Annotated in this window: 42 protein-coding genes (2 of these 42 cut by a window edge); 24 read left to right on the plus strand and 18 right to left on the minus strand. The window is 68.7% G+C overall.

The features are described from left to right. Positions 1 to 751, plus strand: the 3' portion of a protein-coding gene (locus tag HXX10_RS05850) for a LysR family transcriptional regulator (RefSeq protein WP_296520631.1). 458 nt of this gene lie to the left of the window's left edge; 751 of the gene's 1,209 nt are visible here — the last part of the coding sequence; its start codon lies beyond the left edge, outside the window; the stop codon is at positions 749 to 751. 25 nt (positions 752 to 776) lie between these two features. Here the strand turns inward: HXX10_RS05850 and HXX10_RS05855 are convergent, their stop codons facing one another. Genes HXX10_RS05855 through HXX10_RS05870 form a run of 4 tightly spaced genes read right to left on the minus strand, consistent with a single transcriptional unit; the run spans position 777 to position 4,421 of the window. After that, on the minus strand, positions 777 to 1,559 hold the full coding sequence (locus tag HXX10_RS05855) for an ABC transporter ATP-binding protein (RefSeq protein WP_296520634.1): 783 nt from the start codon (positions 1,557 to 1,559) through the stop codon (positions 777 to 779). Beyond that, complete coding sequence (locus HXX10_RS05860; protein WP_296520636.1) at positions 1,556 to 2,404, minus strand: ABC transporter permease; 849 nt, start codon at positions 2,402 to 2,404, stop codon at positions 1,556 to 1,558. The genes HXX10_RS05855 and HXX10_RS05860 overlap by 4 nt, the downstream gene beginning before the upstream one ends. Beyond that, on the minus strand, positions 2,401 to 3,423 hold the full coding sequence (locus HXX10_RS05865) for an ABC transporter substrate-binding protein (RefSeq protein ID WP_296520638.1): 1,023 nt from the start codon (positions 3,421 to 3,423) through the stop codon (positions 2,401 to 2,403). The genes HXX10_RS05860 and HXX10_RS05865 overlap by 4 nt, the downstream gene beginning before the upstream one ends. Then, positions 3,420 to 4,421: an ABC transporter substrate-binding protein gene (locus tag HXX10_RS05870; protein ID WP_296520640.1), complete on the minus strand. Its 1,002-nt coding sequence runs from the start codon at positions 4,419 to 4,421 to the stop codon at positions 3,420 to 3,422. The genes HXX10_RS05865 and HXX10_RS05870 overlap by 4 nt, the downstream gene beginning before the upstream one ends. Positions 4,422 to 4,829: 408 nt before the next feature. On the opposite strand from HXX10_RS05870, the gene HXX10_RS05875 reads away from it, so the two are divergent. From HXX10_RS05875 to nusB, 4 genes are all read left to right on the plus strand, one after another. After that, positions 4,830 to 5,693: a DMT family transporter gene (locus HXX10_RS05875; RefSeq protein ID WP_296520642.1), complete on the plus strand. Its 864-nt coding sequence runs from the start codon at positions 4,830 to 4,832 to the stop codon at positions 5,691 to 5,693. A 47-nt stretch (positions 5,694 to 5,740) separates the two neighbouring features. Next, the gene (locus HXX10_RS05880) at positions 5,741 to 6,346 is read left to right on the plus strand and encodes a riboflavin synthase (protein WP_296520644.1); all 606 of its coding nucleotides are present in this window, start codon (positions 5,741 to 5,743) and stop codon (positions 6,344 to 6,346) included. 61 nt (positions 6,347 to 6,407) lie between these two features. Beyond that, positions 6,408 to 6,914, plus strand: coding sequence for a 6,7-dimethyl-8-ribityllumazine synthase (ribH, locus tag HXX10_RS05885; protein ID WP_296520645.1), 507 nt, complete (start codon positions 6,408 to 6,410; stop codon positions 6,912 to 6,914). Next, a complete protein-coding gene (nusB, locus tag HXX10_RS05890; RefSeq protein ID WP_296520646.1) occupies positions 6,911 to 7,402 on the plus strand; it encodes a transcription antitermination factor NusB in 492 nt (163 codons plus the stop codon). The genes ribH and nusB overlap by 4 nt, the downstream gene beginning before the upstream one ends. A gap of 30 nt (positions 7,403 to 7,432) precedes the next feature. On the opposite strand, the gene HXX10_RS05895 is transcribed toward nusB, so the two are convergent. Next, positions 7,433 to 7,864, minus strand: coding sequence for a hypothetical protein (locus HXX10_RS05895; RefSeq protein WP_296520648.1), 432 nt, complete (start codon positions 7,862 to 7,864; stop codon positions 7,433 to 7,435). A 336-nt stretch (positions 7,865 to 8,200) separates the two neighbouring features. On the opposite strand from HXX10_RS05895, the gene HXX10_RS05900 reads away from it, so the two are divergent. Then, positions 8,201 to 8,782: a TetR/AcrR family transcriptional regulator gene (locus tag HXX10_RS05900; protein ID WP_296520649.1), complete on the plus strand. Its 582-nt coding sequence runs from the start codon at positions 8,201 to 8,203 to the stop codon at positions 8,780 to 8,782. Positions 8,783 to 8,921: 139 nt separating this feature from the next. Here HXX10_RS05900 and phbB read toward each other — a convergent pair whose 3' ends face one another. After that, complete coding sequence (phbB, locus tag HXX10_RS05905) at positions 8,922 to 9,656, minus strand: acetoacetyl-CoA reductase (RefSeq protein ID WP_296520652.1); 735 nt, start codon at positions 9,654 to 9,656, stop codon at positions 8,922 to 8,924. Positions 9,657 to 10,286: 630 nt separating this feature from the next. Between phbB and HXX10_RS05910 the strand changes: the two genes are divergently transcribed. Further along, a complete protein-coding gene (locus HXX10_RS05910) occupies positions 10,287 to 12,317 on the plus strand; it encodes a methyl-accepting chemotaxis protein (protein ID WP_296520654.1) in 2,031 nt (676 codons plus the stop codon). 79 nt (positions 12,318 to 12,396) lie between these two features. On the opposite strand, the gene HXX10_RS05915 is transcribed toward HXX10_RS05910, so the two are convergent. The 3 genes from HXX10_RS05915 to HXX10_RS05925 form a co-directional block, all read right to left on the minus strand. Beyond that, positions 12,397 to 14,526 (minus strand): hypothetical protein, encoded by a 2,130-nt coding sequence (locus tag HXX10_RS05915; RefSeq protein WP_296520656.1) that lies wholly within the window; start codon positions 14,524 to 14,526, stop codon positions 12,397 to 12,399. After that, entirely contained in the window at positions 14,523 to 15,452 is a 930-nt protein-coding gene (locus HXX10_RS05920) for a hypothetical protein (protein WP_296520657.1), read from the minus strand. Before HXX10_RS05920 ends, HXX10_RS05915 begins: the two co-directional genes overlap by 4 nt. A 127-nt stretch (positions 15,453 to 15,579) precedes the next feature. Beyond that, a complete protein-coding gene (locus HXX10_RS05925) occupies positions 15,580 to 16,608 on the minus strand; it encodes a CBS domain-containing protein (RefSeq protein ID WP_296520659.1) in 1,029 nt (342 codons plus the stop codon). A 199-nt stretch (positions 16,609 to 16,807) separates the two neighbouring features. On the opposite strand from HXX10_RS05925, the gene HXX10_RS05930 reads away from it, so the two are divergent. Both HXX10_RS05930 and HXX10_RS05935 read left to right on the plus strand, forming a co-directional pair. Next, positions 16,808 to 18,235, plus strand: coding sequence for a bifunctional enoyl-CoA hydratase/phosphate acetyltransferase (locus tag HXX10_RS05930; protein WP_296520660.1), 1,428 nt, complete (start codon positions 16,808 to 16,810; stop codon positions 18,233 to 18,235). A gap of 276 nt (positions 18,236 to 18,511) precedes the next feature. Next, positions 18,512 to 20,101: a hypothetical protein gene (locus HXX10_RS05935; protein ID WP_296520662.1), complete on the plus strand. Its 1,590-nt coding sequence runs from the start codon at positions 18,512 to 18,514 to the stop codon at positions 20,099 to 20,101. A 24-nt stretch (positions 20,102 to 20,125) separates the two neighbouring features. Here HXX10_RS05935 and pyrC read toward each other — a convergent pair whose 3' ends face one another. Further along, complete coding sequence (gene pyrC / locus HXX10_RS05940; RefSeq protein WP_296520664.1) at positions 20,126 to 21,175, minus strand: dihydroorotase; 1,050 nt, start codon at positions 21,173 to 21,175, stop codon at positions 20,126 to 20,128. 502 nt (positions 21,176 to 21,677) lie between these two features. Between pyrC and HXX10_RS05945 the strand changes: the two genes are divergently transcribed. Continuing rightward, complete coding sequence (locus HXX10_RS05945; protein WP_296520665.1) at positions 21,678 to 24,248, plus strand: CHAT domain-containing tetratricopeptide repeat protein; 2,571 nt, start codon at positions 21,678 to 21,680, stop codon at positions 24,246 to 24,248. Between the two features lie 123 nt (positions 24,249 to 24,371). Here the strand turns inward: HXX10_RS05945 and HXX10_RS05950 are convergent, their stop codons facing one another. Then, entirely contained in the window at positions 24,372 to 24,674 is a 303-nt protein-coding gene (locus HXX10_RS05950) for a hypothetical protein (RefSeq protein WP_296520667.1), read from the minus strand. A gap of 57 nt (positions 24,675 to 24,731) precedes the next feature. Continuing rightward, positions 24,732 to 25,766: a LysR family transcriptional regulator gene (locus tag HXX10_RS05955; protein WP_296520669.1), complete on the minus strand. Its 1,035-nt coding sequence runs from the start codon at positions 25,764 to 25,766 to the stop codon at positions 24,732 to 24,734. 122 nt (positions 25,767 to 25,888) lie between these two features. On the opposite strand from HXX10_RS05955, the gene HXX10_RS05960 reads away from it, so the two are divergent. The 11 genes from HXX10_RS05960 (at position 25,889) to pflA (ending at position 38,717) form a co-directional block, all read left to right on the plus strand. Continuing rightward, complete coding sequence (locus tag HXX10_RS05960; RefSeq protein ID WP_296520671.1) at positions 25,889 to 26,791, plus strand: hypothetical protein; 903 nt, start codon at positions 25,889 to 25,891, stop codon at positions 26,789 to 26,791. After that, on the plus strand, positions 26,788 to 27,777 hold the full coding sequence (locus HXX10_RS05965; RefSeq protein ID WP_296520673.1) for a hydroxyacid dehydrogenase: 990 nt from the start codon (positions 26,788 to 26,790) through the stop codon (positions 27,775 to 27,777). The genes HXX10_RS05960 and HXX10_RS05965 overlap by 4 nt, the downstream gene beginning before the upstream one ends. A 39-nt stretch (positions 27,778 to 27,816) precedes the next feature. Next, positions 27,817 to 28,605, plus strand: a complete 789-nt coding sequence (locus HXX10_RS05970; RefSeq protein WP_296520674.1) for an aldolase/citrate lyase family protein — start codon at positions 27,817 to 27,819, stop codon at positions 28,603 to 28,605. A 179-nt stretch (positions 28,606 to 28,784) separates the two neighbouring features. Continuing rightward, positions 28,785 to 30,083 carry a hydantoinase/carbamoylase family amidase gene (locus tag HXX10_RS05975; protein WP_296520675.1) on the plus strand — a complete coding sequence of 433 codons (1,299 nt, stop codon included), beginning with the start codon at positions 28,785 to 28,787 and terminating at the stop codon, positions 30,081 to 30,083. 169 nt (positions 30,084 to 30,252) lie between these two features. Continuing rightward, positions 30,253 to 30,648: a phasin family protein gene (locus HXX10_RS05980; protein WP_296520677.1), complete on the plus strand. Its 396-nt coding sequence runs from the start codon at positions 30,253 to 30,255 to the stop codon at positions 30,646 to 30,648. Positions 30,649 to 30,867: 219 nt separating this feature from the next. Beyond that, positions 30,868 to 31,581 (plus strand): collagen-like protein, encoded by a 714-nt coding sequence (locus HXX10_RS05985; protein ID WP_296520679.1) that lies wholly within the window; start codon positions 30,868 to 30,870, stop codon positions 31,579 to 31,581. A 224-nt stretch (positions 31,582 to 31,805) separates the two neighbouring features. Beyond that, on the plus strand, positions 31,806 to 32,834 hold the full coding sequence (locus tag HXX10_RS05990; protein ID WP_296520680.1) for a tripartite tricarboxylate transporter substrate binding protein: 1,029 nt from the start codon (positions 31,806 to 31,808) through the stop codon (positions 32,832 to 32,834). 70 nt (positions 32,835 to 32,904) lie between these two features. After that, entirely contained in the window at positions 32,905 to 34,026 is a 1,122-nt protein-coding gene (locus tag HXX10_RS05995) for a mandelate racemase/muconate lactonizing enzyme family protein (protein WP_296520682.1), read from the plus strand. A 535-nt stretch (positions 34,027 to 34,561) separates the two neighbouring features. Then, positions 34,562 to 36,817 carry a formate C-acetyltransferase gene (gene pflB, locus HXX10_RS06000; RefSeq protein ID WP_296520684.1) on the plus strand — a complete coding sequence of 752 codons (2,256 nt, stop codon included), beginning with the start codon at positions 34,562 to 34,564 and terminating at the stop codon, positions 36,815 to 36,817. 32 nt (positions 36,818 to 36,849) lie between these two features. Further along, a complete protein-coding gene (locus HXX10_RS06005) occupies positions 36,850 to 37,857 on the plus strand; it encodes a formate/nitrite transporter family protein (protein WP_296520686.1) in 1,008 nt (335 codons plus the stop codon). After that, positions 37,854 to 38,717 (plus strand): pyruvate formate-lyase-activating protein, encoded by an 864-nt coding sequence (gene pflA, locus HXX10_RS06010; RefSeq protein WP_296520688.1) that lies wholly within the window; start codon positions 37,854 to 37,856, stop codon positions 38,715 to 38,717. The genes HXX10_RS06005 and pflA overlap by 4 nt, the downstream gene beginning before the upstream one ends. A gap of 22 nt (positions 38,718 to 38,739) precedes the next feature. On the opposite strand, the gene HXX10_RS06015 is transcribed toward pflA, so the two are convergent. From HXX10_RS06015 to HXX10_RS06030, 4 genes are all read right to left on the minus strand, one after another. After that, complete coding sequence (locus tag HXX10_RS06015; RefSeq protein WP_296520689.1) at positions 38,740 to 39,750, minus strand: amidohydrolase family protein; 1,011 nt, start codon at positions 39,748 to 39,750, stop codon at positions 38,740 to 38,742. A gap of 51 nt (positions 39,751 to 39,801) precedes the next feature. Then, positions 39,802 to 40,818: a tripartite tricarboxylate transporter substrate binding protein gene (locus HXX10_RS06020; protein ID WP_296520691.1), complete on the minus strand. Its 1,017-nt coding sequence runs from the start codon at positions 40,816 to 40,818 to the stop codon at positions 39,802 to 39,804. Positions 40,819 to 41,093: 275 nt separating this feature from the next. Further along, positions 41,094 to 42,272: an MFS transporter gene (locus HXX10_RS06025; RefSeq protein WP_296520692.1), complete on the minus strand. Its 1,179-nt coding sequence runs from the start codon at positions 42,270 to 42,272 to the stop codon at positions 41,094 to 41,096. After that, positions 42,269 to 42,838, minus strand: coding sequence for a GNAT family N-acetyltransferase (locus HXX10_RS06030; RefSeq protein ID WP_296520694.1), 570 nt, complete (start codon positions 42,836 to 42,838; stop codon positions 42,269 to 42,271). The genes HXX10_RS06025 and HXX10_RS06030 overlap by 4 nt, the downstream gene beginning before the upstream one ends. Before the next feature lie 107 nt (positions 42,839 to 42,945). Between HXX10_RS06030 and HXX10_RS06035 the strand changes: the two genes are divergently transcribed. The 3 genes from HXX10_RS06035 to HXX10_RS06045 all read left to right on the plus strand — a co-directional run bounded on the left by HXX10_RS06035 (position 42,946) and on the right by HXX10_RS06045 (position 45,064). Continuing rightward, a complete protein-coding gene (locus tag HXX10_RS06035) occupies positions 42,946 to 43,881 on the plus strand; it encodes a LysR family transcriptional regulator (RefSeq protein WP_296520696.1) in 936 nt (311 codons plus the stop codon). Positions 43,882 to 44,036: 155 nt separating this feature from the next. After that, positions 44,037 to 44,507 (plus strand): response regulator, encoded by a 471-nt coding sequence (locus HXX10_RS06040; RefSeq protein ID WP_296520699.1) that lies wholly within the window; start codon positions 44,037 to 44,039, stop codon positions 44,505 to 44,507. A gap of 356 nt (positions 44,508 to 44,863) precedes the next feature. Further along, positions 44,864 to 45,064, plus strand: a complete 201-nt coding sequence (locus tag HXX10_RS06045) for a hypothetical protein (protein ID WP_296520701.1) — start codon at positions 44,864 to 44,866, stop codon at positions 45,062 to 45,064. Between the two features lie 511 nt (positions 45,065 to 45,575). Here HXX10_RS06045 and HXX10_RS06050 read toward each other — a convergent pair. Together HXX10_RS06050 and HXX10_RS06055 are read right to left on the minus strand one after the other, a co-directional pair. Continuing rightward, positions 45,576 to 46,040 carry a transposase DNA-binding-containing protein gene (locus HXX10_RS06050; RefSeq protein WP_367141932.1) on the minus strand — a complete coding sequence of 155 codons (465 nt, stop codon included), beginning with the start codon at positions 46,038 to 46,040 and terminating at the stop codon, positions 45,576 to 45,578. A 175-nt stretch (positions 46,041 to 46,215) separates the two neighbouring features. After that, positions 46,216 to 57,671, minus strand: partial view of a filamentous haemagglutinin family protein gene (locus tag HXX10_RS06055; RefSeq protein ID WP_296520704.1) — the 3' portion only. It continues 2,011 nt past the right edge of the window; 11,456 of the gene's 13,467 nt are visible here — the last part of the coding sequence; the start codon falls outside the window, past its right edge; its stop codon occupies positions 46,216 to 46,218.

The raw sequence follows: 57,671 nt of genomic DNA on the forward strand, positions 1-57,671 counted from the left end.
CGGCGTCGGCCTGTCGCCGGCCGGCACCGAGCTCGCCCGCCGTTTCGCGCTGGCCGCGGCCGAGATCCGCGCCGGCCTGGAGGAGCTCAGCCTCCGGCGTGGCTCTGCTGCGGCGACCATCACGGTCGGCGTGCTGGCGCTGGCGCCGACCCGCATGGTCGCACTCGCGGCCGAGGCGATGCTGCGCCGGCATCCCGGCGCGAGGCTGACGATCCGCGAGGCCGCCTATGCGGCGCTCGCCGACGCGTTGCGCAGCGGCGGCCTCGACCTGATCTTCGGCGCGCTGCGGGCGCCGCCGCCCTTCGACGATCTGCGCGAGGAGGGGCTGTTTCCCGACCCCTACCGCATCGCCTGCCGGCGCGACCATCCACTGGCGGCGCGTCGACATCTAACGCCCGCCGATCTGCGCGGTGTCGACTGGGTGGTGCCGACCAGAAGCCTGCCGCGCCGGGCCGTCACGGATCGCATCATGGCCGACTGGGGTCTGACGCAGCGCGTCCAGATCGAGGCGGATTCGCTCGGCGCCACCGTGTCGGCGCTGGCGGCGAGCGACCGCATCAGCCTGCTGCCGCACGCCACCGTGGTGGCCGACGATCGTCCCGACCGCCTCGCCGTGCTCGACCTCGCCATCCCGCACCCGCCCCGTATCGTCGGCCTGACCACCCGGGCCGATTGGCTGCCGACCGCCGTGCAGGCGGATTTTGTGAACCGGCTGCGCGAGATCTGTGGGAGCGGCGTCGGGCAAGCGTAAAGCGAAACCGGATCGGCTCCTCGCGTCACCTCTCGCGCGGCATCGCGTCGTCGTAGGCGAGCGCGCGGGCGATCGCCGGATCGGCGAGCAGGCGCGCGACCTCGGCCTGGACGAAGCCGTCGTCACGCACGCTGAAGGGCAGGGCAATGTCGTGCCGGGCGGCGACGCGGGCCGGCCGTGGCGACAGCACGATGATGCGGTCGGCCATCCGCACCACTTCGGCGAGGTCGTGCGTCACCAGCACGGTGGTGAGGCGGCGCGCATCGATCAGCCGCCGGACCAGCGCCTGCAGGTGACGGCTCAGCCCGACATCGAGTGCGCCGAACGGCTCGTCGAGCAGCAGCAGGTCGGGCTCGACGGCGAGCGCACGGGCGAGCGCCACGCGCTGGCGCATGCCGCCGGACAGCGCGTGCGGGTATTTTTCGCCGTCCTCGGGCGAGAGACCGACGACGGCGAGCAGGCGCTCGGCCCGGGCGATGCGCTCGGCGCGGCTCAGCGGCAGCGCGGTCAGTCCGAAGGCGATGTTGTCGCGGGCCGTTCGCCAGGGCAGCAGGCAGGGATCCTGGAACGCATAGGCGGGTCGACGGAACGGATGCGCGATGCGGCCTCGCTCCGGCTGCACGAGCCCGCCCAGCAAGGCGAGCAGCGTGCTCTTGCCGCAGCCGGACGGCCCGATCAGGCCGCCGATCCGGCCGGCCGGCAACACGAAGGAGACGCCATCGAGCACGGGCTCGGCGCCGTAGGCATGGGAGACGGCCTCGACGACGAGCGCATCGTGCGATGTCGCGTCCATGGCGGCGGCCGTCATGCGTCGACGCCGCCGCCGCGCCGTGCCGTCGGCAGCGCGGCACCAGGAATCTCCCGCCGCCAGATCAGCATGCGTCGGCGCAACGGATCGAGCAGCAGGTGGTCGATCGCGAGCAGCAGGGCGACGACGAGGAGGATCCAGGCCATCGCCTTGGCGGTGTCGATCTGGGCCCGCGCCGTCGCCAGCCCGTCGCCGATGCCGCCGGCGCCGCTCAACAGCTCGGTCATCACGGCGACCTTCCAGGCGAGTGCCAGCGCGGTGGCGACAGCGGGGAACAGATAGGAGAGCATGTGGGGCAGATAGACGTCGAGAACCAGCACGCGGCGCGGCACCCGGAAGGCGCGCGCCATCCGGCGCAACGCGCCGTCGAGGCTCAGCACGCCCTCGGCGGCGCTCGCGAACACGATCGGGGCGCAGGTCACCAGTACCGTGAACACGACCGCGAGCCCGCTGTTGCCGAACCACAGCAGCGACAGCACCACCCAGGCGATCGCCGGAATGCCGAGCATCAGCGTGGCGATCGGCTGGAGCAGCCGACGCGCCACCTCGGAGAGACCGGCGAGGGCGCCGAGCAGCGCACCCAGCACGACGCCGGCCAAAAAGCCCGACAGCGCGTCGCGGCCGGTCTCGATCACGGCGGGCAGCACCTTGCCGTCGCGGGTCATCTGCCACAGCGCCGCGGCCGTTTCGCGCGGCGAGGGCAGCAGCAGCGAGCCATAGACGGCGTGGCCGATCTCCCACAGCACGATCAGCAGCAGCAAGCTCGCGGCCGTGCCCCAGCCGGCCCTCAGCCGGCCGAGTAGTCCGCCGAGCAGTCGGCCGATGGCGCCGCGCTGCGCCGTCATGCCGGATCTCCCCAGTAGAAGCGTGCCGGCGGCAGGCTGCCGCCGAGCACATCGGGGGCGACCGCGGCGAGCTCGCCGAAATACTGTTCGAGATTGGTGCGCACCGACGCGGCCGCGACCACGTCGAGCCGGAAGAATGGGAGCGAGCCTTCGATCACGGCGGCCGGCAGCGCCAGTGGCTCGCTGCCGAGCCGGGCCGCCGCGGCCGGCTCGGCTCGCACCCAGGAGGCTGCGGCCACGGAGGCGCGGTGCAGGGTGGTGACCAGCGCGGGATTCGTCTCGACCAAGGCCTCGCTCACGGCGAGCCCGGCCTTGGGAAGGCCGCGCGGCCGCCCGGTGAGGGCGCCGTACACGGCGGTGAGGTCGGCGATGCGCCGCACCGGTGCGGCGGAGGCGGCGCTGCGCAGCAGGATCGCGGTGGCGAGCGGCTCGGGCACCACGGCGAGATCGGTCTCGCCTTCGAGCAGGCGCCGCGCCGTCTCGGCCGGCGTCGCCACATAGTCGAGGCTGACGTCGCGGTCCGGGTCGAGGCCGAGCCGCCGCAGCACCAGGCGGACGATCAGGTCGGGCGCCTCGCCGCGGAACGCCACGGTGATGCGCCGGCCGGCCAGATCCTCGATGCGGGTAACCGACGCGTCGCGGCCGACCAGATAGAGGAGGCCCCAGGCGACCACGTCGAGCAGGCGGATCGCGGCGCCTCCGTTGAACAGCGCCGCGGCCGCGTCGGTCGGCAGGCCGACCACGTCATACGCACCCGAACGCACGCCGGCGCGCAGCTCGTCGAGGGTCCGCCACACCTGCAACTGGGGGGCTTCGACATAGGGAGCGAGCGCGCCGGTTTCGAGAACGCGGGCGAGCAGCACGGTCGGGGTCGCCGGCATGCCGGCGATGGTCAGCCGGTCGCGCCGCGGCGCGGCCCGGGTGCGGGCCGGCGCGAAGCCGGTCGCTGCGACGGCCGCAACTCCGCTCAGCGCCGCGCGGCGGGAGAGCGGGCGTCCCGGCCGGCCACGGCCGCTCATGTGTCCCGGCCCCAGTAGAAGGCGTCGTCCGGCAGCTTGCCGCCGAGGATGTCGGGCGACATCTCCATGAGGTCGCCGAAATAGCGCTCGAGATCGCCCCGCGCGTCGGCGGCCGAGACGACGTCGAGCCGAAAAAACGGGATCGACCGGGTAATGGTGGCGGCGCCGAGATCGAGCAGCGCGGCGCCGAGCCGGCCGGCATCGACGGGGTTGTCGAGTACCCAGTGGGCACTGGCGACGCAGCCGTCGTGAATCGCCTGGACGACCTCGGGATAGGCCTGCACGAAATCCTCATGCACGCCGAGGCCTGCCTGGGCGATGCGCGGCGGCTGCCCGGTCAGGCGGCCATGCACCTCGGTCAGGTCGACGGCGCGGTAGACCGTCACGCCGGTCTGGGCGGCGCGCATCTCGGCCGCCGACGCCGCCGGCTCGGCGAGCACGGCGATGTCGGCGCGGCCGGCGAGGAAGAGCTGCACGGCCTCGGTGGCGGAGCCGACGTAATAGAGCTTCACGTCCTTGTCGGGATCGAGGCCGAGCCGCCGCAGCACCAGGCGGAAGATCAGGTCGGGCGCGTCGTTGCGGAAGGCGAGCAGGACGGTGCGGCCGGCGATGTCCTCGATCCGCTGCACCATCGGGTCGCGGCTCATCAGGTAGAGGAGGCCCCAGGTGACGACGTTGATCTGGCGGATCGGGACGCCGCGGTTGCGCATGTTGGCGCACGAATAGGTCGGTGTGCCGAACACCTTCATGTCGCCCGAGATCACTCCGGTGCGCATCTGGTCGGGACTGCGCCAGACCGCGAGCCGCGCCGTCTCGGCGAATGGCGCGAGCGCGCCGGCGTCGATCAGCCGCGCCATCACGACCGAGGGCGTCGCCGGCATGCCGTGGATCACCAGGCTGGCGAGCCGCATCGCCGCGTTCGCGCTGCCACCGAGCACCGCGGCGGCGCCGAGCGCCGCGAGCCCCGCGACTGTGTCGCGCCGGTTCGGCCCGGTCATGCCGCGTCCTCCTGCTGGCGTGCCGATCCGGCGGCCCGCTTCGTCGCCGAGGTCCCGCATGACCCGGCCGGACGACCATACGCCCCGGGCGGCGTGGGGGCAGCCGAGGGGGGATGGGCTGGATAATCGCTCGACTGCGCCGACGATAGTCGAGAAAACACCGACACGGCTTGTAATTGGCCGAAGCTGGACATCGCAAGTCTTCTCCCGCGATGCACAGACGCGCCCGGCCGATCGACTTCGGCAATGACAGCATCTTTTTTCCGAGCTGGATCCCTTGTCGGCCCGTTACCGCTCGCCCGCTGGCCGGAGCCGCGAAGGCCCGCGGGGTTGACGTTGCGGTGCAGGCCGCGGAGTGCTGTATGTCGCCTCCCGTCGACGCCTCCCATGGCCCGCCCCCAGGAGCCTATGCCCAAGCGATCCGTCCTTTCCGGCATCCTGTTCATGGTGGGGGCCACCGTGATGTTCTCGGTCGGCGGCGCGGTGTCCAAGTGGCAGCTCGTCACCTATCCGATCGGCGAGATCCTGGCGGTGCGGGCCTTCGTGTCGCTGGTGACGGTCGCCATCATCATCCTGCCGCGCACCGGGCTCGCCGTGTTCCGCACCAATCGGCTGCGCGACCACGGCACCCGCTCGCTCACCCAGGCGGCGGCCCAGACCTGCATCATGGTGGCGCTGAGCCTGCTGCCGTTCGCCAGCGTCATCGCCGTGAACTTCTCGGCGCCGCTGTTCGCCACGCTGTTCTCGGCCTTGTTCTTCCACGAGGCGGCCGGCCGCGCCCGCTGGGCCGCCCTGGTGGCGGGCTTCGCCGGCGTGCTGATCGTCACCCATCCGGGCGCCGACACGTTCCAGATCGGCTTCCTGTTCGCGATCGGCAATGCGGTGCTCTACGGCGTCGTCACGGCCGGCGTGCGCAGCATGACCAAGACCGAGTCGGCCGGCACCCTGACCATGTGGCAGATGGTCATGCTGACCGGCATCTTCACGGCGGCGCTGCCGTTCGGCTTCGTCGTGCCGACCGTCTGGGACGGCGTCCTGATGCTGTTCAACGGTGTGTCGAACGCGGTGGGCCAGTATTGGTGGACCCGCTCGCTGCATCTCGCGCCGGCCGGTGCGGTCGGGCCGTTCTACTACCTGTCGCTGGTGTGGGCGATGGCGATCGGCTTTCTGGTGTGGGGCGACGTGCCGACCGTCCATCTGGTGGTCGGCTCGGTCGTGGTGGTCACCTCGGGGTTGGCGCTGCTGTGGCACGAGTCGAGCCGGCGGTCGTGACGGCTGTGTGCGTTGCAATCGCGGGCGTATCGGCCTAATCCAGGGCCATGTTCACGGGCATCGTCACGGATATCGGAACCGTCGTCGCGGTCGCGCCGCGCGCCGACGACCTGCGCCGCCTCACCATCGCCTGCGGCTACGACCGCACCGGTATCGTCGATGGCGCCTCGATCGCCTGCAGCGGCACCTGCCTGACGGTGGTGGCCGCAGGGGTCGACAATGGCCGCACCTGGTTTGCGGTCGACGCCGCGGCCGAGACGCTGCGGCTCACCACGGTCGGGCGCTGGACGGTCGGCTCGCGGGTCAATCTCGAGCGCGCCCTGAAGATCGGCGACGAGCTCGGCGGGCACCTGGTTACCGGCCATGTCGACGGCCTCGCCGACCTGGTGTCGCGCGAGGATCTGGGCGAGATGGCCAGGATGACGTTCCGGGTGCCGACGACGCTGGCACGCTTCGTCGCCACCAAGGGGTCGGTGACGCTCGCCGGCGTGTCGCTCACCGTCAACGAGGTCGCGGGCGACACCTTCTCGGTGCTGCTGATTCCGCACACCCTGGAGGTGACGACGCTCGGCGAGCTCGCGGCAGGCGATCAGGCCAACCTCGAGGTCGACTTGATGGCGCGATACGCCGCACGCCTCGCAGAGGCCGCTTGACGCCATTGGGGTTGCGACCGGTCCCGCCGGCTTGCTACTGACGGCGCGACCGAGGAACCCCATGGCCGGACCGAGCACTGCCCCCCGTATCGCCGAAGACCCCTTGCCGGGCGCGCGCATCCTCATCGTCGAGGCGCGCTATTACGGAACCATCGCGGACGCGCTCCTGGAGGGCGCCCGCCGTGTCCTCGACGCCGCCCAGGTCGAATGGGACATCGTCAGTGTGCCAGGCTCGCTGGAAGTACCCCAGGCGGTGGCGATCGCGCTCGAAGCGCCCGTGCATGCGCGGCGGCTGCCGTTCGACGGCATCGTCGCGCTCGGCTGCGTGATCCGCGGCGAGACCAGCCATTACGACATCGTCGCCGGCGAATCCGCCCGCGCCCTGATGGATCTCGCGATCCGCCACCGGGTGCCGATCGGCAACGGCATCGTGACGACCGACACCCATGCCCAGGCGCTGGCCCGCGCCAATCCCGAGGAGGGCGACAAGGGTGGGGTCGCGGCCGCCGCCGTGACGTCGCTGATCCGGGTGAAGCGCCATCTGCAGAGCCCGCGGGGCGACCGGTGACCCGCGACGAGAAACCGCCCCGCAAGGCGAACCGGCGGGGTGCCGCGCGGCTCGCCGCCGTCCAGGCCCTCTACCAGATGGATATCGCGGCCACGCCGCTGCACGAGATCCTGGCCGAGTTCGAGGGCCACTGGATCGGCCGCGAGGTCGAGGGCGAGCAGTATCTGCCGGCCGAGGCGGGCTTCTTCCGCGACATCGTCAACGGCGTGGTGGCGGAGCAGCGCAAGCTCGATCCGCTGGTCGACCAGGCGCTGGCGCAGAGCTGGCCGCTCAAGCGGGTCGAGGCGATCCTGCGCTCGGTGCTGCGCGCCGGGGCCTGGGAGCTCGACAAGCGGCGCGACATCCCGGCCCGGGTGGTCGTGTCGGAATATGTCGACGTGGCCAATGCCTTCGTCGACCGTGACGAGACCGGCATGGTCAATGCCGTGCTGGACGAGATCGCCCGCCGGCTGCGCGCCGCCGAGTTCGACCCCGCCCCGCAGGGCTGAGCGCCTGCGAGGCCGGGCGCCGGGGCGTCCTCAGCGCCAGGCCGGCACGGTCCAGGCGCAACCCGAGAGACCGAGGCAGCCGGTCCCATAGTAGGCTGCCGTCGCCGCCGGATAGACATAGGTCGGATAGGCATACACGCGCCGCGCGTCGTCGGCGTAGATGGTGCCGTCCTGATAGGGCGTGACCCAGCCGACCGGCCCATAGGCACCGGGCGGAACCAAGCCGCCCACCGGAACGAAGCCGGACCGGGCCGACGGCAGCCGCGGCCGCACCGCGACATACCAGCCGTAGCCGGGACGCCACGCATAGCCGTAAGGCACTCGGGCCGGCGTATAGGCGCGGCCATGGTGGGCGCCATGGTAGGCGCCCGGGGCGTGCGGCGCTTGCGCGGACGCAGCCGGCGCAAAGGCGAACGCCGCCGCTGCGGCAGTCCCCGCCAAGATCAGCGCGCTCCTCGTCATGTCTTGGTCCTTTCGCTCGGATCGGAGATGTTCCGCCCGTTGCGCTGGCACTCTGGGTCGATTGGCGGAACGGTCGGACTTCGGTTGTCGCATGGAAGCCTGAAGGACCGGATAACGCCGGACGGCACCGTCATTCCGCGCGCCGGGAAGCAGCCCTCTCCCGTCCGCCGGACCGCCGGCCGACCGGGCCGGGATACCGCGGCATCGTGCCTCGGGCTGAAAAACCGCAAATCGTTAAAGAGGGTTTCTTCTCCAGCAAAAGACATTAATGTGATGGCACCATTCTAAAGCCGAGCACAACGGCAACCTTTCCACAGTACTTTTCGGAATACAGCAATGGCTCGCAAGTACGAGCTCAAACGGCGCGCGGTCCGCCAGGACGCGACCCGCCAAAAGATCGTGTCCGCCGCCGTAGAACTGCACTGCACGGTGGGCCCGATGAGAACCAGCATCCTGGCGATTGCCGAGCGGGCGGGGGTCGAGCGCCCGACCGTCTATCGGCATTTTCCGACGCTGGAATCGCTTTACGAAGCCTGCGCGCACCGGTTCTGGACCGAGAATCCGCTGCCCGATCCGACGCGGTGGTGCGAGATCGCCGATCCGGAGGCGCGGCTACGGCGCGGGCTCTCCGAGCTGTATGCCTTCTTCGAGAAGCAGTCCCCGGCGCTGTGGAACATCATGCGCGACATCGAGGACGAGCCGGATCTGCGGACGTTCTGCGGCAGCCATGCCGACGAATGGACGCGGATGCGCAGTGTCCTGGCGGAGGCGTTCGAAGCCGATGCGGCGCGACGCCAGCGGCTCGACGCGGCGCTCCTGCACGCGCTCGACTTCTTTTCGTGGCGCGCCTCGCGCGGGCACGGCATCCCCAACGACGTCATCATCGACCTGATGATCGGGATGATCCGCGCACTGTGACGGCACACCGTGGCGGCGCGCGGCGCGGTTGCGGTCTCGCCGACCCGGCCGCGATCTCGTCGTATCGACACCGAACACAAAAAAGCCCTGGCGCCGCAAGGCGCCAGGGCTGGTGGTCGGAGCAGGGCGCGCAGGCGCCCTACATGTACTGGCCGCCGTTGGCGGCAATGTCGGCGCCGGTGATGTAGCCGGCGCTGTCGGACGACAGGAACACGATGATGTCGGCGATCTCGTCGGGCGAGCCGAGGCGTCCGACCGGGATCAGCGGCAGGATCTTGGTGTCCATCACTTCCTTCGGCACCGACAGCACCATCTTGGTGCCGAGATAGCCCGGCGAGACAGTGTTGACGGTGACGCCCTTGCGGCCGACCTCGAGGGCCAGCGACTTGGTGAAGCCGTACATGCCGGCCTTGGCGGCCGAGTAGTTCGACTGGCCGAACTGGCCCTTGGCACCATTCATCGAGGAGACGTTGATGATCCGGCCCCAGCCGCGCTCCAGCATGCCGTCGATCACGTGCTTCGACATGTTGAAGACCGAGTAGAGGTTGGTCCGCAGGACGGCGTCCCAGCTCTCCTTCGTCATCTTGCGGAACATACTGTCGCGCGTGATGCCGGCATTGTTGACCAGCACGTCGACAGGGCCGATCTCGCTGGTGATCCGACCGATGCACTCCTGGCAGGAGTCGTAGTCGGCGACGTCGACATGATAGGCCTTGAACTCGCGACCTTCCTTCTTCTGGTTTTCCAACCACTCGTCGACGTGCTTGTTTCCGGGCGAACAGGTGACGGCGACCTTGTATCCGGCAGCGTGCATCTTGACGCTGATCGACTCGCCCAAGCCCCCCATCCCACCGGTAATGACTGCAACGCGCATGGCCCGAATTCCTCCTCGTTGAAGCGGCGTAGCCCTCGGTTCCCCGATCGGCGACCGGGATGTCTCTGCCTCGGTTCGTCCGGCCCGACCCGCATGCGGGTCGCCGGCTTTTCTTCGGCGTTACTCGTCCTTGCGTCGGCGCCGATGCTCGGTGTCGACGGTCCGGACATTTGGGCAGCACGTCGCCGGGGGTGGCTGCGGCGTGTGCCGGAAATAGTTCGATTATGACGGACGCCGGCAATCTTGGGCGATTGCCGCGGCCACCGCAAGGTGTTGGGCGAGGTGCGGGCGGAGTTTGTTGGCCCCCGCCGCTGCGACCGATGCGCCGGGCCTTTCGCGCAGTGACGCAGGTACATGACATCCGTCGACAGTTCCTTGGGCGCCTCCGACGCCCGGCTCTCGAAACCCTGATTCCGTGGTGCAGAAGACGAGCGCCGGGGATGGGATCCCACCGGCGCCGGCAGCCCGGGAAAACCGACCATGGATGTCGCCATTTCCCGCCGGCGCGCTCATGGGCGCAATCGGAAAGGCTTCGTTAACTCGGCTTTCAAGCTCTACGCCGTACTAATCCTCACAGGCATGCGTGGCTGCTGCAAGGTCAGGCCGCGGCTGTGCGTCTCGGAGGGGTTCATGCGGGGGCTTCGTTTGCGGGTCGGCGCCAAGCTGACGCTCTCGGCCGCGGTCGGCATCGCGCTGGTGTCCGTGCTGGTCGGCAACGTCTTCTTCAGCGGGCGCGACACGATCGGCGCCACCGAGACGGCGCTCACCCGCCAGAAGCTCATCCAGGATGCCGGCCGTGCCCAGGTCGAGTTCGAGCGCATGCGGGTCTCGTTCCGCGAGATCAAGATGGCGCGCGCCAAGGATGAGGTCGACAAGGCGCTGGCGGGCTTCCGGACCACGGCGGCGGCGGCGGCCGGCTATCTCGGCGATATGCGGAGCGGCGTGCGGCTCGCGGCCAACCAGGATCGGCTCGACAAGGCGACCGCGCTGCTCAAGAGCTACGACGCGGCCGTGGAGGAGATCGGCGTTCTGCAGAAGCAGATCTTCGACCTGTGGGTCGCCCGCGACCAGGTTCTCGACGTGTGGAACAAGGCGTTCGACGGGTTCGTCGGCGCCGCGGCCCTCAAGGCGCTGCCGAACGGCGCCGACGTCGAGGCGCTGGTGCGCGAGGCCGATTCGATCTCCAAGACGGCCCGCATCGTCTCCTGGCGCTACGATGCCACCGAGGCGGCCGCCCAGGCGGCCCGGATCCCGCCGTTGCAGAAGAAGGCGCAGGACATGCTGCGGCAAGGCCGCGGCAAGCTGAGCGATGCCACCCTGATCGCGGCGCTCGACGGGCTCGACAAGAACCTCGCCCGCTTCTCCGAGGTGATCGACCAGACCGTGAAGGCGCGCGCCCAGCAGAACCAGGTGCTCGACACCAAGCTGCGCCCGCTGGTGAGCGAGATCGACGCGCTGATCGGCGCGACCGTCGCCTCCGCGACCCAGTTGGTCCGCGCCGAGGCGGGCGAGCTGATCGGCGGCGTCAGCCGGGCGACGCAGGTGTCCGTGATCCTCGGCCTGCTGGTGGTCGTCGTGCTGATCGGTTCCGCCGTGTTCGGCGGCCTGATGGTCGGCAAGCCGGTACGCCGGATCGGCGAGGTGCTGCGCGGCCTCGCCGACGGCAACCGCGGCGTCGAGATCCCCTACACGACCCGCTACGACGAGGTCGGCGAGGCGGCGCGCGCCGCGCTCGCCTTCCGCGACAACCTGGCCCGGGTCGAGCAGCTCGAGGCCGACCGCAAGGCGACCGAGGCGCAAACCGCCGAGGAGCGCCGCGCCGCCATGGCCCGGCTCGCCGGCGAGTTCGAGGCCGCTGTCGGGCAGATCGTCGAGCGGGTGTCGCAGGCCTCGGGCGCCCTCGAGGCGGCGGCCGGCGCGATGGCGACCACGGCCGAGACCACCCAGACGCTCGCCGGCAGTGTCGCGGCCGCGTCCGAGCAGGCCTCGGCCAATGTCGCCTCGGTCGCCTCGGCCACCAACGAGATGGCCTCCTCGGTCGGCGAGATCGGCCGTCAGGTGCAGGAGTCGAGCCGCATCGCCGCCCAGGCGGTCGCCGAGGCCCGCACCACCGACGAGCGCATCACGGCACTGTCGCAGTCGGCCGGCCGGATCGGTGACGTGGTCAAGCTGATCACGGCCATCGCCGAGCAGACCAACCTCTTGGCGCTCAACGCCACCATCGAGGCGGCGCGCGCCGGCGACGCCGGCAAGGGCTTCGCCGTCGTGGCGCAGGAGGTGAAGGCGCTGGCCGCCCAGACCGGCAAGGCGACCGGCGACATCTCGGCCCAGATTTCCGAGATGCAGGGCGCCACCCACGACTCGGTGATCGCCATCAAGGCGATCGGCGGCACCATCGGCAAGATCGCCGAGATCGCCGCGGCGATCGCGGCGGCCGTCGAGGAGCAGGGGGCGGCGACCGGCGAGATCGCCCGCAACGTCCAGGAGGCCGCCAAGGGCACCGACCAGGTCGCGCGCCACATCACCGACGTCAACCGCGGCGCCAGCGAGACCGGCACGGCCTCGGGCCAGGTGCTCGCCTCCGCCCAGGAGCTGTCCAAGGACGGCGGCCGCCTGCGCCAGGAGGTGGGCAAGTTCCTGAGTGCGGTGCGGGCCGCGTAGCGCGCTTTTGCAAGACCGACGAGACGACAACGGGCGCCCTTCGCGGCGCCCGTTTTCGATGTCGGGAGCGCTTCTGGCCTCAGGCGGCGAGGCGCAGCACGTCGGTCGAGAGGAACGATCCCGCGGTGTCGCGCAGCAGCAGCAGGCGCTGGTCCGGTGTCGGGGCGTTGGCGGCGGCGAAGCGATCGACCAGGGTTCTGACCCGCGCGGCGCCGCCGGCGTCGGCTTCGTCCAACTGAAAACCTTCGATGCGCGACTCGAGAGCCCCAATCGCCTGGCTGATCAGGATGCGGTCGAGCGATCGCGCGCGGCCGATCAGGATGCGCAGCGCCTCGGCCGAGCCCTTTCGGGCGGCGCCGTCGAAGGCCAGCGCGAAGGTCGTCGTCGCCGGGGCCGGCCGGGCGCCGGTGCGGTCGCCCACATAGGCGAGATAGGCATCGGGGCTGTGGCGGTCGAGAAAGCCGCGGACGTCGGCGAGGTCGGCGAGCCCATGCTCGAAGCGGAACAGCGCGCGGCGCGCCGCGGCGGTCGGCAGGTCGAGGGTGGCGGAGGCGGGCTCGGATCGCTTGCGGGATTGCCGGTGGCCGCGCAGCTTCAGCCCGCGCTGCAGCTTGCCGAGCAGCAGCGCCGTGACGTCGTTGGCGGCGCCGTCGCGCTGGGCGGCCTGAAGCACCGCCAGCGCCTCGTCCGTCAGGCCGAGGTCGTCGGCCAGCACGGTGGCGAGCTGGGTGCGAGGCGTGGGCTTGCTGGGCAGGATCATCATCGCGCCGCGCAGAATCTCGGCCGCGTCCTCAGGTCGACGGAGGTGCTCGGCCAGCACGGTGGCGAGCTGGGTCCGAGAATGCTCATCGTCCGGGAACTGCGCCGTCGACTCGCGCAGCAGCGCCGCAGCCTCTTCGGCGCGGCCGAAATCGTCGACCAGCACGGTGGCGAGTTGGTTTCGCCATTGCGGGTTTTCCGGAAAGCGCCGCATCGCCTCCCAGCCGACCTGCTCGGCATCGGCGGGACGTCCGGCGGCCGTGAGGGCGCGCAGCAGCAGCGACCAGGCGAAAGCATCGGTCGGGCTGTACGCGAACGCCAGGGCGGCGAGCCGGACGGCGGCCTCGCCCCGGACCTCGCGCTCGCCGGCGGGCGCCTTCTCGATCAGCCGCATCCCGACATTGCAGGCGGTACGGACCAGATAGAACACGTCGCCGGTCGCGTCGGCGTAGCGGCGGTGGCCGCCGATCAGCACATCGAGGGCCGGCTTGGCCTTGGCGAACGGCTCGCCGATCCGCCGAAGCAGCTCTTCGAGGCGCTCGCGCGGGGGCGGCTGCACGGACCGCGACAACTCGTGCGGCGAGCGTGAACGCGTGACGATCTCGACATCCTCCCGCCACCACGCGGCAGCCGGAAACGTCTTTCGCGGCGCGCCCGTTTTCTGGGTACGCTCGAACAATTCCTGCTCCATCGCCGCGACGGTCGCCTCCACCCGCGGCGGCCAAAAGCCGGGACCGTGCGGATAGTCGCCCTCCAGCACATGCCACTCGCGCAAAAAATCCTTCTTCAGCGGATTGCGCGACGCGGCCCAGCGGGCGAGGCCGTGCAGCGCGAAGTCCTCGTTGGAGGAGAACGCCTCGCCGAGCGGCAGCCGGCGCAGGCCGAGCAGGGCGACGCGCAGGCAGCTCGCATCGTACTGGCCGGATCCGCCGCTCTCGCCGCAGATCGCCAGCCACAGCGGCATCAGCCGGCGCGGTTCGAGGCCGGCCGTGGCGGCTTCGTCCTGAGTGAGCGCCAAAATGCGCCAGAACTCGCGCCGCAGGTCTAGCCCGCGGTCGATCACAAAATTCTCGAAGAAGCCGTTCCAGGCGATGTAGTGCCGGTGCAGGTCGACGACCGTTCCATGCGGCGCCAGCCGCCGCACGATCGAGACGAGCGCCACCAGCCGGCCGAGCGCCGCCTGGAAGGCCGTGCCCGTCAGCGACAGGATCGTGGCCCGGAAGGCCAGCAGCGCGTCGAGGCATCCGCAGTCGAAGGCGGCGAGCGTCGTGTCGTCGGCGCCGAGCAGCAACGTGGCGGCAGCGTCCTCGGGCTCGGCCGCGGCGAGGCGCCCAAGCCGGGCCGTGCTGTCGAGCAGGCTTACGACCGCGGCGCGCCCGTCCTTGCGGACAGCGTCGCGCCACCGATCCTGGACCGGGTCCACCTGCGCCGGGTTCACTGCCACGGTCATCCGTCTACATCCGCCGTCCGGCGCTCTCCGAAATTGGTCCGGCCGGTGGTTGAACGAAGGGCGGCGAGATGCTGTTCCCGCACGTCCAAGATGTCGGGAACCGGGATCGGTCCCGACAGCGCCCCAAACCTTAGCACATGGCGGTTGCTGTAATCCAAACGCGTGTGCAGGACCTCTCGCACGGCGACCGCATAGGGATCAGGAGCCGCCAGGTCGAGCGTGAAGCCGTTCGAAGACCCGCGCGGAACCGGCACGAAGGCCGGATTGTCCCGCGATTCCAGGACGGTGGCGAGAGCGAAGGGCCGCTCGATGCGTTTCGGCTTCGCCTGCTCGAAGACGTCCTTGGCCGTATATTCCATCAGGGCGAAACGAAACGTCTCGCCGTCGGCCGGGACGTGATGGACGAGCCCGAGGCGAAGGACCAGCCGGCGCAGCCAGTCGGGCTCTTTGAGGTCGTTCTCGACCTCGATCTTGAAGGCCGCGAATGCCGGCCGCTCGCCGTCGAAAGTCGCGAACAGGTTGGTGAACTCCGTCAGCGTCTCGGTGTCCCCGTCGCGCTTTGCGTCCGCGAGGCGGTCGTAGCCGAGCGCCGGATCACGGCGGAGGAGCTGGTCGATACGCTCCAGCCGGACGATCTTCTGGTTGGGCTCCAGGGTGGCGGGCAGCAGGGCCGGCGCGTTGAGGTCTGGCTCGAACGTCGAAGGCCGGTGCCCCCGCGTATTGCCCTGGATCGAAGCGAAAAAGTAGGTATTTGCGGCTTCGGTCACTCCGGCCGTGCCATCCCAAAGACCCTCGAAATGATCACGGCGGGCGTCGCCGACATTCTCTTCGAAGGCGTAGTTCTCGCCGACCGCCTGCTCGTATGGATCCGCGGATGCGCTCAGCGCCTCCGCAGACGCCTGCAATACCGCCTTGGTGAACTCCACCGACGACCCCACGCCTGCCCCGAAAAGACCTCGAGCAATTCGCGCAAAGGTAGAAATATCGATTGTGTGGCGCAACCTCTTTCGACGGTCGTCCAAGCATTGGACCGGGGGGATGTCGTGCCGGCTCTCACTTCCCCCAGGACAGGAACAGGCCGACGTCGCCGGGCACGCCGTCCGGGAAGTCGACGATGCGGGCCGTGAGGCCGAAGCCCTTGGACCGCAGCTCCTCCTGCCAGCGCAGGAACACCCGGGCCGCCAGGCCGCGCAGCGTCGCCGGCCATTCCGGATCGGGGACGTTGATGGCGCGGCCGTGATCGGTGCACAGCTCGCACGGGAAGCGCAGCAGCATGTGCTCGGTCTCGCCCTTCTCGGCGGCGACCTGCGCCTCGTGAATCATCCGGCTCCAGGCGGCGTCGGTCAGCTCGGCGGCCAGCATCTCGCTCGCCTCGTGTTGCCGCTTCTCCTGCGCCTGCCGGTGCGTGTCCGAACGCAGCGTCGACTCGTCCTTCTCGTGCCGCTCGACAAGGCCGCGGAAGCTGGAGGCCGACAGGCCGGGGCCGGTCGCTGGAGGCGGCGCGGCCTTGGCGGCCGACGCGGCGTCTCCGGCGATCTTCTGCTTCATGCGGGCCTGCAGGGCCGTCAGGTGCTCCTCTGCCGCCTGCAGGCTGTCGGGCGTGCGCTCGCTCGGCGGCGGCGCGGCGGTCGAACCGTTGCCGGCGATGGCCCTGACGAGGTCGGCACGGCTGACGATGCCCAGCATCCTGCCGTTGCTCAGCACCGGGGCGCGCTTGATTCGCTTGCCGGCGAGCACGCCGGCGACCTCGATGATGTCGGCGTCCTCCGGGACGGTGATCACCGGCGACGTCATGATGTCGCGGGCGACGCGCTTGTCCTTCTCCAGATGGGCGACGAACTCGGCATTGAGCTCCTCGCCCTCGGAGAGCATCCGCAGCCACCAGTCGCGGCGGGCGTCGCGGTCGTGCTCGTCGCGCGGAATCAGGTCGCCCTCGCTCACCATGCCGAGCAGCAAGCCGGCCTCGTCGACCACCGGCACGGCGCTGATTCCGTTCTGGTGCAACAGTTTGGCGATCACGCGTGCGGGCGCATCGGGCTCCACCGTGATCACGGTGCGGGTCATGATGTCGGCGGCTTTCACGGGTCCAGTCCTGTCTGTTTTCCGGTGCCGGGGAGGCGGGTGGTCGAGGGTATGCCGTGGTCCATCAATGGCTATCCGAGCCGGATCGGATCACTTTGACGTAGAGCAAGATTTCCGTCTTCGATAGAGCTACGATGCTCGCAGGCGGCGCGCGTCCGCGCCAAGACCGCCGCATATCCACATTCTAGGGAGACGGGTCATGAAAGGAACGAGCGTGCGCAATACGACCTGGGACGAACTGGAGGTGGGCGCAACGGCCGCCCTCGACAGGACGTGCACGGCCCAAGACATGTTTCTGTTTGCGCACGTTTCCGGGAATCTCAATCCCGTCACGCTTCCGAGCAGTCCCGACCAGGCCAACCAGGGCGAGCCGGTGGCGCCCTCCCTGTGGGTGGGCTCGCTGGTGTCGGCCGTGCTCGGCAACCTGCTGCCCGGGCCCGGCACCGTCTATCGGGCGCAGAGCTTCAATTTCGTCGAGCGGGTCCGCATCGGCTCGCGCCTGCGCATCGAGGTCAAGTGCATCGAGAAGCGGGAGAAGCCGCTCGCCTTGTTCGAGACCACGGTGCGCGAGGAAGACGGGCGGGTGGTCGTCCAAGGCATTGCCGAGGTCGACGCGCCGCTGACCACCATCGTCACCGAGGCGCAGGATCTGCCGCACATCATCCTCGACGAGCACGATCATTTCGCCCCGCTGATCGCCGTGGCGAAGCGCCTGCCGCCGTTACCGACCGCGGTGCTCGGTCCCGACGACCGGCATGCGCTGGGCGGTGCCGTGCTGTCGGCCGAGGAGGGGCTGATCGTGCCGATCCTGGTCGGCGACGGCGGCCGCATCCGCGCCGCCGCCAAGGATCTCGGGGTCGATATCGGCCGCTTCGAGCTGATCGACGTGTCCGACGATCGCGAGGCCTCCAAGCGGGCCGTCGCCCTGGTCAACACCGGCAAGGCCGCGGCCCTGATGAAGGGCAATGTCAGTGCCGAGGCGCTGCTCGGCGCCGTCATGAAGCGCGACGGCGGACTGCGCGGCGTGCGCCGGCTCAGCCACGCCTTCGTGCTCGACGTGCCGACGCTCGACCATCTCCTGTTCATCACCGACTGCGCCATCAACATCGCGCCGGACCTCACCACCAAGGTCGACATCGTCCAGAACGGCATCGACCTCGCACGCGCCTGCGGCATCGAGACGCCGCGTGTCGGCGTGCTGTCGGCGGTCGAGACCGTGAATCCCAACATCCCCTCGACGCTCGACGCCGCGGCCCTGTCCAAGATGGCCGAGCGCGGCCAGATCAAGGGCGGCATCGTCGACGGCCCGCTCGCCATGGACAACGCCATGGACGTCACGGCCGCGCGCACCAAGGGCATCACCTCGCTGGTCGCCGGCCGGGCCGAGGTGCTGATCGTCCCCAACCTCGAATCCGGCAACATGCTGGCCAAGGAGCTGACCTTCGTGGCCCGCGCCGAGTCGGCCGGCCTCGTGGTCGGCGCCCGGGTCCCGATCATCCTCACCAGCCGGGCCGACAACGACCGCGCCCGCCTCGCCTCCTGCGCGCTGGCGCAGCTCTACATCTATTGGTGCCGGACGGGGCGCTCGGCCTGCACGATCCCGGTATTGCCCAAAGCGGCCGAGTGAGACGGCTGGACGGCCGCACTGACGGACGGCACATGGCGGGTGGCCTGATGGCCGCCCGGCTGGCCTGCGCCGATACCTTGCAGGCCCGGTGAGCCATCGCTAGCCTCGGTGGTGGGACGCGTTCGACGAAAGCGGATGCCGGTTTTGCGTCCGAACGCGCTCCGAGAGTTGATGGATAGAGCGTTTTCTTCACGCGAGCCGCCGTCCATGTCGCCTGGAAACGCTCTGGACGTGGCACCCGCGCCGCCCGCCGGCCGGGAGTCCCGGAGGAGATCGATGCCGATCACCCCCGCCGACTGGCGATCCGGGCCGCTCCGGCGGGCCGTTTCGATCGCGGTCGTGGCCGGCTCGCTGGTCGCCTCGCTGGTCGCCTCGCTGGTGCCGGCCGGCACGGCCGCGCAGCCCGCCGCGATCCCTCCGAACCAGACGGCCCCGGCGGTCGCGACGCCCGACGCGACGATCGCGGCCGACTTCGCCGCCGTCTCGGCCGCCGCGGCCGCCAGTCACCGCGCCCTGGCACCGCTCGACCGGGCGCTCGCGGCGTTGGCGGCGCGGCGCGGGGCGGTCGCCGCCGACCTCGGCTTCGATCGCGCCCGGGCCGCTCTGCGGCGCCACGACGAAGCGCTGGCGCGGTTCGCAGGCTTCGTCGCGCTGACGCCGTCCTGGCGCGACGCCGGACACGAGGTCGCAGCCGTGCTCGCGGCCGTGCGGCCGGAGGATGTCGACGCGCTCGCCGCCGCCACCGGCGGTGCCTCGGGCGAGGACGCGGCCACGCCGCTCGCCGCCTATCGGCAGGCCGTCGGGGCGCTCGGCGCGGCCGGCGGGTCGCTCATCGAGCACCTGCGGGCGCGCCGCGAGCAGGACCGCCTCGGCGGCGACGCGCGTGGCGGCAAGGACGATCCGCGCTATCGCCAGCTCGTCGCCCAGTACGGCGAGACCTTGGCCGACGCGTCGGTCTACGTGCCGTCGTCGCCGCCGGAGCTGTTTCGTCCGCGCGTCGCGCCGCCCGAAAGGGTGTTCGACGTGGCGCTGCTCTGGGACGAGCAGGATGCCGAGTGGTACCGGCTGCCCGCCGACGTTCCGGTCGAGGAGATGTTCCGCGACGTCTTCATCGCCTCCGGCAAGCGGCCGACGCCGGGCCAGCTCAAATACCTCGCCGGCATCTCGGCCCAGGTGACATTGCGGGCTGCCACGCTCGATGCGCTGGCGGAGTATCTTCAGGCGGCCGCCGGCGGCGACGGGCCGGCCGCGCAGGCCTTCGCCCGCGCGGCCGACAGTGCCGCCATCCGGGCGGCCCTGGCAGAGCCGTGGCGGCTGCGGGCCCGCTACGTCTACGACGCCGCCCACCGGGCCTGGATGCTCGGCGCGGTCGACCAGGTCCGGCGCGATCTGGTCGCGCAGGGGGCGCCGGCCGCGGCTGCGCTGAAGACCCTCGACGACACGCTGGAGCGCTACGGCCTGACGCTCGACTCGCAATGGGCCGCGGCGGTGCCGCCCGCGGTCGCCGACGTGCGGGTGACGGCATGGTTCGCCGACGATCCGGGGACCCGCTTCGTCAGCACCTGGCGGTTCGACAAGGACGCCGTGCGGATCGAGATCGACCAGGGCCGGGCCACCGGGGTGCGGCGTGGCAACACGGTGCAGACCGAGGGGTCGATCCCGGGCCGCAACTGCACGGCGACCGACACCCGCACGTTCGCGCCGAACGGCACGCTGACGTTCTCGGCGAGCTATTCCTGCGTGCGCGACGACGGGATCGTCGACGTCAACAACCGCGTCGGCGCCGGCACCTGGGAGCTGGTCGGCGCCGCCAAGCCCTCCGCCGGGCCGCGGCCGGCGCCGGCGCCGCGCCAGCGGTCGCGCTGAGACGCGCGCCCGACCGGGCGAAACTCACGCCGCGGCGGCTTCGGCCACGCTCCAGCCCAGCGCCTCGTCGGACCCGAATGCCCGCAGGCTGCCTTCGCCCGGCACCGCGACCTCGACGGGCGCGGCCGGCGGCGTATCGACCAGCGTCACGCGCTCCTCGTTCGGCGGCAGGCCATAGAAGGCCGGCCCGTTGAGCGACGCGAAGGCCTCGAGCTTGTCCAGCGCGTTCTCCTGCGCGAACACGGTGGCGTAGCATTCGAGCGCGGCGGGTGCGTTGAACAGGCCGGCGCAGCCGCACTCGGCCTCTTTCAGGTGGCGCAGATGCGGCGCCGTGTCGGTGCCGAGGAAGAACGATCGCTCGCCGCTCGTCGCCGCCGCCCGCACGGCGAGCCGGTGCTGTTCGCGCTTGGCGATCGGCAGGCAGTAATAGTGCGGCCTTATGCCGCCGCGAAAAATGGCGTTGCGGTTGATCATCAGGTGCTGCGGCGTGATGGTGGCGCCGATCAGCGGACCGCCGGCGCGGACATAGTCGACCGCCTCCTTGGTGGTCACGTGCTCCATCACGACCTTGAGGCCGGGGAACCGCTTTCGCGTCGGGTCGAGCACCCGCTCGATGAACACCGCCTCGCGATCGAAGATGTCGACCGTCTGGTCGTTGACCTCGCCGTGCACCAGGAGCGGCATGCCGGCCTTCTCCATCGCCGCGAGCACCGAAAAAATGCGGGCGACGTCGGTGACGCCGTGGCTCGAATTGGTGGTGGCGTTCGCCGGATAGAGCTTTGCCGCCGTGAAGACGCCGTCGCGATGGCCGGCGATCAGGTCGGCCGGGTCGGTCGCGTCGGTGAGATAGCAGGTCATCAGCGGCGTGAAGTTCACGCCCGCCGGGATCGCAGCACGGACGCGCTCGCGATAGGCCGCGGCCATTGCGGCCGTGGTCACGGGCGGCGTGAGGTTCGGCATCACGATGGCGCGGCCGAAGCGGCGCGCCGTGATCGGGACGACGGTGCGCAACACCGCGCCGTCACGGAAATGAACGTGCCAGTCGTCCGGACGCCGGAGCGTGATCGACGCCATGAGATCTCTCGTGGTCGTTGCAGGGCGCGCCCGGCACGATGTGCGGGGCGCAATCGGTCGCCGTCGGGCGACGGCCCCCGGACCCTACGACCGCGGCGGGCGGGGATCAACGTCTTGTCGGGGCGAGCGGGTTGCCTGCCATCGCCCGGGGTGGCGCCGCACAGTGGCGGCTTGGTCCGGGGGCGTTCCAGAACGGCCGTCTGGCGGGCTCGCCTGAAGCTCGCCCCGGTCTTGAAGGCGACACGGCCACGACCGCTCACAAGACCGCTCATAGGCCCCGCCCGTCGTGCCCGAAGGGGACCGATCGCAACGCCGTTGGGCGACGTCCGCGATTGCTCAGGCTGCTTTTGTCGGGCGTCGGCGGTCCTTTGAACCGGCTGCGCTTGGGAAGCGTCCAAGGCAGCGAGGCTCGGCGGCAACAACGCCGGGATCGAGCGTGTGGCCCTGACTGCACACGCTCGAAAACCTCGACGCATCGGATTCCTTTGGCGCGCGAGCCATCATGACCCACCGCAATCGACTGGCGCTGATGATATGTGTGGCCCTGGCTGCGGGCACCGGCTCGGCCGATCGGGTGTCGGCGGAAGGCCTCGGGGCGCAGAGCGCGCGAATCAACGCGCTCGGCGGCGCCGGAAAATATGCCGAAGCGATTCCGCTTGCGGAAGCCATGCTGGCGAGCCTCGAGAAGGGGCCGCCGACAAAGGATCTCGCCGGCGCGACGAACAACCTCGCGCAGCTCTACGGCGCCGTCGGCCGCGACGCAGAGGCCGAGCCGCTGTTCAAGCGCGCGATCGCGATCATGGAAAAGGCGGTCGGACTGGACTCGGTCGAAATCGCACCCGAGCTCAACAATCTCGCCGCGCTTTATCAGCGCCAGCAGCGCTATGCCGACGCCGAGCCGCTGTTCCGGCGGGTGCTCGCCCTGTCGGAGAAACAGCTTCCGTCGACACATCCAGATCGGGGCCGCGCCCTCAACAATCTCGCCACCAACTTCGAGCGGCAGGATCGCCATTCCGAGTCCGAGCCGCTATTCAGGCGGGCGCTCGCGCTCTACGAGAAGGTGGCGGGTCCGGAAAACCCGGCCGTGGCGACCGTGCTCAACAATCTCGGCCAGGTCGTCAAGGCCGAAGGGCGATACGACGAGGCCGCGCCTCTGATCAGGCGCTCGCTCGCCATCCGTGAGAAGGTGCTCGGCAAGACCCATCCGGATGTCGCGCGTTCGCTGAACAACCTCGCCGACCTGTTTCAACGCAAGGGCCGTTTCGCCGATGCCGAGCCGCTGTTCAAGCGGTCGCTCGCGATCCGCGACGCCACCGTCGGCCCCGATCATCCGGACACCGCGGCCGCCGTCGACAATCTGGCGTCGCTCTATCTGGCCGAAGGCCGCATCGCCGACGCTTTGCCGCTCGAGGAACGCCTGATCGCCGTCGGCCGCGCGCAGACGCGGATCGCGTTGCCGGTGCTGTTCGGCGCGCAACAGCTCGGGATGATGCCGCGCGAGACGGCCCTCGACGCGGCCCTCGACGTGATCCAGCGCAGCACGCGGTCCTCGGCCGCGTCGGCGGTCGACAAGCTCGCGGTGAGGCTCGCCGCCGGAACCGACCGTCTCGCCGAACTGGTTCGGAAGGACCAGGATCTCGCGAGCGAGGCGGAGCAACTCGACAAGGCGATCATCGCGGGGCTTTCGAGGCAGGCGGGACGCGATCCGGCCGTGGCCCAGCGCGGGCGGGAACGGCTCGCCGTCGTCGCACGAGAGCGTGCGGCCCTACAGAAAACCTTGGCCGTCGAGTTTCCCGACTATGCCGCCCTGTCGAATCCCTTGTCGCTCAAACAGCGGGAGGTCCAGACGCTTTTGTCCGGCGACGAGGCGATGGTGCTGTTCGCGCTCGGCGACAAGGAGAGCTTCGTCATCGCCCTGACGCGTGACAATGTCGACTGGCAGACGGTTCCGCTCGGGGCGGGCGCTGTGACCGAGAAGGTCGTGGCGTTCCGTAGAGGTCTCGATCTCGGTCGGACGAGCGATGCATCGGGAAACTCGCAGCCGTTCGACCTGGCGCTCGCCAACGAGCTCTACGCGGCCCTGATCGGCCCGGTCGAGACGCTGGTCGCGGGCAAACGCAGCCTGTTGATTGCGCCGGCCGGCGTCCTGACGGCTTTGCCGTTCCATCTGCTCGTGACGTCGATGTCGCCGGCTGCCGTGCCCGAAGCGATCGAAGGCTATCGCGCGGCGGACTGGCTCCTGAAGCGTCATGCGGTGTCGGTGCTGCCGTCGGTCGGAAGCCTGAAGGCGCTCCGCGGCTATGCCCAGCGCGATCGAGCCCCGAAACCGATGACCGGCTTCGGCGACCCGCTGTTCGACCCCTCGGACCTCGGCAGGGAAAACCGCTTTGCCACGCGTAGCGTGCCCGTCATCGCCTACACGGACTTCTGGAAGGGAGCGGGTGTCGATCGTGCGAGGCTCGCCGAAGCATTGCCGCAGCTTCCGGAAACGGCCGACGAGTTGACCGCGGTCGCCCGGGACCTCGCGGCCTCGGTGTCCGACATCCATCTCGGCGTCGACGCGAGCGAGACCACGGTGAAGCGGCTGGCCCTGACCGACTACCGCGTCGTCTACTTCGCCACCCATGGCCTGGTGGCAGGCGACGTCAAGGGCGTTGCCGAGCCGTCGCTCGCGCTTTCGATCCCGCCGCAGCCGTCCGCGTTCGATGATGGCCTGCTGACGGCAAGCGAGGTCGCCCAACTGAAGCTCAATGCCGACTGGGTCGTGCTGTCCGCCTGCAACACGATTGCCGGCGACAAGCCGGGTGCCGAGGCGCTGTCGGGGCTGGCGCGGACCTTTTTCTACGCCGGTGCGCGGGCCCTGCTGGTCACGCATTGGGCGGTCGATTCGGAGGCGGCGGCCCGTCTCACGACGTCGACGTTCGACCTGCTCAAGGCCGAGCCCGCGATCGGGCGTGCGGAGGCGCTGCGGCGCGCGATGCTCGGCCTTCTGAACGACAGCTCGTCGTCGAAATACGCTTATCCTGCCTTTTGGGGATCGTTCGCCCTCATTGGCGAAGGGGCTGTCCGCTGAAGTCCAGACGACGCATGGGGGCTGTTTCGGTCGCTGACTGCGCCCCTCCGGCGACAGTGGCAGGGGGATTCCACGGCGGTCGCCCACACGATCGAAGATCGCCTTTGCCGGCGCCGCGTGTGGTCAGGCGCGCGGATGCACCAGGGGAGGGTGCTGCGGATCGGCGGCGACGCCGCGCCGGACCCACGCGCTGAACGCCGCCTCGCAGGCCCGGCGCATCGACGGGGTGGCGGCGCAGGTGGCGGCCTTGTCGCAGTCCGGCACGGCCGTGCAGCGCCCGGGCAGTGTCGTGGGCAGTGTCGGGCGGGCCACCGAAGCGAGGCTGAACGGCCGCTCGCGAGCGCCGGGATCGAGCCGACCGCTGTCGACGGATGTGGCCGCGGGGGCGGACCGGAGGGGCAGGGATCGAAAGAACGGCGTCGTCATGCGCGGGGGCGCTCCAGTGTCGGTAATTCGCATTATATGGTTTGGATTATGCGAATTTCATGCCTCGGCGTTCTGCGACGCGCGAGTCCCGGGCGGCCGCCCGGTGCCGGACCGGGCTTTCGGTGCCGCCGGTTCGCCGGCGGCCGGCGAGGAGGCCGCACTCAGCGCCGTCGCCTCGTCCTGGGTCAACACCTTTCCGTCCGAGATCACCCCGGAGATCGCCTTCACGATGGTGCGCGCCGCCGGCGACAGGCCGATTCCGTGGCGCCACACCACCCGGATGGTCCGTTCGAGGATGGGGTCCTTGAGGGGCCGGTAGACCAGCAGCGGGTGCTCGCCCGGCGGCAGCGCCAGCCCCGGCAGCGCCGTGATGCCGACGCCCTGCTCGAGCAGGCCGTAGATGGTGACGAGGTTGGACACCTCGGAGGCGATCGACAGCCGCACATTGTGGGGCGCGATCGCATTGTCGATGAGGTTGCGGATGCCGTGCTCGAGCGTCATCGCGATGAACGGATGGCCCTGCAGGTCGGCCCAGCTCACCTCCGGCAGTTGGGCGAGCGGATGCGACTTGGGGAAGGCGCCGTAAAACCGATCGCGGCCGATCACCACGCCGTCGAGCGAGGGCGCCGCCGTCTCGAAGCTGCCGATGCCGAGATCCGCCTGGCCGTCCAGCACGGCCGTCGTGATGGCCGTGAGGTTCACGTCTCGCACAACGACACGCAGCCCGAGCCGCGAGGCCTCTCCGGCGATCACGGCCGGCATCAGCCGGAAGGCGATCGAGGGCAGGCAGGCCACCACGACCCGGCCGCGCTTGCGGGCGGCGGCCTCCTGGATGTCGGCGATCGAGGTGTCGACCTGGCGCAGAAGATGGCGCGCGGTGGGCAGAAACCCCATCCCCAGGCCGGTGAGCTTGACGCTGCGGGTGGTGCGGTGGAAAAGCGAGCTGCCGATCTGTTCCTCGAGCTGCTGGATCGAGTGGCTCAAGGCGGGCTGCGACAGGGCCAGTGTTTCGGCGGCCGCAACGAAGCTGCCCTTGTCGGCGACGAGGACGAAGGCGCGCAGTTGCCGGAGGGTCACATTATTCCGGTTCATCGAATAATCGTTTAGATCATTCGATTGGAAGACGCAATCAGAACCGTCGCATATATTTTGGGCGAGAGGCAGTGGATCGCTTTTCGGCAGCCCTCGCGGACATCGATCTTGGAAGGCTCATCATGGCGATTTCGAGCGCGCGCCCCGACGTTCTTCTGGTTCCGCTGATCGACGTGAACTGGCTGGTCTACGCGCCGTTCGATCCCGGCCGCGATTTTCGCGTCGACCCGCCGAAGGTCGAGCAGAGCGTCGGCGAGACGCGCGGCCTGTGCCGCCTGCTGAAGGACATGACGGGTGGCAAGTACATCCTGTCGCCGCACTCGGGCACCTATTGCCGCACCGGCTATTACGACGGCGAGATGCTGGACGTGTACCGCGAGGCGGTCGCCGACGGGGCCGAGCTGTCGGTCCATCTGCACGAGGAGATCAAGGGAGCCGGCACGCGCTACATGGAGCGCGACCACGTCACTGCCGTGTATCTCGACTGCAAGCGCCGGCTGGAGAACGCCGGCATCAGGCCGGTCGCCTATCGGGGCGGCCACTACGCCTACACGCCGTTCATGAACGAGCTCTTGCCGCAGACCGGCATCGTCATCGACTGCTCGTGCTCGCCCGGCGGCAACCATCCGGACCGCGAGGCGATCTGGGTCCATGCCGAGACGACCGGGTATTATCTGCCGATGAACCCGCGCCTGCCGGCGGCCGGCCAAGTGCGCTCGAAGGTGTTCGAGATCCCGATCGGTTGCGACGGGGAGGGGGCCGCCTACAAGAACCTCCTGCATGTCGAGCAGTCCGAGCTCTACAATCTGCAGCGGGTGTGGGGCGTGATCCGCGAGCGTGCGCGCCGCAGCGGCCAGCCGCAGATCGTGCATTCGCTGTTCCACACCGGCTCGGTCGGCAAGCCGGAATGGATCGAGCGATTCAAGCGCTTCCTCGCCTTCGTGCCGGACAACGGCGGCGAGTTCGTCACGACCGTGGAGGCGAAGGCCGCCTTCGACGCGAACCTGAAGGAGAACGCGGCGTGAGCGGCCTCTGCCTGCTGGTCCAGCCGATTCATCCGCGTGGCGTTCGTGTCCTCGAAGCGGCCGGTCTCGTGGTGCGTCAGGCGAGCGCGTCGACCATGGACGCGGTGGCGCGCGAGGTGAAGGACGCCGTCGCGGCGATCACCCGCAATGCCGGGTTCGATCGCGACGCCATGGCGGCTGCGCCTCGTCTGCGCGTGCTCGGCAATCACGGCACCGGCTACGATCCGGTCGACGTCGCCTATGCCCGCGAGATCGGCCTGCCGATCGTCTACACGCCCTTCGCCAACGTGCAGTCGGTCGCCGAGCACGCGATCTCCCAGATGATGGCGATCGCCAAGCGCGTGCGCGAATGCGACCGCGCGGTGCGCCAAGACAATTTCGATTACCGCTATGCCCGCGACTTCCACGAGCTGTCGGGCAAGACGCTGCTGATCTTCGGCTTCGGCAAGATCGGCCGGCGCACCGCCGAGATCGCCCGGCTCGCCTTCGCCATGCGCGTGCTGGTCTACAGCCCGAGCGCCGAGGATGCCGCCATCGTCTCGGCCGGCTGCGTGCCGGTCGGCGATCTCGGCCGCGCGCTCGCCGAGGCCGACATCGTCTCGTTGCATCAGCGCCTCACCCCGCAGACCCGCGGGATGTTCGACCGCGAGCGCATCGCCGGCATGAAGGCGGGGGCCGTGCTGGTCAACACCGCCCGCGGCGCCCTGGTCGAGGTCGACGCGCTCGTCGCTGCGGTGGAAAACGGGCATCTGCGCGGCGCCGCCATGGACGTGTTCGAGACCGAGCCGCTGCCGGCGGGTCATCCCTACGCGCGCTGCGACGGCATCCTGCTGTCGCCTCACACGGGCGGCGCGACCGAGGAGGCGCTGGAACGGACCGCCGTCGAGACCGCCCGCCAGGTCGTCGACGTGCTGGCCGGCCGACGCCCCGAATTCCTGGTCGATCCGGACGTGTGGGCCCGCCGCCGCGCCCCCGCGCACGCCTGATCCGAATCCCCGCGAACCGCCTCCCTCGAGAGTTAATCCATGATCAAGAGCAACAAGGTCAAAGCCCTGCAGAAGGAGGGCAAGCCCGCCTTCGGCACCTGGATCACGCTGTGCCCGCATCCGCGGGTGGTGAAAATCCTGGCGACGTCGGGCTTCGACTTCGTCATCATCGAGATGGAGCACACCGACTTCACCATGGAGACGGTCGGCCTGCTCGCCATGTATGCGCGCGAATGCGGCCTCACGCCGATCGTGCGGCCGCCCGGCACCCTGAAGCCGCACGACCTGACGCGGCCGCTCGACGCCGGCGCCCAGGGCCTGCTGCTGCCGTCGATCGACACGGCCGAGCAGTTCATGGAGATCGTCAAGGGTACGCGCTACCATCCCGTCGGCAACCGGCCGATGAACCTGCGCGGGCCGCACACCGATTACTTCGCCGGCGACCCCAAGCAGATGCTGGCGCATCTCAACAGCGAGACCATGCTGATCATCATGGTCGAGTCGCAGAAGGCGATCGCCAATCTCGACGCCATCCTGAAGACCGGCGCGGTCGACTGCGTGATGATCGGCCCCGATGATCTGTCGCAGGATCTCGGCATTCCGGCCGAGATGCAGAACCCGGTTCTTCACGCGGCGTACGAGCAGATCTTTTCCATTTGCCGGGCCAACGGCGTGCCCTACGGGCTGTCGGCGCAAAGCCCCGAGATGGCCGAGGACTGGGTCGGCAAGGGCTGCACCTGGATTCCCTACCAGAACGACGCCGCCATGGTGCTCAACGCGGCGCGCGCCGTCGTCCCCAAGCTGATGAAGGCCGGCGGCCGGGCCTGAACACGGAGCCGGTTGATCGAAATTCCGGTCATTCCGGGGCGCACCAAAGGTGCGAACCCGGAATCCTGCGGCAAGCTCCGCGTGTTCGGCTGGATTCCGGGTCCGGCGCTCTGCGCCGTCCCGGAATGACACCGAGGGGATCTTTGGAACCCGACATAACCCGCCAGACGGCTACGACGATGAACCAGAGCGCCGAGGATCGCCGCAACGAGGCGCTGGCCGAAGGATCGCGCCTCGCCGCCTCGCTGTTCGGGACTCTGGCGGCCCGTACGGCCGATCCGCCCGGCGTCACCCGCGTTGCCTATGGCGAGGGCGAGTGCGCCGCCTACGCCCTGATGGCGGACGCGGCGCATGCGCACGGTGCCGAGGTCGCCTTCGACGCCGGCGGCAACCAGTTCATCACATTTGCGGGACAGGACCGCTCGCGCACCCTCTACGTCGGCTCGCACCTCGACTCGGTGCCACATGGTGGCAATTTCGACGGCGCCGCCGGCGTAATCCTCGGCCTCGCCGCCGCCGCCGTTCTGGCGCGGCTTGGGCAGACAGCGCCCTTCGATCTCTGCGTGCTCTGCCTGCGCGCCGAGGAGAGCTGCTGGTTCCCGCACAGCTACATCGGCAGCAAGACGGCGCTCGGCCGGCTCGATCCTGCCGTGCTCGACACGGTGGTGCGCAGCGACACCGGCGAGACGCTTGCCTGGCACATGCGTGCGCTCGGCTTCGACCCGGAGGCGGTGCGCCGGGGCGCGCGCCGCATCGATCCGGCCCGGGCCGTCGCCTATCTGGAGCCGCATATCGAGCAGGGGCCCGTGCTGGTCGCCGAGGGACGGGCGCTCGGTCTGGTCACCGGCATCCGCGGCAGCTTCCGGTATCGCGACGCGGCGTTTCATGGGGCCTATGCCCACTCGGGCGCGACCCCACGGCGGCTGCGGCGCGATGCCGTGGTGGCGGCCTCCGAGCTGGTCGTCGCCATGCAGGCGCTGTGGGAGCGGATGGAGGCCGACGGGCATGATCTCGCCGTCACGTTCGGGATCGTCGGCACCGATCCGGCCCAGCACTCCTTCTCCAAGGTGCCGGGCGAGGCGCGCCTGTGCATCGACGTGCGCAGCCGGAGCGAAACGACCCTGGAGGAGGTGCGGCAGCGCCTTGTCGAGTTCGGCCGTGGCATCGCCGATCGGCGTGGTGTGCGGCTCGATCTCGGGCCGCTCGGCGGCAGCACCCCGGCCGTGATGGCGCCGCGGCTCCTGGACCAGCTCCGGGGCGCCGCCGTGGCGGCCGGCGTCGCGCCGATCGAGCTGGCGAGCGGGGCCGGGCACGACGCCGCGACCTTCGCCAATGCCGGCATCCCGACCGGCATGGTGTTCGTTCGCAACGAGAACGGCAGTCACAATCCGGACGAGCGGATGGACATGGCCGATTTCGACCAGGCGCTGGCCCTCGTCGTCGCGTTGTTGGAGCAGCCGCCGGCGCGTTGGGCGTGAGCCCCGCCCCCTTGCCCACTGCCCGGCCGTCCGGCAGCGGGATTTTGACGCACTGCAATAGTTTTTGACCAGCGAACGCCGGCGTGCCTATCATGCCTTCGTTCGCTCACATTGGTTCATCGGCTTCACGCCTGCCGCCATGCGGTCCGCGTGTTCCCAGGAGATCGCCATGAAGACCGGGACGCCCTTCGAAATGCCAGGTGACATCCGTAAGATGACCGAGCAGAGCATGGAGCAGGTGCGCTCTGCCATTAACAGCTATCTCCAGTTCTTCCAGCGTGGCGTGCCGGGCATGCCGGCGCTCGGCGGGAACGAGCTGAGCAACAAGGTCCTGAGCTATGCCGAGCGCAACGTCGCGACCGCGTTCGACTTCGCCCAGAGCCTGATGGCCGCCAAGGACGTGCAGGAAGTCCTGAAGATGCAGACGGAGTTCCTGCAGGGCCAGATGCAGGCCATGACCGAGCAGGTGAAGGATCTGAGCGAGACCGCCATCAAGGCCGTCACCGATTCCGCCAAGATGGGCGGGATGCCCGGAATGGGCGGAAAGTCCGGCCCGACGTCCTGATGCCGTGACTGGAGGCGGCTGCCGGGCCGACCGGCGGCCGAAGGCGGATCGCGTCTGCCGATGAACGACGCCGTCGCCGGGCCGCACGGCCCGGTGACGGCGTGGAGGAGGGGCGATTGCCGGTCGGCGTCGTACCCGCGTCGCGTTTTTGCGGCAGATTCACCCCCGTCCCGCCGGGCCGATTCGGCCCATCACTCCAGAGAAGGTTCGACCAGGAACATGCGAACGATCACCTTGGGGGTCGTTGCGACCCTGCTCGCCGTCGGCACGGCCGAGGCGGCGATCGAGATCTCCGCAGCCCGCATCGAGGCGGGCGAGATCGTGGTGCTCGGGCGCGTCATCCGCGCCAACGAGAAGGTCACGTTCGACGACCGCTTCGAGGTGGTGTCGGGACGCGACCGGCGCTTCGTCTGGCGCGCGGCCTACCACCCGGCCAAGTGCGTCGTCACGGTGAAGTCCGACCCGGACGTCCGCGACATCGTCATTGCCAATTGCGGCCAGACCGGCCCGAAGGGCGACGCCGGGCCGAAGGGCGATGCCGGTGTGGCCGGCGCCGTCGGGGCGACCGGCCCGCAGGGACCCGCGGGCCCGAAGGGCGACAAGGGCGAGGCTGCCGCGGCGCCGCGGCTCGCCGTCGGCACGGTCACGGAGGGGGCGGCTGCGGCCGCCACGCTCGTCGGCACGCCAGCCGAGCCGGTGCTGAATCTCGTGCTGCCCAAGGCTGCGCCGCCGCCAGCCCCGGCCGCTGTCGCGGTGCTGCGGGTGGTGACCAAGAGCTGCCAGGGCCAGGCCTCGTGCCAAGCGTCCTGCGAGGCCGACGAGGCGCTGCTCACGGCGGCGCCGAACCCGGCCGAGCGGACCCTCGTGGCGGCGACCTGGAGTGGCGAGGCCGTGCCGGCCGAGGTGCGGATCGTCTGCGGCAAGACGAAGTAGCAAGACGCTCCGTCGCGAGATCCGGGGGGCGACGGCGCGCACGCGCGTCGCCGCTGACGGATCTTGGCCTTGTATCGGCATATGAAGCATCGTCGCAGCCCGCGACCCGCTGGTGGGTCCCGCAGGCGGGCCCCGCCGGATGTTGCGGATCCGCCGTCGCCTCCCTAACCTGACGTCGTCGCATCACAGACGGCACATACAAAGAACGACGTCAGGGAGGATCAATGACCAGCTTCAACGGCTCGGGCGCCGGATCGCGGCGCCGTGGCGTTTCGCGGCGCGCTCTCCTGGGTGGCGCCGCCCTCGGCCTCGCGGCCCCGATGATCCTGCGCAGCAGTTCGGCCTTTGCGGCCTACCCGGATCGTCCGCTGCGAATCGTCGTCGCCAACTCGCCCGGCGGCCCCTCCGACATCATCGCCCGCATCGTCGCGGCGGCCCTGCAGGAGGCGATGGGCGGCACCGTGTTCGTCGAGAACAAGGGCGGCGGCGGCAGCAATATCGGCATGGGCTACGTCGCGCGCGCCGAGGGCGACGGCACCACGATTCTGCTCGCCACCAGCGCCTTCGTGGTCAATCCGAGCCTCTACGACACGCTGCCCTACGATCCGTTCAAGGACTTTTCCGCGATCTGCGAGCTGGCGACCTCGCCCAACGTGTTCGCCGTGAAGCCGGAGCTCGGCGTCTCCACCATGAGGGAGTTCGTCGCGCTGGCGAAGAAGAGCCCGGACAAGTTCAACGTCTCGACGCCGCCGGTCGGCACCACGCCGCAACTCGAGGCCGAGGTGCTGAAGTCGCGCGAAGGTCTCTCCGGCATGGCCAGCATCGTGTTCGCCGGCGGCGGCGAGGCCCTGCAGGCCCTGCTCGGCGGCACCGTGCAGCTCTCCTCCGGCGTGCTGGCGCCGGCGCACCCGTATCTGAAGGCCGGCACCCTGAAGGGCCTCGCCGTGACGGGCGAGCGGCGTTGGCACGACCTGCCCGACATCCCCACCATGGTGGAGGCCGGCTGGCCGGACTTCGTGTTCGAGACCTACACGGCGCTGCTGGCGCCGGCCGCGACGTCGCCCGACTTCGTGCGGAGGCTGGAGCAGGAGACGCTCGCCATTCTGGCCAAGCCGGAGATGCGCGAGAAGCTCACCAGGACCGGCTTCGAGGTGCAGGCCAGGACCGGCAAGCAGCACATGGAACGGGTGGCGCGCGAGATGCCGATGTTCCGCGACGTCATCAGCAAGGCCGGCATCAAGGTGAAGAGCTGAGCTTTGCGGATGCGATGCCGCTCGCTGCGGCATCGCATCCGGCGGACTACACAGGTCGAGGAGTGCTGTCGTGAAGGTCGTGAAGCTCGAGCCGATCGCCGTCAGCCTGCCGATGCGCAAGCCCGTGATCATGGCGGGCGAGGAGGTGCGCCGCGCCGACAACGTGCTGGTGCGCGTCACCGCCGACGACGGCACGGTCGGCTGGGGCGAGGCCGCCTCGGCGCCGACCATGACGGGGGAGACGATCGAGAGCATGACGGCCGCCATCCTTCACCTCGCGCCCGTGATCGAGGGCCGCGATCCCGGCGACATCGAGGGCGCGCTCGTCGCGCTCGACGGCCGCATGTACGCCAACACCGGCGCCAAGGCCGCGGTCGAGATCGCCCTGCACGACCTGGTCGGCCGGGCCACCGGGCGGCCCGTGCATGCGCTGCTCGGCGACAAGACGCGCGAGCGCGCGGCGCTGCTCGGCGTCATCGGCGGCGGCGACCGCGACGGCGATCTCGCCGACGCGGCGCGCAAGAAGGCCGACGGCTACACGGCGTTCAAGATCAAGGTCGGCATCGACGCGGCCGAGGCGGACGCCGCGCGCACTCGTGCGATCTGCCGCGTGCTCGGCGACGAGATGCTGATCTCGGCCGACGCCAATCAGGGTTTCTCCATGGAGGCGGCGCTCGCCTTCGTGCGGGCCGTCGCCGACGCCGGGCTCGACTTCGTCGAGCAGCCGGTCGCGGGCCACGATCTCGCCGGCATGGCCGCCGTGGCGGCCGCGACGACAATCGCGATCGGGGCCGACGAGGGCATCCACGGCATCGACGACATCCGCCGCCATCACGAGCACAAGGCGGCGCATGGCGTCAGCCTCAAGGCCATCAAGCTCGGCGGCCTGCGGGCCGTCGTCGCGGCGGGTCGGCTGTGCGACCGGCTCGGCATGGACGTCAACCTGTCATGCAAGACCGGCGAGTCGAGCATTTCCTGCGCGGCGGCGCTGCATGCGGCGGCCGTGCTGCCCGGCCTCGCCTGGGGCCTGACGCTGACCTGCCAGGCGCTGGCGAGCGACGTGGCCCGACATCCCGTGCCGATCCGCCGTGGCCATGCCGAGGTGAGCGACGGCCCCGGGCTCGGCATCGAGGTCGACGAGGCGCTGGTGCAGCGCCACCGCATCGCCGTGGCGCTGCGCAGCGTCGCCTGAAGCACGCGGACCACACTCCGGCGCGGGACGAGTTGCACATCCGGGCGGGACGATGCGCGTTCCGTCTATCGTGACGTTCGATCATGCCGCAGGCCGTTCCGATATGTCCGCAAGGGCATCGCCCTCGGGCCCGTGCGTTGCATGGCGGCCATCCATCGTGATGCTCAGGAACAAATCTCGTGCCGAGACCGCATGTCGTTTCGTGGAGCGCGGCGCGAGCGGTTCTGAATTTCAATGCGCGTCGCGCATCCGACACAACGTTGCGGTCGGCGCGAGCCCCGTGCCGCGCGTGACCCGGACATGAGCCGGCTGACCTATTACACGATATCCTTCGTGATATTTTACAGGCCACGTCGAGGTTCGAACCGCTGTGCAAGGTGATCGCGGACCGAACGGCACGTCCGGAAACGACTTGTAAACCGTTTCCGACCGGCCCGCATGCGCGCCACGTCTCCGATTCGAAACACGGCCGACCGGTCGAGGCCGCGCATCGTGCGCCGGTCCGTGAACCGCTTTTCGAACGCGCGAGGCTGCGATGAACGCCATCACCACCATCATCCCCGAAGAGCCCTGGGCCGGCTTCGCCGCCGGACCCTGGCAGGCCGACATCGACGTGCGCGACTTCATCCAGACGAACTACCGCCCGTATCTCGGCGACCGGCGCTTCCTCAGCGGTCCGACGGCGCGCACGCTCGGCGTCTGGGCCAAGCTCACGGACCTGCTGGCGATCGAGCGCCAGAAGGGGATTCTCGACGCGTCGGTCGATCGCCCGGCCGGCATCACGGCGCACGCGCCCGGCTGGATCGATCGCGACGCCGAGCTGATCGTCGGCCTGCAGACCGACGCGCCGCTCAAGCGCGCCATCATGCCGAACGGCGGGCTTCGCATGGTCGAGAACGGTCTCGAAGCCTACGGCTACACCATCGATCCGGCCGTCAAGGAGACCTGGACCAAGCACCGCAAGAGCCACAATCAGGGCGTCTTCGACGCCTACTCGACGGAGATTCTCGCCGCGCGCAAGTCGGGCATCGTCACCGGGCTGCCGGACGCCTACGGCCGCGGCCGCATCATCGGCGACTATCGCCGCGTCGCGCTCTACGGCACCGACGCGCTGAAGGCCTCCAAACGGCGCGAGCTGCACGAGATCGACGACGCCGTGTTCGACGAGAAGACGATGCGGCTGCGCGAGGAGCTCAACGAGCAGATCCGCGCGCTCGACGAACTCGCCGCGATGGCGAGGAGCTACGGCTGCGACGTGACGAAGCCCGCCCGCACCGGCCGCGAGGCCGTGCAGTGGACCTATTTCGGCTACCTCGCCGCCGTGAAGGAGCAGAACGGCGCCGCGATGTCGCTCGGCCGCATCTCGACCTTCCTGGACATCTATCTCGACCGTGACATCGAGCGTGGACTCCTGACGGAAGAGGGCGCCCAGGAGCTGATCGACGACCTCGTGATCAAGCTGCGCATCGTCCGCTTCCTGCGCACGCCGGAATACGACACGCTGTTCTCCGGCGATCCGACCTGGGTGACCGAGTCGATCGGCGGCATCGGCGAGGACGGCCGTCCGCTGGTGACTAAGACGAGCTTCCGCTTCCTGCAGACGCTGTTCAATCTCGGTCCGGCGCCGGAGCCGAACCTCACGGTGCTTTGGTCGACGCAACTGCCCGAGGGCTTCAAGGACTATTGCGCGAAGGTGTCGATCGAGACGTCGTCGATTCAGTACGAGAACGACGACGTCATGCGGCCGCACTGGGGCGACGACTACGGCATCGCCTGCTGCGTCTCGCCGATGCGGATCGGCAAGCAGATGCAGTTCTTCGGCGCCCGCGCCAACCTCGCCAAGGCGCTGCTCTACGCGATCAACGGCGGCGTCGACGAGAAGTCCGGGGAGGTGGTGGCGCACGGTTTTGCGCCGATCACGGGCGACACGCTCGACTACGATGCGGTCGTCGAGAAGCTCGATCCGATGATGAGCTGGCTCGCCAAGACCTACATCAAGGCCCTCAACGTCATCCACTACATGCACGATCGCTACGCCTACGAGCGCATCGAGATGGCGCTGCACGACCGCGACGTGCTGCGCACCATGGCATGCGGCATCGCCGGCCTGTCGGTCGCGGCCGACAGCCTGTCGGCGATCAAGCATGCCAAGGTGAAGGTGATCAGGAACAAGGCGGGTCTCGCCGTCGACTACGCCATCGAGGGCGACTATCCGGCCTATGGCAACAACGACGACCGCGCCGACAGCATCGCCGTGTGGCTGGCCGAGACCTTCATCGAGAAGATCAGGGCGCAGCCGCACTTCTATCGCGACGCGATGCCGACGCAGTCGGTGCTGACCATCACGTCCAACGTCGTCTACGGCAAGAAGACCGGCAACACGCCCGACGGGCGCCGTGCCGGCCAGCCCTTCGCGCCGGGCGCCAACCCGATGAACGGTCGCGACAAGAAGGGCTTCATCGCCGCCGGCGCGTCGGTGTCGAAGATTCCGTATGCCTGCGCACTCGACGGCATCTCCTGGACCGCCTCGGCGACTCCGGCGGCGCTCGGCCGGGTGCCGCAGGAGCGGCAGAAGAATCTCGCCGCCTGTCTCGATGCGTTCTCGGCCGCGTCCGGCCATCACGTCAACGTCAACGTCCTGAACCGCGAGACGCTGCTGGACGCGATGGAGCACCCGGAGATCTATCCGCAGCTCACCATCCGGGTCTCGGGATATGCGGTGAACTTCGTCAAGCTGTCGCGCGAGCAGCAGCTCGACGTGATCAGCCGGACGTTCCACGCGGCGATGTGAGCCGCGGCGAAGCCGCGCGACGGGAGCAGGACATGGCGGCGGACCACACGACGCAGGGCGCGGAGCTGTTCGGCTCCGACGCCTATTCTCCGGCCGAGATCCAGGACAAGGTCGAGAAGATCGGCGTCAACAAGGCACGTCTGCCGTTCTTCGCGAGCTTCATGCTCTCGATCGTCGCGGGCGGCTCGATCGGGTTCGGTGGCTTGTTCTTCTGCATCGTGCTGGCCGATCCGTCGCTGGGATTCGCCATTCAGCGCGTGCTCGGCGGCGTCCTGTTCTCGCTCGGGCTCGCGCTCGTCATGATCGGCGGCGCCGAGCTGTTCACCGGCAATTGCCTGATCGTGATGGCCTGGATGAACCGGCAGATCCGGACTGCGGAGGTCTTGAGGAACTGGGCGACCGTGTGGCTCGGCAATCTCGTCGGTGCGCTCGGTCTCGTCGGCCTCGTCTTCATGGCGCACCACACCGATCTCGGCAACGGACAGGTCGGTGTGGCCGTTCTCAAGCTCGCCGTCGGAAAGATCGCGCCGGACGCGACGACGATCCTCTTCAAGGGCATTCTGTGCAATGTGCTCGTCTGCCTCGGCGTGTGGCTCGCCTATGCGGGGCGCTCCGTCACCGACAAGATGGTCGGCATGGTGCTGCCGGTCGCCTGTTTCGTCGCGGCGGGGTTCGAGCATTGCGTCGCCAACATGTACTTCCTGCCGCTGGCGTGGCTGTTGACCGCCACCGGGCCGGTCCCCGAGGGGATCGATGTTTCGGCGATCACGCTGGCCGGCATCGTGCACAACCTGGTCCCGGCGACGCTCGGCAACATCGTCGGCGGGGCGGGCTTCGTCGGGGTCGTGTACTGGGCGATCTACCGCAAGTGCCTGGGCGGGCTGACGACCCTGCCGGTCTCCGCAGCACCGCGGGCGAGGATGCCGGACGCGGTGCCCGGTGCCCTTCGCACCGCGACGGGCACGAGCGAGGCATCGGGGGCGTCCGTCCATCACATCCCTGCTTCGCCCTCCGGCGTCAGCGTCGGGGCCCCGCGATGATCCGCCCGCCGCCGTCTCGCTGTCCTGACGGCATCGGGCCGGCCGGCGAGCTCGGCTTGCACAGGGCCGCCTTGCCGGGCCGCGTCTGCGAGCTGCCGCCCGGGTCCGGGCCGTATCGATCCGCGGAGGAGCCGGTCGGCTTCCTGCATTCGGTGGAGACTGGCGCAGCCGGGGACGGGCCCGGCATGAGGTTCGTGTTTTTCCTGTCCGGCTGTCCGTTCCGCTGCGTCTATTGCCACAACCCGGACACCTGGAAGCTTTCGGCCGGGCGTCGCATCGACCTCGACGAGGCTTTGGCCGAGGTGACGCCCTATCGGAGCTTCCTGCGCATGGCCGGCGGCGTCACCGTCTCGGGCGGCGAGCCGATGACCCAGCCGGACTTCGTCGGCGCGCTGTTGACGCGGTTGCACGACGAGATGCGGCTGCATACCGCCCTCGATACGACCGGCTTCCTCGGCCACAAGGTGGCCGACGACTGGTTCGACGCCGTCGACCTCGTGCTCCTGGACATCAAGCATTCGGATCCGGCCGCCTATCGGCAGATCACCGGGCGGGACCTGCAGCCGACCCTCGACTTTGCTCGCCGCATGGTGCGGCTGGAGAAGCCGATGTGGATCCGTTACGTCCTCGTCCCCGGCCTCACGGACGGGGCGGCCGACATGGCGCGGCTCGCCGATATCCTGGTCGATCTCGGCCCGCTGGTGCAGCAGGTCGACGTGCTGCCCTACCACCGGCTCGGCGAGCACAAATGGGCCGAGCTGGGGCGCGCCTATCCGCTCGGCGACACGCCGACACCGACGCGCGCCCAGGTCGCGGACGCAGTTGCGATCTTCAAGGATCGCGGCCTCGCGGCCCGGTGATCCGGGCCGCATCTCGGGTAGACTACAGTCCGAAAATCTGCCGGGCCGTGGTGCCGCGCACCTTGTCGCGGGTGCTTCCGGCGAGGCGGTCGACGCGGGCGAGGCAGCCGAACATGTCACCGATGGTGTGCGGATAATCCGAGCCGTACATCACCCGGTCGGCCCCGAACGCCCCGACCGCCATTTCCAGCGCGTCCTGGCGGAACACCACGGCGTCGCAATAGATCATCCGCATGGCGTCGGACGGCCGCATGAAATAGCTCGGCCGGTGGTCGGTCTTGGCCCGCGTCGCCGGGATCTCGTACCAGCATTGATCGAGGCGGCCGACCAGATAGGGCAGTGCTCCGCCGCCATGCGCCGCGATGATCTTCACCCGCTGGAAGCGCTCGAAGAAGCCATCGAGCATCATCCGCCCGACCGCCAGCGTGGTGTCGAACGTGAAGCCGATCGAGGCGGTGAGCTGGAACTCGTGCATGCCCATCTCGGCGACGCCGGGCGGCGCCGTCGGATGCACCAGCACGGGCAGTCCGAGCTCGTCGATGCGTTTCCAGATCGGCTCGAACAGCGGATCGGTGAGCGGCTTGCCGTTGATGTTGGCGAGCACCATCACGCCGACGGCGCCGCGGGAGCGCGCCCGCTCCAGCTCGGCGATCGCGGTCTGCGGATATTCCCACGGCATCGACGCCATGAAGCGGATGCGGTCCGGATAGGCCGTCTGGGCGTCCGCCATGCTGTCGTTCATGATGCGGGCCGCCTCGAGCCCGATCGCCTCGCCGCCCCAGTAGACGTTGGGGCAGGACAGCGACATCACCGCGATGTCGATGCCGGCCTGGTCCATCTTCTTGATGCGCAGGTCGTAGTCGAACATCGGCGGCACCGGCGTCATGAACGGCGCGCCGTCGAGATGGATGGCGTGCAGGCCGGGCTGCACCTCCTTGGTGGTGTAGCGCGGTCCGCCGTGCTGCTTGAGCAGGTCGAACCACGCGTGGGTGAGCATGTGGGTATGGACGTCGATGACGGGAGACGTGGACACGTCGGGCCCTTTCTCGGGTGCTGAACGGGCGTTCGGAGGGAGGTCGGGAGGTCAGTCGATCTTGGTGGCGAAGGCCTCGACGGCGCGCGCCCAGCGCTCGCGGTCGGCCTTGACGATGGCGGCGAACTCTTCGGGCGTGTTCGGCGGCGACGGGTCCATGCCGAACGTCACCAGCAGGGCGCGAAAATCCGAGCTCGCCTGGATGCGCTGCAGCTCGGTGGAGAGCAGCGTGACGATCGCGGGCGGCGTGCCGGCCGGGGCCACCACGCCCTGCCAGGCCTGCCAGTCGAAGCCCGGCACCGTCGCGGCGATCGGCGGCACGCCGGCGATCAGCGTGGTCGGCGTTGCGGCCGAGCTGCCGAGCCCGATCACCTTGCCGGCCTCGATGTTCGGGATCGCCGCGGTGGCGTCGGCGAAGGCCATGTCGATCTTGCCGGAGAGGAGGTCCGGCAGGGCGGCCACGATGCCCTTGTAGGGCACGTGCTGGATGTCGAGGCCGTACTCCTTTTTGAGCGCCTCCATGAACAGGTGGTGCGGGCTGCCGTTGCCGACCGAGCCGTAGTTGAACTGTCCCGGCGTGGCCTGGATCGTCGCGATGGCCTCCTTCAGGGTGCGGGCCGGGAAGTCCGGCCGCGCGATCAGGAAGAAGTTGACGGCGCCGAGCTGGGCGATCGGTGCGAAGTCACGCTCCGGATCGATCGTCGACTTTTTGTACATGGCCGGACTGATGCCGAGCGTCGTCGAGGTCGCCATCATCAGCGTGTAACCGTCCGGCACCGCCTTCGCGACCATCTCGGCGCCGATCAACGTGCCGGCGCCCGGCTTGTTCTCGATCACCACGGGCTGCTTGAGGGCGGCGGAGAGGCGCTCGCCGACGGCGCGACCCAAAAGGTCGGTCAGTGCGCCGGGCGGATAGGGCACGACCAGTCGGATCGGCTTGACGGGGTACTCTTGCGGTTGGGACGGAGGCTGGGCCTGGGCCGCGCCACTGCCGTGCAGCAGCGTGGCCGCGGCCCCGGCCAAGGCGCCGAGAATTGCGGCCCGACATGAGAAAGAACTCCACGGCATGGTCGTCTCCGGTGTCGAACGATATGGATTGGCGACGGGACGCGGGTCCGGCCGGATGTCGGGGCCGACTGCGCCGGTCACTGAAATTCCAGGTCCGATACCGCGGACCGGCCGGCCGTATCGTCACATCTCGCGCCGGTTGCCGGCGGCCTCTTGGGCGCGGCATCGTCGCGGCGGTGGCATGCGGCTGTGCTGGTGGGTCGTCGTCTCGCGGGTCGTCCAGCGTCGGACGTGGGCATCGTTTCCGCACTCATGGCACGGCGGCGCCCGGTCCATCAAGACGCGCGTCGGTGGAACAGCCACCAGGTTCCGGCCGTACAGGCGAGCACCAGGGCGCCGATGGCGGCCGAACCGATCAGTGCGACGGCGGGACCCGGCCCGTCGATGACGGCGGCATAAGCGACCGGCGCGAGCGCCGAGACGAAGAAGCTCGCGGCGGTGAGCCGGCCGACCAGCCCGCCATAGGTGCGGTGGTCGAACAGCACCAGCGGCTGGGTGCCGCGCACGATGGTGAGGAGGCCGTTGCCGGCCCCGTAGGCGAGGGCAAAGCCGGCGCCGGCCATTGCCGAGACGCCGCCGAACAGGCCGACGACGAAGCAGGCCGGCAGAAGCGCCGTGGCGATCACGCCGAGCACCAGCGGGCTGAGCGTGCGGCCGAACATCACCTCGCACAGTCGCGCGCCCGACTGGCCGATGCCGCGCAGGGTCGACAGCCATACGGCGAGCCCGGCGCCGGTGCCGAGCCCGGCCATGATGCCGATCATGTGCGACGACATGCCGGCGGCCAGGAACGCCGTCAGGGTCACGGCGGTCGCATAGAGGGAGGCGGCGACGACGCGGTCGCGGCGGCTCGCCGCAAGCGGCGGCGGCACCGGCGGCCCGTCGGGCGGCGGGCCGCCGTAGCGCGCGTCGGGGATCGACCTGTGGATCGGCACGGTGGCCAGCGCGAACAGCCCGTAACACACGACGGCCCCGCGCCAGCCGAGCGCGCCCGCGAGCGCGTGGCCGATCGGCCAGAACACCGAGGAGGCGAGGCCGCCCAACAGCGTGATCTGCGAAATCGCCGGACGCGCCCCGGCGCCGCCGATCCGCACCAGCGCCGCGAAGGCCGCCTCGTAGAGGGTCGCCCGCATGGCGGCGCCGAGGCAGGCCCAGGCGGTGAGATACGTGGCCGTGTCATGGGCCAGCGCGAGACCGATGCAGCCGACGACGGTGAGCAGCGATCCGGCCGTCATCACGCGGCGTCCGCCGAACCGGTCGATCGCCCGGCCGATCGCTCCCGACAGGAGGCCCATCACGACGAGGGCGACGGCGAAGCCGCCATAGACGGCGGTGCGCGACCAGCCGAGCTCCTGCGCCATCTCGTCGCCGAGCACGCCGATCAGATAATAGGACACGCCCCACAGCACGAGCTGCGCCAGCCCCAGGCTCGCCACCAGACGTGGAGTGATCATGCCGGCTTCTGCAATGGCGGCCTCGCCGGCGGACTGCGGTCGCCATCGCCGAGCGGGCGCTGCATCAGCACGGTATCGAGCCAGACCCCGTGCTTCCAGCCGACCGAGGCGAGCGTGCCGACGAGGCGGAAGCCGGCGCGCGCGTGCAGGCGGACCGACGCCGCGTTGGCGGAGTCGCCGATCACCGCGACCATCTGGCGAAAGCCGCGCGCGGCAGCCTCGTCGACGAGCTCCGCCAGCAGGGCGCCGCCGATGCCCCGCGCCTGCAAGCGTGGCGTCACATAGACCGAGCTCTCGACCGTGCCGGCATAGGCCGGCCGCGAGCGATAGGCCCCCGCATAGGCATAGCCGACGACCGCGCCGCCGATCTCGGCCACTAGATACGGGAAGCCGCCGGTAAGCACTGCGTCGCGGCGGCGCGCCATCTCGGTCGCGTCGGGTGGATCGACCTCGAAGCTGGCGCGGCCGTGCCGCACCGCATGCGCGTAGATGGCCGTGACGGCGGCGATGTCGGACGGCGTGCAGTCGCGCAGCACGGGACGGATAAGATCGGAACGGCAGGACACGGAAACCTCGCAGCAGCGTCGACGAGACGGTCGTCGTCCGCACCTTGCGCTGCGCGCCTCGAAGACTGAAGCTTATAGGACTTATGCATCGGATAAGGATTCGTTTGATGAAGGGCCTCTCCCTCGATCAGCTCCGCACCTTCTGCGACGTCGCGGCGCTCGGCAGCTTCTCGGCCGCCGCCGAGCGGGCAGGTCTCACCCAGCCGGCCGTCAGCCTGCAGATCCGCAGCCTCGAGCGGCGGCTCGGCGTGCGGCTGATCGAGCGGGTCGGGCGGCACGCGCAGCCGACGCCGGCGGGTCGTGATCTGCTCGTCCACGCCAACCGCATCGGCGAGGAGATGGCGAGTGCGCTCGCAGCGGTCGCCCCGCATCGCGCCGGTACGGTCGGCCGGGTGCGGATCGGCACCGGCGCGACCGCGTGCATCTATCTGCTGCCGCCGGTCCTGCGGGCGCTGCGCCGGCGGATGCCGGGGCTGGAGATCATCGTGCAGACCGGCAACACCACCGATATCCTCGACCGCCTCGAGGCGAATGTGCTCGACGTCGCGCTGGCGACCCTGCCGGTGGCGGGTCGCAGCGTCCAGGTCACGCCGGTCTACGAGGACGAGCTGGTCGCCGTCTTCCCGGCGGCGGAGGCCGCGCCGGCGCGGCTCACGCCGGCCGTGCTGGCCGAGCGACCGCTGCTGCTCTACGAGGCCGGCGGAAACACGCGCCGGGTGATCGACCGCTGGTTCGCCCGCGCCGGCCGCACGCCCAAGCCCGTGATGGAGCTCGGCAGCGTCGAGGCCATCAAGGAGCTGATCGGCGCCGGGCTCGGCTGGGCCGTGCTGCCGCGGCTGGCCGTCGACAATGCCGAGGCGCGTCGGCGCATCGCAATCCGTCCGCTGGCACCGCGGCTCGTCCGGTCGCTCGCCGTGGTGCTGCGGCGAGACAAGCGGCTCGAGCGTGGCTTGCGCGCCGTCGTCGATGCGCTGTCGGCACTGCCGGAGAGCCGCGGCCGCGATGTCGCCCAGGGCCGGCCGGCGGCGCCGCGCGGGCGGTGAGGTCCGGCGCGGCACGATCAAGAGCCGCGCCGCAATGTTGCTAGCAATCGGTTTCTGTGGATCGACAAATGCAGTCGAGTTTACGCAATCGAATTAATCGAATGTTTGCGCGCGCGGTCTACATGTGATTGTCGACCAAGAACTGGGAGTCGGACATGCTCGATCTGGCCCGCGACACGACGCCCCGCACCATTGCCGATCCGCTTCCCGACGCGTCCGGCGCGCCGGCCGTGCTGGTGATCGACGACGATCCGGTGCACCGGATGGTGCTGTGCAAGACCTCGGAACGCGCCGGCCTCGTACCCACCGCCGCCGGGTCGTTTGGAGCTGCGATATCGCTGCTGCGGCGGAACGCCTATGCGGCCATCACGCTCGATCTGTCGCTCGGGACACGCAACGGCCTCGATGTTCTGCATGCGCTCGCCGGGATGCGCTGCCGCACGCCGATCGTCATCGTCAGCGGAACCAGCGCCGGCATGCGCACCGAGATGGCCTCGCTCGCCGGGCTGATGCAACTCGACGTGCGCCGCACCATGGCGAAGCCGGTCGACCTGGCGCTGCTGCGCCACGAACTGACTGCCATTCGCCACGAGAGCGAACCGACGGCGCAGCGCCTGACGGCGTGAGCGGACCGGGTATCACGCCTGCAGGGGCGGCTAGGTGTCGACATGGCAAAGGTGAGGTGGGGTGCCGCGAAAGAAGAAGCGGCCCCACATAGTTGTTCGCGACGGCGACAGGCCGCCGGCCGCAACAGCGTGGAGCCGCTCCTGATGTCGACGCGTCGCCCTGGCGCCGAGCCGTTACCGATCCGTTGTCGAGCCGGCCGCCGGCGGCATGGCGGCATGGCTAATCCTCGACCGGCGCCGGGCTCCGTCAGGTCGGCTCACAATGCCTGAAGCGATCATCGCTTGCCGACCGTCCGACCCGGCAATCTGATCATGTCACGTCACGTCACGTCGCGCCGCACGGCGCCGGCGACGCCGTGGCGCTCGACAATGCCCTCGGATATGTCGACGATGCGCGCGATCCGCTCCGGACCCTGGCCGCGCGCGAGGAATTCGAGGTGCTCCGGCCCGCATTCGATGAATTGACGCCGCGGCGCCGCTGCATCCTGGTCGCGTCGCGGGTCGCCTCGGCACCAGATGCGATGGCTTCCACGCAGACCGAATCGATCGACCGATGAAAGCCTGCCCGATTCGGAACTGGCCGCGTTCCAACCGTGCCATTTGAGAGCCGATTGTCGCGGTACCGTCCGCAAGGAACGCGCGCTTGCCGAGGCGCGGCGGTGTCCCGATTGCGATGCGGGCGTGTCATGCTTGAAGGGAAAGGAAAAAACCAGGGAGTGTGAAGGCTCTGGCGCGCCAGCCCGAACAAAACTGCGAACACCTATGTGATTGAAATCCAGTTGTGAATTCGCTTTATCTGGCGCGACTCGGTTTGACCCGCAGGCATCTCGACCAGATGACCAGTCTGTCGGCTCACCTGATATGGGACCGGGCGCGAGCATCACGGTGGCAGTGAATCCGATCCGTGTCGGTTTTCAGGGCTCAGTGTCGGTGCTCAGCCAGCCGGGATTCTCCGGGATCTGTCGAAATCAGCTGGGATGGCGAGTGCTCCGGCGGATGGCCTCTCGGCGGCGGCGCCAGACACCTGTAAATCAATTTCGGGTCGGGGGGCGTGTCTGCCGAAGCGGCTCAGACATACTCATGCGGGAGGGCGGGGGAACGAGATCTTGCCGAGCGGTTCGACGGCGAACGCGGCGACCACCGGGGCACAGCCGTTTCGGGACCTGGGGGCCTCGAAGGCACTTGGAAGGCCTTCAACTCGGCGAGCAGCCGCCGACAGTCGAGTAGACCGGCGCACCCATACTGGGGAACGGTCCGGATCTGTATTGCGTCATGGTGCCTTACCTTCGGGCCAGCAACGGCTACAATGTCGCTGCGGGGATATTCCGGCGTGTTCGGCCAATCCTGGCAAACGAACGCGATACTTTGTCCTACGTTGCTCCCGATCTGCTCGAGCAATGTGCAAAATCGCTTGCCAAGCCGCGCATCCCTAAATTCGCATCCGGCGACTTCCCGATCAACCGACGTCGTTGAAACGTCTCGGGCGGGATTTTCGCGCACAGTTGCGCGCGCACAGCGGCCCCCATGGAGCACCTCCCGAAGCAGGTGCTCACCAACGAATCACAACAGATTCTTTCGATTTGAGGAGTTGTCCCTGCGGAACCGTTCAAGAGCACCGGAAATGTGGGTAATCGAAAGATGCGATCGCCCGTGCGGGACATGAACGTCCTGCCGATGACCGATTAAACGCTTGTGTGTGAAGCGCTTTTCAGTTCCTGATCGCTTCCTTCTCCGTCTCGGTGAGCCCGATCATTTCGGACTCGCCGAGGGTCGAATAACCGAGCACACGCACATTGCTGTTCGGATCATAGCTTTGACGGCCATCTGGCCGCCGCGGCTTTTCGGGCTCCCGCGGATCCCCGTGCGGGCCGTCCCCGCCGCCGTAGCCCAGGATCTCGACGATGATGACCGAGGCTTGGTTGTCCCCGGGCCTGGAGGCGGTGGGGTTGCCTGCTTGTTGCGTTCCTGCGGTGGCGTTCGAGGCGGTCGCGAGCTTGCCGACATCGGGCGCGACCACGGTGGGTATGCCGCTGATCTTGCCCTGGGCCTGGATGTTGTCCGCATTCGCGATGTGCACGGCGAGAATGCTGAGGTCGCCCGAGACCCGGATGCCGGCGTCCCCGGCGTCCACGGTACCGCGCGGCGCCAGCAGATAGGCGTCGGACCTCCTCGCGAAGGACTGGGTCTGCAGCACCGCGATGCCGGCCCCGCTGACCAACCCGCCGAGGTCGACGGTCTCGATGTCGTCGGGATTGAAATTCACCTTGAGCGGCGGGTAGGAGAGCGTCGTTCGGGCGCCCCGGCCGGCGTCGATGTCGCCGTTCGAGGACCACATCAGGATATCCCCGCCGTACCAGGTCATGACGCGGCTGGCATTCACCAGAACGCTCTGATCGGTGAATGTGCTTATTCCGCCGCCGGCCAAAGTGAGGATGCCGAGATAATTCGGCTTCAGGTTGGTGTTCGGTTCGGTAGCCACCGAGCCGACGAGGATCGAGCCGCCCGGCCCGAGGATGGAAATATCGCCGCCCTTCTGGGTCTGGAGGGTGGCGTGCAGCAAGTCGAGATCGCCGGTCTTCACCAGCCGATTGGCGCCGTTGGTGCCGCCGTCGAGGGCATTTCGCGTATAGCCCCACTCGGCCGGGAAAAGCGTATCCACCATTTTGTAGCCGACCTGATACTTCAGGTAATTCTCGCCGTCGACCTGGCCGACGGACTTCAACGTGGCCATGTAGAGATCGACGACGAAGATATCCTGCAGCGCCTTCGAGAGGGCGTTGAAGACCGGCCAGGAGATCTTGTCCAATGCGAATTGCTGCTTGCCAAGGAACTCGCGCAGCTCGGCCATGTGTGCGGCGGGCGAGCCGCCCTTGATCTGGCTGACAAACACCTGTTGAACGCTCGGGTCGAGGGTCTCGAACAGGGCCAATTCCAAGCCGGTGGCATTCTTGAGGCCCACGGCGGTGTGGTCGTCGGACAGGTAAACCGCTTTGCCCGACTTGACCAAGAAGTCCGCGAAGTCGGCCTGATAGGTCTTGAAGCCGGTGCCTTTGGCGGGGTCCAGGTAGGCGTCGATCACACCCTGATAGTTGATGCCCTTGCCCACCCCGAACATGGCGACGATGCTGGCGCCGGTGTTCGGCAGCAGGTAGTTGCGGATGCCGCTGAAGCACACGTAGTTGCAGGTATTGGCGGTCGTCACGATGGGTCCGAGAAACGCCGGATTCGGTGGCATGACCGGTTGCAGTGATGAGGTCTGCCAGTTGCCGACCGGGAAGCGGTAAAAGATCGGTACCGACAGCAGCGTGCTCGGCGACCCCGGCGGAACATAGGTGTTGCCCTGCTGAACGAGCATTCCGTTGTTGCCGATCGATTGAATGCCTTCGGGAAACAGCGCCAGCGTCGTCGTGTCGTAGGCCAGCGGCAGAAACGGGCCGAGATCGCGGCCGGCCTCGACCAGCAGGAATCCCGGTCCGGCGATTTGCAGGCCGCCGTAATTGTACTTGCCGGTGTAGCGGATATCGCGACCGGCGATGACGCTGCTGACGTCGTCGAGATTGACGTTCTGGGCCACCATGTTGAGATCCAGAATGTCGCCGCCGGCCCGCACCGCAACCGCTCGGTTGCTCGAGAACAGATTGCCGCCTCCGATATTTCCGGTCACGGCGTAGAGGTGGTTGATCCCGGTGTCGCCGGAATGCGCGAGCAGCGCCTTCGAGGTGCCGGCGTCGTACCCGTTGTTCGGCGCAAAGGGATTGAAGGCGGCATCAATCAGGGACGCCCCGGTCGAGACGGGCGTTCCGCTGATGCTGCCGTTGGCGAGGAGATCGAGCCCGCCATTCAGCGAATCGGCAAGCACGACGCTGTCCGCCACCGTGATCGAGCCGGTGAAGGCAACGGCTTCGAGGCTCGACGGATAGAGCTTGGCCACGGCTGCGGCCGCCGGCGGGGCCGACAGGGTGATGTTGCCGCCGCCGGACGAAAGGCGGACCGCGCTGTCGGGTCCATAGGTCTCCATGGAATAGGAGTAGCCGCCGAGGGTCGGAGTTTGCTTTCGCAAGGCCGGCGGGTTGACGATGCCGGACAGTGAGATCGAGCCGCCCGCCGTCAAGGCGATCTGACCGGAATCCAAGGCCAGCACCGTCCCGCTCGTCGTCTTTCCTGTCGGCACGTCGCTGATCACTGACCCGCGCACCAGGATCTCGGCATGGCCCGAGCCCTCGTAGAAGGTGCCGCTGGCGAGCGCGCGGCCGACGCTGATCGTCATGTTGCCGCTGTCGTAAAGATGAAGTACCGGCGTATTGAGCTGGCCGTTGACCGTCTGGCTGAGACCGCCGCTGACCCGTCCGGTGGTCGGCAGCGACACCGAGAAATCCCTGACGTCGCGCCCCGCCCTCAGGGTGACGTTGCCGCCGATGCTCATCACCCCCTGGTCGAAGCTGCTGAACTGAATCCACCATGCGGATTGCTGCATCATCGTGGTTCCGCTCGGCTGGAAAACGCCGGCCCCGAGCTTCAGGAGGTAATTGCTCGTGTTTTGCAGTCCGATCTCGGTGGTCGACAGCAGCCACGGGGAATAGAACTGCGCGAACGACAGCGTTGCACTCTGGCCCGCGTTCTGAACGTTCTGGAAGCCGATGACGTCCTGCTGCGCCTCGATGGTGATGTCGCCGCCCATTTGCGGAAATGCTGCGGCGTTCGGCTGGCCGAATTGCGGCCTGGTGGCCGCGTTCTTTTCAAAGGCCAGCAACAGTTGCGGCTCGTAGAATGCGAGCGGATTGTTGGCGACCAGACGAGAGCTGGTGATGGACCATTGCGGGTCGCTCAGCGCGACCGGCAGCGCCGTGTTCACCCCAGCCGTGTAGATCACCCCCGGCGCGGCCTGATCCGTCAGCTCGAGGTTGCGCGCCGCGGCGATGTCGATGGCGCCCGTCCCGGTCCGCAGCATGGTCGGAACATTGACGGGCACGCGCACCAGCGAGTTGGAGGACCCGACCACCGTTTCGTCATAGGTCGCGTGCGCGGTGACGATCACGTTACCGTGCCCCGCATTGGCCGCCGACGCGTTGTCGCCGAACGTCGCGAGCGACACGACCGCATTGGGGTTGGCGCTGCCGATATCGGCGCCGGCCGTCACCCGGTAGGACCATGATCCGGGCGATTGAACCGTCTTGGTGTTGGCACTCGCGGTGCCGCAGCCGACCGTGCAGACCTGCAGGGTGGTTGGAAAGACATCGGCCGTGACGAGTGCCGCGGCGGTCGGGCTGATCCCGTTCGCCGACAGCGCGTAGGGAGCGACCGGAACGGGCAGCACGGCGCCGTTGTTGTCCAGCCGATAGCTGTTCAGGTAATATTCGACGTCGGCGCCGATGGTTCTCACGGCCCCGTTGGCTGTCGGATTTGTCGCGGCTTTTATGTAGGCCAGCACATTCGAGAGGTAGGTGGCATCGTTGTAATTGCGGAATCCGAAGAACCCGTCGCTGATCGAGGCGGCGATGTTGACGTCGCGGACCGCACGCAAGCTCAACGTCCCCGGCTCGAGGCCGAGCCGATAGATGAAGTCGATATAGCTGGTGGCGAAGTTGTACTTGTCGGTCGCCGCGAGGGCGGTGTTGTTGCTGCTGTAGGCCGTTCCGGCGGCCAGATTCCAGTTGGTGGCGACGGTGATGTCGCCTTTGTTGACGGTCGTGCGCGAGTTGATCAGGTCGATGCCGGGCTGCAGATGCACCGCGCCTGCCGTCGTTCCGCCCTGTCCATTCGCCTGCAGATAGCTGCCGAGCCGCGTCCGGGCGCCGGCGAAATCGTCGGCCGAGAACCAGGTGCCCTGGGAGACGCGCGCCAGCACGTCGCTGTAGAACAACGAATGGGCCGTGTTCACGGTGGTCGGCGTGAAGATGGCGGTGCCGGTGCCGGTGTCGGTGCGGTTGGTCAGCAGCAAGGTGTATCCGGCCGCGTTGGCGTCCGCCTGGAACACGCCGTTGGTCAACGTGCCAGACAGAGCCGACGACGAGGTGATCTTGATTGATCCTCCCGAGCCTCCCTGAGCCGCAGTTGTCTGGGTCAGGGTCGGCGTCTCGTAGGCCGCCGTGCCGATCGAGGTGATCGACGCCGTTATCCCCATGCTCACCGTGACGGTGGGCGCGGCCGTCTGGCCGGTGAACGAAACGGTGGCTTTAGCGCTGTAGCCTTCGCCGCCGTTCAAGTTGGAGAGCGAGAGGAGCTTGTAGGTGGCCGACTGGACCGACGCCGTCGCCTTCGTCGCGCCGCTTCCAATCGTGAGTGCGGTGGGCGCACTCGTGAAACTCACCGCACTGGTGGTGGGGATAGTGACGCCCGTCCATTGGCCGCCGGTGATGATCGCCGTGCCGATGACGACCGAATTTCCGCTGCTGTCCGTGACGTTCACAGACGCGCCGTTCGCCAGCGTCGTCGCGACCGGGTTGATGCTGACTGTTCGCAAGCCGGCGTTCACCGTGGCGCTGGCCGGGGTGCCTCCATTCGCCAGGCCGGTGGTGTTCGGCTGTGAAAAGGTCGCGGTGGGGAAACTGCTGAATGTGCCTTGGGCGAGCGTGCTGACCGTCAGTGTGACGATCTTCAGGCTGCCGATGATGGTCAACGTCTCGGAGCCCGTGGTCAGCGTGAAATATGGCTTCGAGGTGTATCCGCTTCCGGGGGTGATATCGAGCTTCCAGCCGGTGACGTTGGTGAGCTTGCCGTTCACCATCGTGCCGTCGGAATTGAACCAGCCGGCCGGATCGATGATGCCGTCCCAGATGACCGCCGTGCCGTTGGAGGCCCGCAAGGCCGAACCGTCGATGCCGTAGCCGGTGTTGCCGGTGTCGAAGGCGACGTAGCCTTCGACATTGACGGCGCGGGCGCCGCTGACGGTGGAGCCGATGTTCTGAATCTTGACGTCGGAAAGGCCGTCTTCCGGCGCACGCAGCTTCACGGTGCCGCCGCTGAGACCGCCCTTGGTGCCGCCGGAGACGTCGATGGTCGAGCCGGCTTCAAGATTGATGCCGCCGATCTTGGTGGTCGGATTCCAGGGCGCGTTCCAGCCGACGCCGATGACGACATCGCCGCCGCGTTCGTCGGCATGGGTGGTGGACGCGCGGATCGAGCCGGTCGAGGCCAGGCGGACCGAATTGGCGCCCCACAGCCCGACCTGTCCGCCCGCCTGGTTGGCGCCGTCGAGCGTCGCGGCATCCTCGCCACGGGCGTCGATGGTGCCGGCGATGGTCAGATTGCCGTTGGCGGTGGTGTCGGCGCCGGTCTTGGCGTCCGCGACGATCGTGATGGCGTGCGCCTGCAGCGTGTGGCCTTGCGACAAGGTCAGGTTGCCCTGCCGCGTATGAATGTCGATCCCGCCGTTCACGCCCCCGCGCACCAGGCTGTCCGCCAGCGCGTCGAGCGAAGTGCTCAGCGCCAGCCCATCGAGGCGGATGATCCCGCCGTGGCCGGCCGCCCCCGTCGTCGCGTCGAGCGCGCCGTTCAGTCCGATAAGTCCTGCCGCCGCGTTCACCACGAGCTCGCCGCCGTAGCCGAAGCCGATATTGCCGAGCTCGTCTTTCGGCTGTGCCAGATCGATCGTGCTGCCCGGAGCCGTGTAGACGTCGCCGGCATCGGCCGTGAACGTCACGGTGCCGCCGGAAATATAACGGTCGAGATCGAAGAAGCTCTGCTTGAACCCACCGGCCGCAACATAGGCGCCGTCCGCGAGCCTGATGCCGTAGGTTCCGGTCGGATCGGTGCCGGTGGTGTGGATGACGAGCGTGCCGCCCTGCGCCTGGATCGCGCCGGACAGCGCGAAAGCCTTGGCGTCGATCTCCAGATACCCTCCGTTCTCGGTGGTCGCGGCCGGCACACCGCCCTGGCTCCCTGAGGGACGGTCCACGGTGACGCGCCCGCGGGTGCTGATGAGGAATTGCGATCCGGTGCCGGCGCTCGACGAGGTCGCCGCCCCGACCAGCAGATTGGGCGTCGTCATCGTCAGATCGACCTCGACCGGGTCGATATAGGCCCCGGTGCCGTCCTTGCCATTGAGCCCGAGCTGAAGCGAGCCGGCTTTCCTGACGAAGACGCGGGTATCGGCCGCGAAGGCGACCGCGCCGAAGCCCGCGATGGTCTGATTGCCGCCGCCGAGATCGATCTGGTCGGCATTCATGCTGAGCACCGAACCCGCCGTGGCCGTCTGGGACGTGGTGCCGGACTGGCCGCTGTTGAGCAAGGTCAGCGTTCCGCCCGTGCCGATCGACACATCGCCACTGTGCCCCGCCAGAAACGGCGCGTCCAGCGTCACCCCGAGCGACTTCCGGCCGCTGTCGAGCGACGGAGCGCCGTAGAATTCGATCCCGCCGCCGAGCGCCTTCAACGACAGATAGTGCCCGTCCGCCAACCGATCGAAGACCTCCGTCGTCATCGTCACCGCGGCGGCGGACGCAGCCGCGGTGCCGAGGGCATAATTCTTGGCGACGAGGCTGATCCGGGTCGTGTCGAACCGCGCGGTCTGGTCGAAGCTGATCGCCGCCGTGCTCTTGGTGGCGTTGAGCATGAGCGACTGGCCGCGCACATCGGCATTGGCGGCGATCGAGATCGTTCCCGTGTTGTTGCCGTTGCCGCCCGGCAGGTTCAGCGTTTCCGTCACCGTGCTGGTGGTCGCTGCCGGAACGAACTTGATCTGGAGCGGGCCATTGTTGGTTCCAATCAAGTTTCCAAAGCTGAGCAACGGGTCGCTGGTGAGCGCCATCATGGCCCCGAAGGTCTGGGAGCCGGAGTAGTTTTTCAGCAGGGCGAGAACGGTTGGATCGTTGTTCTGAAGCAGGCTGAGCTTGGCGCCCGTGATGGTCGTTCCGTCGGCGCTGAGCGTTCCGCCGAGGGCAGTGGCAAGATCGGTGGCGGTCGCCGGCGAAGGCGTCACATAGCGGCGGGCGAAGGCATTGCCGGTCGTGCCGGTGGCGTGGATGACGCTGCCCGCGGCGACGACGATATTGCCGGAGTTCGGGTCCGCCGGCCCCGAGCTGACATTGTTCAGGCTGAAGTTGAACGTCGTCGGATTGCCTAAGCTGGGAACGATGGTAAAAATCTGATTCAGCGTGCCTGCCGCGACCGACGGCGCCGCCACCAGGATGATTTCCGGCGCGGCGAATTCGACGCCATGGGTATCCACCAGGACCTGGGACGCGAAAGCGGTGATCAGCGTGGTGCCGTCCGCCCGATCGGAGCGCAAGCCGCCGATCAGCACGCTCCCGAACTGCGAGATCTGGGTCACGTCCACGCCCAGATATCCGTCTGGTGCCGTTTGTCCGGGCGCGATCAGGGCGATCTGGCTCGATGACAGGTCGAGCTGGCCCGGACGCCCGTATCCTTCCGCCGACGCACGCGCGGTGGCGTTCATGACCAGCGTATTCTGCGCACTGATCGCCAGCCGGCCGGCGTCGATCGGCAGATACGGAACGTTGACGCCGTCGTGGACCGACTTGTCGTAGAAATAGGAATTGGCCGACGTGCCGGTGATCTCGCTGTATTGCCGCCAGACGTCGTTGGTCTGCACGGCGAACAGCTCGGTGCCGGACGACCGACCGCCCGGCTTGGTCGATTGAACGTAATAGCCGCCGACGAGCTGCGTGCGGTCGGCCAGCGTCGCGCCGGCCAGGCTCGATCGTCCGAGCGCGCTGCCGTAATCGACGACCCGCAACGCGCCCGGCAGGGTCGCGTAGTGGGCCGGATACAGCGTGTAGGTTCCGGCCGCGATGCCGTTGCCGCCGGCGAGATAGACCTGCTGTCCGACCAACGGCTGGGAATCTCGCAACCGATAGATGAAGTCGATATCGAAGGCGGCGACCGGATCGGTGCTCGACGGAAGCAGGGCATAGACGATCGGCCCCGTCGCCCTCCTGGCCAGCGTATCGATGGTTCCGCCCTTGCCCTGGACGAATTCATTGGCCTGGAGATCGCCGCCGCCGGAGACATCGACCGTCGCGGTGCTTTGCAGGGTGACGCTCCGGCCGGTCAACGTGATGGACTTGGTCGGCAGGAACGTCGTGGCGGTCGCCGACAGGCTGAGCGGATTGGTGTTGTCGTTGTAGTACCAGTTGACGCCGTCCTCGGTCGCGCCGTACGGCACCACGACGTCTTTCAACGACACCGACGTCAGACTGCCGGCGCCGAGCGTCACGGACTGCGCCGTGGCATCGCCCAGCACGATCTTGCCGAGGGGAGCGAACAGATTGCCGTTCTGGGCGATGGTCGTCGCAAGGACCGTGACGCTGCCGCCCGCCGACAACGGAATCCGGGTATTGCTGCCGACCGGCGAAGAGAAGGTCACGGCGCCGGCCTGGATGGTGAAGTCGACGTTGGTGACCGGATAGATGCGCTGGGCTTGCAACAGCAAGCTGCCAGGCGTCGTCAGCGTACCGCTGAACGTGTTGGGATTGGTGGTGATATTCGTGCGGTCACCAGCCTCGAGCACACGCGGCGTGCTGAGCCGGATGTCGCCCGTGCTCACCAGGTTGACCGACGAGAAGCCGGACAAGACTGCACTCTCGACGTCGATCGTGGCACCGTTGAACGTCAAGGTGCCGTTGCCGGATGCGGCGGTTTGCGTGCTTTGGACGCCTGTCGTCAGCAGAACATAAGGCGCGGAGATGTTCACCGTGCTGGTGCTCGCCGGCGAATTCTGCGTGATCGCCTGGGCGCCGAGATACAGCCGCTGGCCGACCGACCAGTCGATATTTCCGACGGTCTTGAGCGTGAAAGATTTGTAGGACGCAACCGCTCCGATGGCGGAGTCCAGGATCGGGAAATATTCCCCCACCTTGGCATTGGCGTCGCTGTAGAGAAAAATGGTGCCGAACTCGGCAAGCTTGTCGACCGTCACATGAACGTTGCCGGCGTTGTTCGTCGTGTTGTTTGCCGGCGCGAACGACGCCAGGCCGGCGGGCAGGGTGTCGCCGATACCGGTCGCGCGGGACGGCGTCGGCACTTTGGCGAGCGCCGCGCGCAGATCGCCGCCGAGCGTCGCAGTGACGCTCTGAGCCAGGTACACCTGTCCGCCGCCGATGATCAGCGTGCCGTCATTGCCCTGAGGGGCCCCGGCCTTGGCGGCGAAACGGCCGTCCCACAACAGGGTCATGGCGGCGATGGTCAACGTTCCGCCGTCGCTCCACGCGTCGACCGGTTCGGCCGCACCGATGCCCCGCAATGTCGCGCTTGCGCCGGACACGTCGATATTGGCGCCGCTCTGGCCGACCACATAGCTATTGTACGAGGTGGTCGAGTTCCCGGGGTCGGACGCCAATGTCACGTTGCCGCCGGCGAGCAGCTTGCCGTTGACCGTCGCGCCGCCCACCTGGCCGAAGGTGGAATTCGCGACAAAAGTGCCGGAGACGTCGATCAGCGCCTGCGAACCGAGCCAGACGTGTTTTGCGTTCACGCTGACCTGGCCGCCGTGGCTGACGATCTTCCCCAGCAGGAGCGAGGAAACGCCCGGATCATAGCCAACCGGCACGGTCGTGGTCGGAGCGCTTTGCGTGCCGCGCAGAACGACAGCGGCGCGCGCATCGGCGTTGATCGCGGAGCCAGTGTCGAGAAGGACGTAGTCCGAGCCGAACGTGAGACCGGTAGCGGCGCGCTGGTCGTCCGGCAAGGTGGCGACCGACAGAACGCCGCCGAGGGTGGTTCCGGTCGGCAGATCCCGGAGTATCGAGCCTGGGTGCGAATAATTGCGCTGGCTCAGAGTCAAGGTCTCGCCCGCGGCCAGCGTGATGCTGGTGCTGTTGGCTTGAACCTGGCTGCCGAGACTGAGGTCGAGCTTCCAGCGGTAGTCCGCCACGGACTGGACGGTGTATTTGGAAAAGCCGCCGGTGGTGAACAGCGACGTCGGCAGCCACAGGTTCGCGCCCGTGTTCTGCGCCCCTCCGATTTGAACAGCCCGCGGCGCCGCGATGAGCAGTTCGCCGTTGCTGGTGAAGCCGTAGGACCGGATCACCGCGGCGGGATCGATCAGGACATTGGCGTATTTTTCGGTTCCGTCGTCGCCTTGCGGGCCGGAGCCGCTCTGGCCGGGAGCGATGAACGGCGTGCCCTGGTAGACCGCCAGCGAGATGTTGCCGCCCTTGCCGGCTGGAACCTGGAAGGCCGAGGTCTTGAGCTTGCCGTTGACCCCGATATATCCGCCGCTGGAAGCGTCGAGCACGCTGGTCGCGCCGAGGATGATGCTGCCGGTCGCGTCCTGCCATCCGGACGCGTAGTTCGTGGCGATGGAGATGGCGCCGCCATTGATGAAGGCCGGGCCCGTGGCGAGAGCCGGCACGGTGATGCCGGTATCGTTGACCCATAGGCCGCTGGTGTCGAGCACCCCACCGATCCGGATGTCCGCGACGTTCGCGGTGCCGGACGTCTTCAAGGACAAATTGAAATTGGAGCTGATCTGGCTCAAGCTGTAATTGTCGGTGGTGAGCTTGATCTGGCCGCTGTGGGCGACGATCCGCCCCTGCAGGTCGATTCCCCCCGCGGTCTTGATCAACACGCTCCCGCCCGGCGCCATGTCGATCTCGCTGTCCTTCGTCAGCACGAGGTCGCTCGCCGTGATGACGAGGGCGGAAAGACCCGACAGACCGGCCGCGGAGAGATCGGTGCGGAAGAGCGCCTGGGATTTGAACAGATCCGTCGGGACCGGATCGTAAGCGGCCTTCGGCAGCGGCGTCGTCGGGGTGAAGTCCGGCGGCAGCGTCGCGCTCGTCCCGTTGCCGATCACGACGGCGACCGGAGCCGTGATCGACAGATAGCCCTGCGACGGCAATTCATAGGGGCTGCTCTGGCTCGGCGCGCCGTTCGCCAGCGTGCCGGACGCCTTCTTGCCGCCGGCGATCTGCCGTTCGCCCATGACCGACCCGAACAGGACGTCTCCGTCCAGCACCGGGTTCAGGGTGGTGATCGCGATGCCGCCCGCATCCCGGCCTTCGACGTAGCCGGCCTCGTAGCGCCAGCCCGGCATCAGACGGTTCGCAAAGCTGTCTTTGACGCCCCAATGCGGATGGGCGACGACGGTCTCCCCGAGCACGCCCACATAGGTGATGTTCGGATCGGCGTTGGTCATGCCGTAGCGGCGGCCATCGGCCCCGATCAGGACCGTGAACGGAACCTGGCCGGGCAGATATTTCACCG

This window comes from Rhodoplanes sp. (genome assembly GCF_013377085.1).
Taxonomy (GTDB): Bacteria; Pseudomonadota; Alphaproteobacteria; order Rhizobiales; family Xanthobacteraceae; genus Rhodoplanes.

What these genes read in the sequence shown, in the direction of transcription:
- HXX10_RS05855 (WP_296520634.1), bottom strand. Translation starts at nt 1,559, where the DNA reads ATGACGGCCGCCGCCATGGACGCGACATCGCACGATGCGCTCGTCGTC.
- HXX10_RS05860 (WP_296520636.1), bottom strand. Translation starts at nt 2,404, where the DNA reads ATGACGGCGCAGCGCGGCGCCATCGGCCGACTGCTCGGCGGACTACTC.
- HXX10_RS05865 (WP_296520638.1), bottom strand. Translation starts at nt 3,423, where the DNA reads ATGAGCGGCCGTGGCCGGCCGGGACGCCCGCTCTCCCGCCGCGCGGCG.
- HXX10_RS05870 (WP_296520640.1), bottom strand. Translation starts at nt 4,421, where the DNA reads ATGACCGGGCCGAACCGGCGCGACACAGTCGCGGGGCTCGCGGCGCTC.
- HXX10_RS05875 (WP_296520642.1), top strand. Translation starts at nt 4,830, where the DNA reads ATGCCCAAGCGATCCGTCCTTTCCGGCATCCTGTTCATGGTGGGGGCC.
- HXX10_RS05880 (WP_296520644.1), top strand. Translation starts at nt 5,741, where the DNA reads ATGTTCACGGGCATCGTCACGGATATCGGAACCGTCGTCGCGGTCGCG.
- ribH (WP_296520645.1), top strand. Translation starts at nt 6,408, where the DNA reads ATGGCCGGACCGAGCACTGCCCCCCGTATCGCCGAAGACCCCTTGCCG.
- HXX10_RS05895 (WP_296520648.1), bottom strand. Translation starts at nt 7,864, where the DNA reads ATGACGAGGAGCGCGCTGATCTTGGCGGGGACTGCCGCAGCGGCGGCG.
- HXX10_RS05900 (WP_296520649.1), top strand. Translation starts at nt 8,201, where the DNA reads ATGGCTCGCAAGTACGAGCTCAAACGGCGCGCGGTCCGCCAGGACGCG.
- phbB (WP_296520652.1), bottom strand. Translation starts at nt 9,656, where the DNA reads ATGCGCGTTGCAGTCATTACCGGTGGGATGGGGGGCTTGGGCGAGTCG.
- HXX10_RS05910 (WP_296520654.1), top strand. Translation starts at nt 10,287, where the DNA reads ATGCGGGGGCTTCGTTTGCGGGTCGGCGCCAAGCTGACGCTCTCGGCC.
- HXX10_RS05915 (WP_296520656.1), bottom strand. Translation starts at nt 14,526, where the DNA reads ATGACCGTGGCAGTGAACCCGGCGCAGGTGGACCCGGTCCAGGATCGG.
- HXX10_RS05930 (WP_296520660.1), top strand. Translation starts at nt 16,808, where the DNA reads ATGAAAGGAACGAGCGTGCGCAATACGACCTGGGACGAACTGGAGGTG.
- HXX10_RS05935 (WP_296520662.1), top strand. Translation starts at nt 18,512, where the DNA reads ATGCCGATCACCCCCGCCGACTGGCGATCCGGGCCGCTCCGGCGGGCC.
- pyrC (WP_296520664.1), bottom strand. Translation starts at nt 21,175, where the DNA reads ATGGCGTCGATCACGCTCCGGCGTCCGGACGACTGGCACGTTCATTTC.
- HXX10_RS05945 (WP_296520665.1), top strand. Translation starts at nt 21,678, where the DNA reads ATGACCCACCGCAATCGACTGGCGCTGATGATATGTGTGGCCCTGGCT.
- HXX10_RS05950 (WP_296520667.1), bottom strand. Translation starts at nt 24,674, where the DNA reads ATGACGACGCCGTTCTTTCGATCCCTGCCCCTCCGGTCCGCCCCCGCG.
- HXX10_RS05955 (WP_296520669.1), bottom strand. Translation starts at nt 25,766, where the DNA reads ATGAACCGGAATAATGTGACCCTCCGGCAACTGCGCGCCTTCGTCCTC.
- HXX10_RS05960 (WP_296520671.1), top strand. Translation starts at nt 25,889, where the DNA reads ATGGCGATTTCGAGCGCGCGCCCCGACGTTCTTCTGGTTCCGCTGATC.
- HXX10_RS05970 (WP_296520674.1), top strand. Translation starts at nt 27,817, where the DNA reads ATGATCAAGAGCAACAAGGTCAAAGCCCTGCAGAAGGAGGGCAAGCCC.
- HXX10_RS05975 (WP_296520675.1), top strand. Translation starts at nt 28,785, where the DNA reads ATGAACCAGAGCGCCGAGGATCGCCGCAACGAGGCGCTGGCCGAAGGA.
- HXX10_RS05980 (WP_296520677.1), top strand. Translation starts at nt 30,253, where the DNA reads ATGAAGACCGGGACGCCCTTCGAAATGCCAGGTGACATCCGTAAGATG.
- HXX10_RS05985 (WP_296520679.1), top strand. Translation starts at nt 30,868, where the DNA reads ATGCGAACGATCACCTTGGGGGTCGTTGCGACCCTGCTCGCCGTCGGC.
- HXX10_RS05990 (WP_296520680.1), top strand. Translation starts at nt 31,806, where the DNA reads ATGACCAGCTTCAACGGCTCGGGCGCCGGATCGCGGCGCCGTGGCGTT.
- pflB (WP_296520684.1), top strand. Translation starts at nt 34,562, where the DNA reads ATGAACGCCATCACCACCATCATCCCCGAAGAGCCCTGGGCCGGCTTC.
- HXX10_RS06005 (WP_296520686.1), top strand. Translation starts at nt 36,850, where the DNA reads ATGGCGGCGGACCACACGACGCAGGGCGCGGAGCTGTTCGGCTCCGAC.
- pflA (WP_296520688.1), top strand. Translation starts at nt 37,854, where the DNA reads ATGATCCGCCCGCCGCCGTCTCGCTGTCCTGACGGCATCGGGCCGGCC.
- HXX10_RS06020 (WP_296520691.1), bottom strand. Translation starts at nt 40,818, where the DNA reads ATGCCGTGGAGTTCTTTCTCATGTCGGGCCGCAATTCTCGGCGCCTTG.
- HXX10_RS06025 (WP_296520692.1), bottom strand. Translation starts at nt 42,272, where the DNA reads ATGATCACTCCACGTCTGGTGGCGAGCCTGGGGCTGGCGCAGCTCGTG.
- HXX10_RS06035 (WP_296520696.1), top strand. Translation starts at nt 42,946, where the DNA reads ATGAAGGGCCTCTCCCTCGATCAGCTCCGCACCTTCTGCGACGTCGCG.
- HXX10_RS06040 (WP_296520699.1), top strand. Translation starts at nt 44,037, where the DNA reads ATGCTCGATCTGGCCCGCGACACGACGCCCCGCACCATTGCCGATCCG.